This window comes from Paenibacillus sp. FSL R5-0923 (assembly GCF_038009145.1).
In the GTDB taxonomy this organism is placed as follows: domain Bacteria; phylum Bacillota; class Bacilli; order Paenibacillales; family Paenibacillaceae; genus Paenibacillus_AQ.
On sequence record NZ_JBBPAT010000001.1, the window covers coordinates 4,555,189 to 4,612,859 of the forward strand.

A 57,671-nucleotide genomic window follows, 5' to 3' on the forward strand; every position below is an offset into this window, starting at 1 on the left:
ACTTGTCCACGTACAAGCATTACAAAGAACATCGTCACTGTTGGCTGTTATAAACCCTGTACCGTTCGCTGGCAGTTGACTGTCAGGGATATCAAATCCTATATACACACTAATCATAGAGCTGTTAAACAACTGTTTGAAATCTTCATTCAGCGCTTCGTCTTGAAGTAATGCTTGTGCAGTAGAATGCATCGTTCCTAGTACGGCAAAATCGCTCTCCAAGATTCGTCCATCTGCCAGTGTTACCCGGTACCGTTCTCCATCCTTTGCAATGCGCTCTGCCCGAATCCCTTTGATGATCTCAACATCGGACAGCTGTTCTTCCATGGCATCAATCAGAGCAGATACGCCACCCTTAAAAGACATAAACTTCTTATCGCCGTTCCCCTGGAATTTAGCCTTATTCGCGGACAATCCCTGAATAATACTTCCATATTCATTTTTATAATCAATCAAATAAGGAAGGGTCGAGGCAATGGTAAGTTCGCTCAATTTCCCGGAATATACACCTGATAGGACAGGTGATATTTGCTTCTCGACAAGTTCTTTTCCAAAGAAAGCTTCCAGAAAGTCACCTACAGAATCGTTTTTCGTAAAACGATCATTCGGAGTATAGAAATCTTTAAGTGCTTCAACTTTACCTTCAGCAGAGATCAAATCTGTAGTAGCAAGCGATTCAATACTGAGAGGGATGCCAAAGACTGCATCTTTAGGAATTTGCTTCAGCTTACCTTCTGTGTAGATGTATGATATTCCTGTCGCGTTATATACAACCTCATCCTGAATGCCTAATTCTTCAATCAATGGTGCTACATTTGTCTTGCGAGTGACAATTGAATCAGCACCAGACTCCATGATGAAGTCATCATGCTGAAGTGTTCTGATTTTGCCGCCCAGTCTATCGCTGGCTTCAACCAAAATGATTTTTACATCCAACTTATTATGCTGTATAGATTTCTGTAGATAGTAAGCGGTAGACAATCCAGTAATTCCCCCGCCAATCACGACGACCGTTCTCAAGCGTTGACACCTGCCTCTAAAGTTATAATCTGTTAAATTCAATTGAATACATTATATCATAGGGATTTATATGTAATAACATACCGTTCGTGTCATATATGACACAAAACACCCCCAAAAAATATAAACCTTCAGAAAAGTCAAAAAAGCCGCGATTATCGCGGCTAATCCTTATATATTCTCCTGTTTTAAAGCATCAATAATATTTTCCTTCTTCACTTTTGAACTGGAGTACAGCATAGCTGAGCTAACGATGATAAATACAGCGACTATGACATACAAGATACTCATCCACGGAAGTGCGAATCCATAGGAGAAACTACTCATCATGGATCTAAAGATCAAGTACATCACGACTATGCTAATCGGAAGCCCGTAAAGTAGTGATTTTATCCCATAGAAGATACTTTCATAATTAATCATTTTATTAAAACCGTTTGGCGTCATCCCTACAGACTTCAACATCGCAAACTCTCTTTTACGAAGTGATATGCTAGTTGATATCGTATTGAAAATATTCGCAATCGATATTAATGTAATCAAAGCAATAAAACCATAGGTAAAAATAGACATTAACATGATCATCTGCTCACTATTTTGTCTATTTTGAAACACATTTTGAACATAGACATTCCGTTCTTTCATCTCTTCAATGGCTTGTTGTGTCGCTAATGGATCAGAGCTGTTCAGGTTTAGTCGGCTTTGTATATCGTTACTCATCGTATCATTTGTTAATTGATCGAAGACTTGGTCAGAGACAATGATGTTTAATCCACCAACTTGTGCTGAATGAACACCCATAGGGCGTTTATCAGTTAATGCGACGATTTCTACTGGTGATAATTTCGTCTCTTTTTCTGTATCCCAATCCGTATAAATTAAATCAAGCTTCTGACCGATTTCCGAATGAAGAGCTTTGGTCTCAATAATCTTTTTGGCGTTCTCATCCTCAAAGGTGACGGTATCATTCACAATAGCTGACATCTGATTGAGATCCGTTAATTGTTCATAACTTACACCGACGGATTCTGCATAGGTTCTCAAACCCTGTTCATTTAGGGCATGGATCTGAATGTAGTAAGGATATTTCCCATTCTTTAAAATACTGCTATCCTTCTCCACGATCTCTTGCAATTCTTTTGCCATATCTTTTTCATCAATCCATGAACTCAAGCTTAGTTCCCTGACCACATTATATTCCGTTATATTAGGTAAGGCAGTTATCGATTTCGTCAGCCGATCTACTTTTTGAGCGTCCTCAGTCCCCATATAGACTTGGATATCATAGTTCAAACCATCCTGTGAGAGTTCTACCGACTTTCTCATATTAGAAGTGAACGAAGTTACGGATAAAAATAAAACGATACTAATGACAAGTGAGAATACAGTTGCTTGGTACCTGCGTTTATTTCGCTTTAAATTCTTCAAACCAATCTCTGCTTCAATTCCAAACAACTTGCGAACGAACTTGGATGTTTTCACCGCTTTACCAGAGAGCTTAACATCGGTTGATTGTCTGATCGCATCAATTGCCGAGATCTTTGAAGCTTTTCGGGCTGGAAGATAGGTGGATATAAAAATCGTCATAATTGAAACTACACAAGCGGTTAGAAGAGATAGAGGTGTAACAACCAACGTTAATTTTTCTGTTATCCCTAATACATCTTGAATCATCGAATTGATGAACATAAAAGTGATCCCGATTCCTGTAATTCCGCAAAGGATCCCAATAGGTATACTAATTAAACCGATGATCATCCCTTCAAAAAACACTGAATTCTGCTTCTGCCTCTTTGTAGCACCTACGCTGGAGAGCATTCCTAAATGGCGTGCACGTTCCGAGACAGAAATTGCGAAAGCATTATAGATTAAAGAAACGGAACCAATGATAATCACAGTCATAACGATGACTGACAATGAAAGAAGTGTGTTACGTAAGCCATCGTTATTCGTCACACCATAATAGCGGAGCAGACTATTATTATAAGAGATCGACTCGATATTGTTTTCTTGTGCCAATTCCTCTGCATGCTTGTATATGGAGCTATCCACCTTATTTAATACAACCGTCGCTGTGGTTTTTTCAGCTGCTCCAATCAAGCTTTCATCCACATAACTTAGAGCAGTATAACCCGGGGACCATGTTGGTTCCCAAGTAGGGCGCTTTATCACTCCCACAATCGTGTAGTTCATTGGTTTTTTATGAATGATCTCTTCATTCAGGGTATCCTCTTCAGTCCGTAATCGTTCGTTCTGAGATAAGGGCTGCCCACTATTTTTATCATCCCTAGTGACTCGCTCTCCGACATCGAGAGTTAAAGTTTCACCAATCTTGTATGTTACTTTAGCGTTTTTTGCAATTTCCTCAGAAATGACTACTTCATAGTTAGTCTTCGGGAGTCTTCCATCCAGAAGTTCAATCGGAAATTGTTTAAAACCAGCTAAATTATATTCCTTAATATACCAATAGGGCTTGTTCTCATTCTGTCCCCCCTCTAAAGGGGCATAGCCACGATCATTTGAGATGACAAGTGTTTTCGTTGCATCATCCGCTTCTATCGCTTTAAGCTGAGCTTTAGTAACATTTCTATATTGGACATGCCATTCTCCATTTGTTGAGATACTCTGCTGCCTCATTAATTCCATAAATGAAAAACCAAGCGTTGCCACAGCCGTCACCATAGCCACAGAAATGATGACTCCAATGATAGTAACCAATGTTCTTCGTTTATTTTGCTTCAAATGTCTAAGCGTTAATTTATTTACGATATTCACGGACGAATCACCTCATCTTTGGCGATCCTTCCATCTTCAATGGTAATCACTCTATCCGCTTGTAATGCAATCCGTTCATCATGAGTAATGACAATCAGTGTTTGATTATAGGTTTTATTAAACATTTTTAATAAATCTATAATTTCACCACTGTTCTTACTATCCAGATTACCGGTTGGCTCATCTGCCAGCATGATTGCAGGATTACTAATTAACGCTCTACCAATAGAGACCCGCTGTTGTTGCCCGCCTGAGAGCTGATTCGGGAGATGGTTTAAGCGATTTTCCAAATTTAACGCCTTTACAGTATCCGCAAATTGTTTCTTATCTACCTTGTGCTGATCAAGGAGTAAAGGAAGTGTGATGTTCTCTTCGACCGTTAAGACCGGTATAAGATTATAGAATTGATAAATCAGCCCAATTTGTCTGCGTCTAAAGATCGCCAGCTGTGTTTCATTCAATTCATAAATATCCGTGTTATCTACGAATACTTTGCCGCTTGTCGGTCTATCCACTCCGCCTAATAAGTGCAGAATGGTCGATTTCCCGGAGCCAGATGGCCCGATAATCGCTACGAATTCACCTTTTTTAATCGAAAAAGATACATCATCCAGTGCCTTTACCGCTGTTTCGCCTTTTCCATATGTTTTAGACAGATGTTCAATCTTTAAAATGTCCATTGTTAGACCTCCATTTGTTGATGAGATCAGTATATCTGTCTACAATGACTATCCAGTGACTCTAAAGTGACATTCTAGTCACTAAGCTACAAGTGCTAAATGACTTGCTTATAAAATTTAATCTGAAATTGTGAACCCTTCCCCACCTCACTCTTCACATCGATCGTTCCGTTTTGTCCTGTGATAATGCTTTGTGCCAAGGCAAGTCCAATCCCTACACTATCTTCGCTTGCATTCTTACCTTTATAGAATCGTTTGAAGATATAGGGGAGCTCTGCCTTTGGGATTCCTTTGCCGTTATCTGTAATGAAAATTTCCGTAAACAGTGCATTTTCTGCAAAAGAAATCGAAATTTCTCCCCCAGCAGGTGTGTGCTCTACACAGTTTTTCAGAATATTAATGATCGCCTCAGTTGTCCAATTGAGATCGCCCGTAAATGTGGTGCTATCATCTCCATCAATCAAGATCCGTTGTTCTTTAATATCCATTGGAATTAACATGGGCTCCAAAGATTTTTGAACTAGCTTGTTCACCAGAACAAGATCTTTTTTAAAATGAATGGTTCCTGCATCGATCTTGGAGAACTTTAATAAAGAGGAGACTAGCCAGCCAATTCGTTCGAGTTGGATCGTAATTTTCCGGGTAAACTCCATTCTCTTTTCAGTGTGCAGCTCAGGATCACTTAATAAATCTGCCATCACAGTCATGGAAGTAAGCGGGGTTTTGAGCTGATGAGAGATATCCGAAATCGCATTGGTGAGCTTCATTTTATCTTCTTGTAATTGCGCACTCTGCTCGGATAACATCAGCGTCACTTTATAAATGTCATTCTTCAGGATACTAAGCTCACCTTCCTGATTATCACGAACATCAAGCGAATAATTCCCACTACTGATTTGGCGTAGATACCCTGAGAGTTTTTCAATTTCACCATATCTCCAGCGGGTAAACAATACACTGCAAGCTATAAGCAAAGCTGAAGTCCCAGCTATGAGCCCTACCGCCTCTAACGATATAAATGTCGCCACCGCTGTAGCCACAAGACTGATCAAGCACATCGTAAATAATAACCATCTAAATTCTCTATTACGAAGCATCCTAATCACCTACCTTGTAACCCAACCCTCGAACTGTTTTGATCAGTGTTGGTTCTTGGGGGTTATCTTCTAACTTTTCCCTAAGTCTTTTTATGTAAACCGATAATGTATTGTCGTTCACGAATTCACCTGCCACATCCCAAATCCGTTCTAACAATTGATTTCTTGAGAGAACCTGACCAACATGGTTAGCAAAGATCAGTAATAATCGATATTCTAATGCGGTCAATAGCACTTCATCGCCGTTCTTATAAACCTTTCCTTCAAGTGTGTTAATCCGTATATTCTCTAATTCGATATTGGATTGGGTCTGAGCCTGCTTGTTATATCTCCTTAAGACGGATTTAATCCGCGATAGCAGCTCCCGAATCCGAAAAGGCTTAGTTATGTAATCATCTGCCCCCATATCGAGTCCCATCACCACGTTGACCTCATCATCAATCGCCGTTAAAAAAATTACCGGTATATCACTTTGCGCTTTCACGATCTTGCACAATTCATAACCGCTGCCATCCGGCAGTGAGAGATCAAAGATGCATAAGGTGAGCTCTGATAACTTCTCAGATAACACCGCTTTGGCTGAGGTGGCGTCATAACATAGAAGGGTTTCAAAATGATCCTGCTGTAATGAATATTCAAGTCCTGATGCTATCGTTCTATCGTCCTCGACAAGAAAAATTTTCATGAATGATCATCCTAACCTTATAATATATTCAATCGTTCCATTCGTTCCGATGATCATTCTCTCATAATTACAGAGTTATACCAAATTACAATTCATATTAAAGTATTTACAACTCCACGGTAAATATAATAAAAACGTCTACTCCATGGAATAGACGTCTCTAAAAGGATTATATTGCAAAAGCACCACACTTATATTGATGTATCTGTTGAAACCCTAGTCGTAGTGCCGATTTTTTCGAAGCTTCATTATCTAGTGAACAATCCCAGTAAGGAATAAAGCCATTGGCGAGCACATCTTCAACAACTAGCGTTGCTAAATGTGTCCCCACTCCTTGTTTCTGATATTTAGGAAGGGTTTCAATTCCGATTGCGTGAGTATCCTGTGTAACAAAACTAGAATAGCACACCCCCATAATTTCAGATCCCTCAACTGCAGCATATCCGTAGCCTTTTTCGGCAAAGTCTTCTTTCGATGACCAGAATAAATCAATATTTTCATGTACAAATTCTATATTCTTTAGATCTGAGTTCTCCCAATCCAGCATTTTAAGATTTATAGTTCTAATCCCATTAGTCAGCGTCTTAGGCGGCTTGTGAAGTAACTTGAACACCATCTGTTCAAAAGGATATAGCTTCCTAGAAGGAAACATCAATTCCAGATTCCATTCATCATGTTGACCAGAAACTTCGAAATGTTCCATCCCGAGTTCCTTCATTCTAGGTACAATATGATCTGTTACATAACTGTCCAGTGCATGGATAAAGGCTTGATTGGTGTGATCGCCAATAAGATAAAACCCTTCAATCCCCTGACTCCATACTAACGCACTCTTTGGTGCTGTAAGTTGATCGACAAAGATCCAACCAGGATTATTGCCTTCAATCACAGAGAGAATTTCGGGATGGATATGCTCTCCATGAAGTAGTGGCTTCACTTTATAGTAATCCTCATGAGGTATTTCATGCATACAAACACTCCCCTTATTATCATTGCAAAATGCTGTATACATAAGTATAAAGTAATCGTCCTTCATCGGTTGGTAAAGTTCATTCATAACTGAAAATTACTGTCCACGTATAACTGTTTTTCTAGCCTTAATTATTAAAAATGAAGGTCTCCTTCTTTCATTTATTAATTTGGGCATCTTCTCAAGACCCTCAAGGTTGGATTCAGGTTCAACAATTTCTTCAACAGTCAGTCCATTTTGGATCAAAGTATTAAGTAATGTTGAAAGTTTTCTGTGGTATTTTATGACACCATCGATTCCCCAAAACTGTGATCTGAAACCTTCTTCTCCATAATTATCAATAGGCCAATGTAGGATATTATGATTGGAATCTTTAACCCACCCACTTTGAATCTTATTTGATAAAACAACAGGATGCTCTGAATTCGATTTCTTCCATAGAGCCCTGTATATAATGGATCTCTGGTCGTTTCCTTGCCATAGCTAACATCTTCTCTGATATATCTACACCTGTTACCTTTGATGCATGGTTATCAATCATATAGTTCGCCTGTTCTCCAAAACCACAACCCAGATCGAGAACATTTAAATCCTGTAGGTCTGGAAGTAACCCTCTTATTGCAGGTTGTTCAATAAAGTCATTGTATGTAATTCTTGACTCCCTTAAGTTCTTATACATTTGGAAAAACTCAGGGTTGTCATAAATGTTCTGTTGCATCATTCACCTCCACGATATTATTGATGATGTTTACGAAGTCGGTTGTAATATAGCCAAGTCCGACTAACATATGATCCAAACATTAGAATTAAGATGGCGTACAAGATCATATTTATGATCTGCAATCGATCCAGGTTAGAATAAGTCGATAATCTTACATTTAAACCAATGATATACATATATAAAATAGTGAGGGGTAAGAACATAGCAGAATACGTTAAAGCTATACGTCTAGCTAGTTTCAACTGATTTAACTTATCGCTGTATATTTGCGGTTTGGCTTTACCTGCTACATATTCTTGGCCCCATAAAACCCATTTCTGACTCCATGAACTCGAATGATACAGACATATCCAGCCAGAATCCATATGAATGTTGAAGTAATTGGTATCAGCAGTATTTTGTAAGTCCGCACAATAACACATCTTACGAGGCTTCCCTTTTTTAAAATAAAAGGCAGTTCCTGTTTTGCCAACGCTGTACAGATTATATCCCTTTTCTTCCATTCCCTCTAGCCACTCTTCAAGCCGATCCGGCGAATACATCCATCCAATCTTCCACTTCAAAACAAGTTGACCTGAACTTTTCAAACGCTTCTCTTCATTCTTACTTAGCCTGTCTTTCAGAGGGGATGTCCCCTGACCATTTTGCTTGTTTGGTTGTATGAATTCCCCTGTTAATCTTTGGTTCGTCTTGTTTAATGTGATCAGCGAATATACGGTGAAAATGCATAAGATAATGCTAAGCCCTAATGCAGTAGCGGGAATAAAACCAAAAGGTCCGTTGAAGACATTAAAATGACCAGACTTGGAAATACTCAATGCTATCGTACTTATTAAAATTACATTGAGTAATGCAACCATTAAATAAATCAATATCCCCATAAAAACATACATGATCTTCTTGTTATGCTTTACGATTCCCTCTCGATCAGGGAGAGCTCTAATCTGTTCTAAAGGCAGCCGATTCATCGTCACAACCCATTTGCCGCTCTGTAACACCTTCGTCCATCCGAAATTTAATAGACCCTTAGAGAGGGATTGGTTGGGAACTTTATCGAATACGATTCGATAGTTTGCTGCTTTCGGTTCGCCCTGCTGAAAGTAAAAATATCTAGTTAAACGGTTGATTCGGATAAGTTCGTAGCCTTTTTGGGCCATAGAAGCTAACCATTCTTCAGTTTTCTGAACATCATAACTCCAAAGGGGTCTAAATATTTTGATAATCATCTATGTCACCTCCATATTTTGTAGCATTCTCATGTAGCTCTTTAAGTCTATTAATCTCCGTAGCAAGAATTAGCATCCCTATGTCTGTTCTTTCGTAAACTGTTTTTCTCTCTTCATCAGCAAAAACAGTAATCATCCCATCTTTTTGCATCTTCGTTAACGTGCCATAAACTGTACCTGAACCTAACAAAAGACGTGCTTTCGTGATTTTCTCTACATGCTTCACTATTCCATATCCATGACGTGGTTCATCTAAGGATAAAAGAATATAGAATGCTGTTTCAGTCATGGGTACGTATTTCTTCAATACTTTCTCAGGGTTCAACATGCCCAGCTCCCTTTATTTATACGTCGCATTTAAATATGTCTTAACGTGACTATATCACGTTGTGACATAGTCTACAATATTAATGCTCGAAAAAAAATAAAAAAAATGTGTAGAATCGCTTCATCAGCCATTCTACACACTCTGCATTCAACTGCTCCAACCTGCCTAACGAATATCTTTTACACGAATATTACTTCCTAACAGACTCGAATCACTACTTAATCGGAATGACGGGTAATTCTCATCTGCTTCAAGTCGCATCTGTTCATCAAATAAAGACTCCTGTTGCCGGTCAACAAAAAAAGTAAAAGGTTCTTTCTGAACTTCAATATCTGTAGCATGAGGTTCACTAATGACCTGAATTACGATCACGCCATTACAACCACAGCCCTCTGTATCGAAGAATAATTTAAAATATCCTGGTCGTTCACCAAGGCTTTTTTCTAACTTTTCAATAGTTTGGGAGTTCAATTGTATGAACATAGGATGATCTACTCCTTATTTATAATCGAGCTATTACTTTCCCAAAGTATAATTTGATTTGCTTCCATCCTCGTGTGACTGCCATCACTTCTATTTTGACAGACATGCGACTGAGCATAAATTAAGCCGCCTTCTGCGTCTCCCGTTCACCACCTAGCTTAAACACGAGAATACCTCCAACAATAACAATCACTCCGACCAACTGCTTCCAAGTAAAAGGAACCTTTTCAAGCCCTAACCAGCCTAGTGAATCCCAGAGCAGTGCAAACCCAAGCTGAGAGATTAATACGATCGAAATCGCATACGTAGGGCCCAACCGCTTAGTTCCTTGCACAAGGCATATTACTACCCCAACCCCGATCAAACCACTGATCCAATACCAAGGCTCCATATTTCTCAAAGTAAATATACGGTTTCCTTCAACGATAAGACTCATGATAAATGAAGCTAGGAATCCCATCCCTAACACTAAAGTTGTCGTGGCCCAAGATCCAACCTTTTCATTAACTTTTGTATTAAATATATTTTGCAGACTCACTAGTGATCCCGCGATAAGCGCTAATATCAAACCAATAATCATAACTTAACTCCTCCATTTATCGACTTTACGCAAGGCCATTAGAATTTCAGTATCACTACACCAACGATCATCAACCCGATGCCGATGAACTGCGGCAGTCTCATTTTTCTCTTTTCCATTCCAAACCAGCCTTTAATATCAATTAAGAACGTCAGACATAGCTGAGCAATCAACAATGAGGATATCGTAAACGTAACACCAATTTGCTGAATGGCCGTTACTTCACTGAAAATAATAACAGCCGCAAAAGCGCCACCGATCAAATATAAGGGTTTTACTTGCTTAAAGCCTCCCCTTTTCCCATCTCTAACGAACAAAAGAATGAGAACGGACATGATGAACCCTGTTAATTGTGTAATTGTAGCCGCCTGCCAAGTCCCGATATCTTGACTAATTCGAGCATTTGACACGCCCTGTAGCGTAATACAAGCCCCCGCTAAAAATGCAAATATAATTCCTCTCATTTCTCTCTCTCCTCAACTTCGATCTCTTCCATATTAAATAGCATATCGGGGGTTTAAAAAAGGACATCTGTCCTTAATGAGAAGAAACGTTGCTAACGCCCAACAATCACCTTTGGCTCATAGAAATAAAAAGACCGTCTCAAGCCAACTTGCTGGCTTAAAACGGACTTCAAATGCTGTATATAGTTGATTATGAGAGCAAATTCTTCTCATACAATTGATCAAAAATAATTTGGGTAACAACAGACACGCGATCCCGATCCTTATAGCTTAACCAAGATAATTCCTCGATTTCGGACGCTGGCGTTAATGTCCCTTCATAATCCGCAATATAACAGGTCATTTTGACTGTAACACCCTCTGCTTTCCCATGAGCTTCTGCCTCAAACGTTCCAAAATAAGAGACAGTCTCTTTCTTGATCTGAACAGAAATCTCTTCCTCGATTTCGCGCACGAGTGTCTCTTCGTCTGTTTCTCCGGGTTCTCTTTTTCCTCCAGGTAAATAATACATATCTTTCCCTTTGGAACGCGCACATAAGACTTGTCCATTCTCGATATGAATCCAGGCGATTTTATCAATGATTGTTGTCATATTGTTCTCCCCATGCCTTTTTTTCAACAATTATATCATACAGCTGAACGTATACATTTATGCAACGTCAGCTTTAGATTTTTGAACGCGAAGCTTAGATTGAGGAAGGTGATGAAGCAAATAGTATACAGCAACTGAGATAAGCGTCACGAACCCTGCAACTTCGTACATCATACGGTAATCTGTATAAGAAGCAACTACACCCATAATATAAGAACCCGCTCCATACCCCAAATCAAATAACAAGAAAAAGGTTCCATTGGCGCTTCCTCTACGTTCTTTATCGGCTAATTTAAGTGCAAGCGTCTGAAAGCATGGCATAAGTGCGCCATACCCAACCCCCATAATGATGCCTGAGAACATCAGCATGAATCCGGATTTAGCTTGACTTAAGCTAAGCAGACCTACAGCGAAGATCAGAATTCCGGGATAAATGAGAATATGTTCATTATATTTATCGAACACTTTACCAATTAGCGGTCGAAACAGCACAATCATAATCGCAAAGGCCACAAAAAAATAACCGGTAAGCTGTGATTGGTTAATTTCTTTTGTAAAAGACGCGATAAAACCAGATAAAGAACTATAGGAGAACGCAAGCGTAAATCCGACAAGCGAGATGGGCAGTGCTTTGGGTTCAATGACGTCACTCCAGCGAAGACCCTTTCGGATCTTCACAGGTTCCTTAACGGCTTCTTTAACCTTATCCTTCTCTTCTTTGGGCATACGAACGCCTAATGTGAATAACAGCGAAAACGCAGCAATCACACATACACCTAACAGCAATACATGAATGTTCTCATCTTTCCATAGAAAAAGACCCAAAGCTGGTCCAATGACCATCGCAATGCTCATAAACATACTGAAATAACCGATACCTTCTCCTTGGCGTGAGAAAGGGATTAACGTGGAAGCTATTGTACTTGTCGCTGTCGAGGCAACCGCATAACTCATACCGTGAATGAAACGAATCACCAGAAACAATACAATTCCATTAGCTCCGAAGTATCCTATACAGGCGAGTAGAAATAAGACCAGCCCAATAACCGCCATTTTCTTTTTACCGAATTTATCAACCCATTGTCCTGAAAAAGGACGGATCAATACACCTCCGAGGACATAGATGGTAATGGCTAACCCCATTTGCTGCTGATTCCCGTGCAAGCTTTCCTTCACGTATAACGGGAATGCAGTCGCCAGAATGTAAAAGGTCAGAAACATAAAAAAACTACTCAAACAAACAACAATAAAATTCCGGGTCCATATCTTCTCTCTAATCACAGCAGACTCTCTCCATCCTACCTATATCTTTTTATATGTTACAATAGTATAGGACCGAAAATTAATTAAGTAAAATACAAATTATATGATGGATATATCACATTAGAGTTATGAAAAAAGAGAGGTCAATGTTATGGAATTCCTTCAGCTTCAATATTTCCGTGTAGTTGCTCGTCTTGAGCACATGACTAATGCCGCCAAAGAATTAAATGTATCTCAACCCTCACTTAGCAATTCCATCCAACGTTTAGAGAAAACCTTAGGTGTTCCCTTATTTGAACGCCAAGGCAGAAATTTAAAATTGAACGAATTCGGAAAAATATATCTTCGTCGTGTGGAGCAAGCATTTCTGGAACTGGATGAAGGTCAGCATGAGCTCACGGATATGGCCGGACTTGAACATGGAGTAATATCTATAGCAGTAACACTACCGTATGTATTGCCCACTTTACTAAAAGAGTTTCTTACCCTTCACCCGCACGTTCGGATCATTCAGCGTCAGCTTGGCTCAGCATTAGAAATGAGAAACGATCTGGAGAGTGCAGTGATCGATTTTTGCATATCTTCGACACCTGTTACCGGACCAGACATCGAATGGTTTACCTTAGCAGAAGAGGAATTATGTTTAAGTGTGCCTAAGAATCATCGTTTTGCCAATCGCGAAAGTATTTCTTTGATTGAAGCTGCTGGTGAGAATTTCATTTCTTTGTCTTCTAGATCTAATTTCCGTGAAATTACAGATGCATTTTGCCGTCAAGCTGGATTTGAACCGCTAATTGCTTTCGAGCTCGAAGAAGTAAGTGCCGTTCAAACCTTAGTTGAGATGGGGCTGGGTATCACCTTTACTCTCCCTTTAGCCTTAAGCAGGAGAAGTAAAAACACAGAAATCGTTCAATTGAAAATAACCGATCCGTTTTGTCAGCGCACTTTTGGCATCGCTTGGAGCAGAAAATACTTTTTATCACAAGCGGCTATACAATTTCAAAAATTTGTTGTGGATTTTTTTAGTAAACCTCATGAGTATAGTTAAGGAGAATATGCCATCTTATATCAACCGCAATCACATCTAATAAGCTACTTATACCAAGAGGATTGTAAAGCGTACATGTTTGCATAAATCCCATTGTGATGTACTAAGTCTTGATGGTCTCCTACTTCAGCAATTTCTCCATGATACATAACATAGATCGTATCAACATTCTTCGCCCAACCCAAGCGATGTGAAATAAAAATAGCTGCTTTATCTTGGCAGATTTCTAATAATTTCGTATAGATCTCCATCTCGGCATTTGGGTCAATCGCAGAAGTAGGTTCATCGAATACTATAAGCTCCGCATCATTGTATAACGCGCGCGCAATCGCCAGCTTTTGCCACTGTCCCCCTGATAACTGCCTGCTTCCTTCTACTAATTGTCCCAAATTCACATCTAATCCGCCTAATTCATGGAGCAAATCTATCAGCTCACATTGTTCTAGAACCCTAAGTATTTTAGCATCATCTGAAGGTGTATTCGCATCGCCCAATAGGATATTTTCTCTTAGTGTCAGTTCAAACTTTACAGCATTCTGGAATACGACGGACACCTTTCCGTGAGGTTCTAAATGATCCCTCCAGCAAATCGTTCCGGAGCTTGGTCTGTATTGACCTAATAACATTTTAATCAACGTAGATTTTCCTGCTCCATTCTCTCCGACGATCGCTATTTTCTCACCCGGCTTTATGGTCATATTGATGTTAGATAAGACATTCTTGTTCGATTTGGCGTATTTAAAATAGACATTTGAAACGGTAATTGGGAGCATAGAATCAGTCGAATTATTTATGTTATTTTTGCGAAAATCCCTGTTCTTATATGTAAGTACTTCATTTAAGTCATATAATTTGCTACTGCTGATGTAAAGCTTGCTTAACGGCCAGGTCAAACTCATAATTTTACCACCACTCGATAACAGCGCCAGAAATAACACCGAAATTGTTCCAATTGTAACTGTATTAGACTCCCCCATTTTGTTTAACAGGTACACTAGAACTACAAAGATAGCACTCGTCTGGACCATAGCCACGACCATCCCTGTTTTGATCTCGAATTTTCTGGCACTAAATCTTTTATTATGCTGCTTCTTCATAAGCATTGCCCAGAGATTTGTAAAATAAGAGATGGAGTTATAAATTCGCATTTCTCGAATCGCATTAGGATCTTCCAAAGTGTTAGCAAGATAGTCTCCCATTCTTCCATCGAAGGTGAGCTCTCTTCCTGTTCTTCTCACTTTGATTTCCGTAAATAATCGAATGCATAAGGTAGTCACGATCATAAGTGTTACCACGAATGTGACCAAGAAATAACCACTTGTCGCCGACAACCAGATGATGCTTATTAGTCCTGAGATAATTCCTACACTCGATACCAAAAAACCTGTAATCCCCTCTAAATCTTCTCCAACTACCTTTTTAGCTCTTTGCAGTTTATTTCCAAACTCTTCATCATCAAAATCCTCAAAATCAACCCGGTTTGCAATATCTATCAATTCGGATTGAAAAGCGAGGGTTAGTTCCGCATTCATTCGATTCTTCATCATGTTGGTTATGCTTAATGAACAAGCTTGTACGCCATGAATCACAACAAACCATAGAATAGGGAACAGCGTCATAACACCGCGAGCCACACCGTTAATGATATTCACTTGGACAGCGTAAGAATAAAAAGTTAATAAACCACTGATTATAGGGACTATGATAGTGATTGTTGAGATCATCGGACTTTTTCTAAACATTCTCACGAGTATCATTACAAGATTAGTGATGTCAGACTTCAGCATGGATTTCTCCTTTCTTATACATATAAAGAGGACTGGCGATTAAACATCTTTTTGTATTTACCATCCACCCTCATTAATTCTTCATGCGTTCCACTTTCCACGATTTCTCCTTGCTCAACTAGAAAAATTCTATCGACGAATTTGGACATATACAGCCGATGAGTCACAATAATGGAGGTCCGCTGATCTCCTAATTTCATAAAGGTATCGAACGCCTGTTGTTCCGCATAAGGATCCAGGGCAGCAGTCGGCTCATCAAAAATCATAAGAGCGCCGTCATTGAGATAGGCTCGAGCAATCGCTAGTCTTTGCCATTGTCCCCCAGACAAATCTATCCCTCCAAACTGAGGACCTACTAAAGTATCCAATCGAACACCATAATTATCGGCTTCTGCTTTTTTCATCGCGGCTAATAATCTTGAATCGTCATGAATAGTAGCCATATTACCTAATGCAATGTTTTCTCTAATTGGTCTTTGTAACTTAATGAAATCCTGAAAAACAACTCTGGTATCCTGTGTCACGTTAAGCGCTAAGACTTCATTCTCACCTTTAAACCACTGGATGTTTCCAGCTGTTGCAGGATACAACCCTAAGATCAACTTAACAAGCGTAGATTTACCCGAGCCATTCTCACCTACAAAAGCAATTCGTTCACCTGGATGAATAGTCATGTTTACATTACTCAGGGTATTCTTAGCGTTGGTAGGATATCTAAAAAACAGCTGATGAACTTGGACCTTCATCGGATCGGTGTTCCTATTGGAATTCACCTCCTGATCTCTAAGCACCTGCTCTTCCAAATCTAAATAAGACGTATAATCCTCGTACCGTAAACGACTCTTCGCTAAGTCAGCGTAAACTCTTGTTAATGCAGGAATAACGATAAATAATTGACTGGATATCTGAAGTAATAACACAAAAAGCCCAGCACTCTGTCCGCTACTTCCGATCGTAATCGCTAGAATGGCAATCGTAGTCCCATTTAATAAGATCATGATTAAGCGTTGGGAGAAGTTGAGGGTTTCAGAATAAATAACCTTACGGTGCATTTGTTTGAAGTTATTCGTAAAGCTCTCTTTCATTGAGGAAAACAAATAGGAGGACATTCTGTACATTCTTATTTCCGGAATGGAATTTCTGTTGATCAACAAATCGACTAAATAGTTGATCATTCGCACAGAGGAGGTTTGATTCGCTGAAATGGACTCTACTTTCTGTGACATTCGCTTCATAAGATAAAGCTGTAGAATCTGCACCCCTAAAATAATCAAAACCAGAATATAGAAGCCATAAACAGATAAGACAACCATTAACACAACTAATGTTATTAGGTGAACTGTCACACCTGTCCATTGGTCTAACAGATCAATCAAGGAAAGTCGTTTTGCTTTTTCTCTTTTAGTTTTTGTAGCGGGGTCCTCCAAAAGTGCCGTGGATAATTTAGAAGTCTTTTCCAAAATGGTATGTTCCAGTTCATATATACTGGTGGATGTTAAATTGGTGATAGCAATGGCTCGAAGAGAACTATTAAGGCCCGCGAGATATAACATTACCATAAGCAAACTTACTAATAACAAGATATGTTGGTAGGTGTTAGGATTGAAGTTCTGAATGAGGTCAACCACATATTTCGTTGTGAATAATTCTCCAAAAAGGATTGGGGCACTCAGTAAGTTAGTGATAAAATATAAAAGTGAGTTTCTTCTGTCTTTCACATATAATAGTTTTACAACATAGAGAAAGTCAGGCAGGCAGCATCTCTCCTTATAAGTGTATTCCATTCTGTAAACACTTTCATTGTTTAGACGTGGAAACCGATTATAACGTTTAATGTTTATAATTGGAAGAGGTAATTTTCGAAATGACCAAACGAACAGGAGTGTACATTCATGAAACTTCAATTTAACTTATTCCCGGGCGGATTGCCCAAGGCGCTCACCATGAGCTATGATGACGGACAGAAACACGATATTCGCTTAGCGGAGATTTTTGATCAATATGGGATTAAAGGTACTTTCCATTTAAATAGCGCAATGATAAACGCACCCGGATTCTTATCATCTGCTGATGTTAAACATTCGCTCAGAAACCATGAGGTATCTGCCCATTCCGTTACCCATCCACATCTAGAGCGTCTACCTTTACCTATGGTGATTGATGAGCTGTTCGAAGACCGTAAGCGACTGGAGAAACTAGTGGATTATCCGGTACGAGGCATGTCCTATCCATACGGTACATACTCTCAGGAAATCATTGCTCCTCTACAGTCTGTTGGGATTGAATACAGCCGAACTGTCCATTCTACCAAACAGTTTGATATGCCTTTGAATTTCATGGAGTGGCATCCAACATGTCATCATATAGAAGATCTGCATCTCGTATGGGAGCGATTTACAATGGAAGGGCCATCCCAAAAACTGAGACTCTGTTATGTTTGGGGTCATAGTTATGAATTTGCACAGCAGAACAATTGGGAGCTTATCGAATCCTTTTGCCAACAAGCAGGTGGACATTCGGATATTTGGTACGCTACCAATATAGAGATTTATGATTATGTTGCTGCGCTATATTCACTGAAGATGAGTGCTGACAAAACGGTCATCCGTAACAACTCAGCTATTGATGTTTGGGTATCCGTAAATGATCAACCTGTTCAGATTAAGGGTGGAAGTACGATGATGATGAAATAATCCAAAATGCAAAAAAGAGCGATTTTAAGCATCGCTCTCTTTTTGCTTATTACATAAAAGTGATTGAAATTATTTGGATTGAAGTGTAAATGTCACTGTTTTTGCTTTTTCCTCAAGGATTGGAGTATAGGTGAATGTCATTACATTCCCTTTGCGACTCTTCAACACTAACATTCTGGTCAATACATATGGATCTCTGCCATCATTTACTCTATCCCATTCCTTACGATCCTCACTAGTAATTAGTTTTTCATAGAGATTGATGATTTCACCGGTGTTGCTATAAACTAAATATAAGTGTGTCGTATCTAATAAACGAACGAGCACAACGTCTTCCGCAGCATACTCCACTATGAAATCTCCGGTTGCTCCTGTTAACTTTTCCATCTCAAATAACTTGCCCAAACCGCCACCCTTAGTAATATATTGAACGTTCTTCCCATCGGTCATATACACCTGAGTGGAAGGCACTTGTGGTGCATGGATATAAGCCGAGTTATTGTAATGATAGTCCATTTGCTTGAGAATAGTGCCCGCTTTGACCAATACTTGATAGCTGCTATTGAAATCGGTGAACATGGCATAATGATTGTCCGTTAACTGGAGTAAGTCCGTACCATTGCCCACTTTTTCAATCTCAAAAGCGTAGTTGTACGCAGATTCCTTAAAAGATAGTCGACCAATAATTACTGGTTTCCCAGTTTCCGTTGCACGGTAATACAAATCGCCGTTTTTTTGAGATATCCAATAGGATCTTCCATCTACAGAAGCAGAAACCAATCTAGCTTCATCTATAATTTGGATAACCCCATCCGTTTTATTAAGCCCCGCTTTACCTCCAAGTAGACTGACCGCTGAGATCAATGGCACGTACACCGAGCCTTTTATAATACGTGGGGATTTTGTTAAAGTCACCACGGCCTCGTTCACTTTTGACTTTACAGTACCAGCCGTGAAGATAACCTCACGCTCAGGACGAACCAGTTTGGCCGTTTTGGACGGTTGATCCCAAGATAATGTATACCCCATAGCATCTGCGAGTGATTTCAGGGGTACAAAAGTTGTATTCTCCGTGATCACCTGTTTACTGCTGATTCCGATTTCTTTATAATTGAATTGAATTTGGTTTTCTGCTTGGGCTGATACCGATCCATACCCCGTACTTAAAATCAAAACAGTCAAGATTCCTAGCGTTACCTTCCATTTATTCATTTCTTTTCGTCTCCCTTGACTCTATAGTCATATGTAATTAGACGATAGAATTTGGAAAAAGTTTCTTGTTTCCGTTTTACGTATAAAAAAGACCTGATCCACGGTAGACTACCGCAGTCAGGTCTTCTGTCTTTTATAAAGTAATCTTAACTTCTAGCAAACTCATAAAACGCCAAGGTATCTCCCCATGTCGGGAATCCTGCTTGCGCTAGTTTATCACTGCCTCCGCCTTTTCCATTGTAGGCACTAAGGTGCTCTTTGAAAAAAGCTCCACAGGAGATCTCCGCGCTGCCATTCTGTGCAAATACAACCTTATTCTCAGTAGAACTAGCCAATAAAACCGGAACATCGCATTTCGCGGTAAGCTTGTTAGCTAAACTTTGTAAATCTTTCAGCGATTTATCCTCGAACACTTTTGAGATCAGCTTTCCTTCTTGCTGTGCTAAAAGCTCCTGTACGACATAATCATCATTCTTCTCTTTAAGTAGGGTAATTTCAGCTTGCAGCTGCTTTTGTTCATTCTCCCATTTTTCAATGCGATCGATAATTTCATCTTTTCCCGTATTGAACTTGGAAGATAGAGCTCCAACAATTTGCAGACTGCTATTAAATTCCTCCAAAGCACGGTATCCACATTTAAAATAGATCCGCGTATTGCCTTTTTGTTTCTCCGCTTTCAGAAGCTTAATTATACCAATCTCACCTGTTGAAGATACATGCGTACCACCGCAAGCGTTATATTCAACATCTTTAATTTCTACAATCCGGATATTTTCCGTCACTTTAGGTTGTTTGACCAATTTAAGCTGTGAAGCCTCTTCCCCCGTTACAAAATAGCTCAGGATACTATGGTTCTGGTAAATCTGCCGATTAACCTCCCACTCTATGGAATGAAGTTGTTTAGGCGACAGTTCTGGCGCTTCTATATCAATGGTGCAATAATACTCACCCAAATGAAAGCTTAGAGTCATAAACTGGTACAAATCGAGACAGATGGCTGAGAGCAAGTGTTGTCCACTATGCTGCTGCATATGATCAAATCTTCTCTTCCAATCGATTTGACAAGTGACGGATAAATCATCAGGCAGACGTTCCAGCTTATGCAGGACAAGATCTTCCTCACTGATTACATCAAGTACCGGGATATCCCCAATAGTCCCTAAATCACAAGGTTGCCCACCGCCATGCGGATAAAAAGCGGTCTCCTCCAAAATAACATAGAGTCCATCTTCACGTTCTATATTTTCAGTAATACAGGTCTTCCAATCAGTAAGGTATGTAGAATTGTAGTATAGTTTGTTGGTCATATATGTATCCCTCTCTTTTATACGTTTTCGGCACATTAAGCTTATAGTATCATATCGGATTTCTAAGACAAACTGCACAATGAAAAACGCCTTGCGGCGCTTTTGGAAGGAATTCACTCTTTTGTTCTACTTTCAGTTGTCTTCTACCTTGTACATCAGTAATCCTGTACTCTCATCCAAGAATTCCGCTGTCATACTCTAGAACCATTACCCCTGTTCAAGGAAAATAATGCCCTAGCCGAGCAAGCGCTTCACAGTGTCATTTGGACTTTCTGGCACCACCGTAGACATGGTTTGAATTTCCACAACGTGGTTCGCGAGCCAAGGTCCCATCTGTGGGGATATGGTTGGTTTAGTGCGAATGATATTGAACTGCTCTTATTAATCAGGACGAGTGGGATCAATTATGGAATAGTAATGATTATCTATGTAAGCATCAAAAGCATCTATGCCTTCTTGTAAAATTATACGCGATTCTTTGGGGGTAATTGGTACTACCCACAAGACATTAATTATTTCTTCACCTATTTTTATTTGTTCTAAATCCTCACTTTCTCCTCTTAGTTCATCAATCAAGAGGGCTTTTGTAGTCCAATTTTCAGGTGCGAGTGCGCTCTCAGTCATTACTCGTGGTACTTCCGAAGATTGGATATGTTCAATATTATGGGCAATTATGTCACAGAAATATGAGAATATGCGATCAATGTTTTCTTGTCCCAAATCGGGTTTTAAAGCTATCATCCATTCATTCTCAATAGGTTTTCCAGTTTTCCGAATGGAATTAGATAGGCCGACTGTTGCGAATCTTGCAGGAATATTAACGTCAATTGAGGGAAAATAATATAACTCAATATATACGCCAATCTCCGGTTTTGTCATTATGACTCTATATTCTGGCATAGACCATTCTTTAATATATAAATTGAGAATAATTGTTCTCCTAATGTCGAATTCCAGAATGATCCCTCGGCATGACTCTTTATTGATTTGCACATCCATCACCTTTTTTCAATATTGGTTTTTTGGTTTAGAATTTGGGCTGGTATCATTGTCCTCCTTCATCGTTCGCGGCCTGCCATTTCAGTAATTGAAAGGGCAAATCTCTCCAATTAAGAAGTTATTAATCTCTTTTCGATGAATGGTGCTTCATGACTGCTTCTTGAGCTTTAAGGACAATATCATCTACTTCGGAAAGCTGACGCTCAATAGAGGCTAGAGCCTTTAGTAAAAATAAGCCAAGACTTTCATCCCCTAAGGATAATTCCAATTCGGCGAAACATTCGATGTCTTGGAGTTTTTCTATATTTTTTTTGTTATTGATTTTTTTAGGGTATTCGATGTATTTATAGAGGGTTAAGACTGCTTCTTCCCCCTTGGTTTTAAAGTTGTGAACAGTTCCATTGAATAGGGTGTCTTTGAATCCTTCCTTAAGCCTACCTTGTTCATTCAAGGCATCCAGATGAAAGGTTGCTAAATATTTTTCGTTTCTTACGGCATGATCATTAATGCTGTAGGATACATTCTCTTCGTCAAGAATCTTTATTATTTCATCAATTGAGTTGAACTTCAGTCTTGCAAATCTCGCTGGAGAAAATTGCTTGCGCAAAGAATCTTCATTATTTGAAAGGTATGCCTTAAAAGAAATTTCAGCATTTCCTTCCAGGAGTTCTTTGAAATAAACAAGATGCCTTTCATCTACCATATCTGCCTCCTGCAACTCTTGAGCTTTTGGGTATATTATGATTACGCGTTATTTTTTTGACTCAGGATTGGAGATCATATTGAAAAATGTGGCCCAAAGGTAGTGTATGATGCCGGAGAACTGATATTTTGAAGCGATTAATCCAGATCTCTAGCCCAGCTAACTAACTCTTCATCGTCAAAGTTATATGGATATTCGTAAATATTAGAGTAATAGTACTCCGATTCTAATAAATCTCTAATTATATTGAAAACCTTATTGGTGGCATGAAATCCATTCCTGATGGGCGCGGTGAAGGCAAGCGAGCCATAATGAAATCCATCTAAAGAACCGGAAAGCTCTCGTTTGACTATAGATTCAGCTGTCTCTATCTTTTCTTTAACAAGCTCCTCTTTGTAAATTTGAATGCAGAAATTTCCACCATGTTTTATTAATTCAAACTCTCCATTGGGATGGAGTTTTATTGTATCTCCTTTCGCAAGCCCTAGAGCCAGCCCAGGAGATGCACATAATTTGAATATTTTATCGCTTATGCATTCTGCAGGAAGCTCTTCAAAGACTGCTTCCTCTGAATTTATGCCGGCAAAAACATTAATTAAGGTTAATTTATGTTCCATACGAATACTCCTCAATACTGTCTCTTTTAATGTATGAGATTTGAGATTACATCCTTCATGTATCCGCTATCGCTTGTAATTCAACGGGTCGATAATAAAGGAGGTTCCTCTTTTTTTGAACGGGGTTACTTCAAGAAGCTTTCAAGGCGGCAATGTCATGTACCTTGTTAATAATTGGGGCGTTGCTGGCCCTGCTTTCTCAAATCTAGGAAAGATATTCAAGAAATCATAGCAGGTACTAAAACGCCTCGTCAAGTGCTAGAAGCGGTAGACAAGTCTTCGACGCCGGATATACTCGGATCACGAGATTCCGGTAATGAACGGAAAACCAACAAATCCGATGTATAGTAACATTGAGCTTTACTGCCAGTATGTAGATTGTGAATCACCAAGGATTGTGCAAGTAATTCAACAAAAGAAATGTTCAAGTGGTATCTCTGCTTGAACTTTAAATGGTTATATTGAGGTGAATCTGGCGTTAAATCAATTCTTTCTCACTATTTCGTAACTCTACTTTCCGCTGTACCAAACAAAATACGCTATACGCATTTTACCAATAAGCGAACGAACAAAATGCTTATTTTCGGAGCGAGGCATTATATCGGTGAGTGTATACAAACCATGTAATGCTTGCTGTTAATAATGCCGACGAAATCAAAGCTGTAAGAACACTATATGTTTGCCAAATAAGTATCGTTGACCAATCTAATACACAGCACATTATACACAGGGCAATCGTAGCAATCAGCAAAATAGCTGTTACGATTATTCGCTTTTTTGTAATTGGCTGCCGCTCATTCGTTTTCCTTCTGCGTAATCCTAAGATAAAGAACAGAACAGCCAATAGGCAAAGAATAATTGTGATAGACGATAAAATGATGTCCAAAAGCTGTGTGCCGCTTATTTCATATGACTGCGTTAGATTGCCGTCTAATATATCTTTAACTTTTAGTACCATGCTTCTATTGATATTTGCGCCGTTGGTCAGCAAGCAGACGGCTGTTCGTTCATTTGGCAGTATGGCCACTTCGGTTCCGAAATTGGGATTGCCCCCTGGGTGTTCTATAATCGTTTGGTTGGCGTTTACCGACCAGCCCGCTGCATAATACATTTCGTTGACTGCCGGAACAGACATATCGCCCTGATGTGACTTTTCGATAACCGTATGGAATATTTCGGGTATGTCCTGCACAATACCCATCTGTATGCCCATCCAACGCGCCATATCTTTTGTACAAGAAATGATGTAGCCTGCGGGTTTATTCCCGGAATAATCCGGTGCGTTATATGGAGTTGTCATAAAAAAGGAAGAACGGTAGCCCTGTGCCAACTGTCCGGTGGCTTGAGCATCTTCTTTATAAACATACGTCTGGTGAAGACCTAACGGCTGAAATACCTGTTCCCTCATAAAGTCTTCATAGCTTTGTCCCGACACAATCTCAATAACCAAACCCAATACGTCATAATTAACGGTTCCATAGCTATACTGTTCACCGGTAGGGAACGCCAACTCAGCATCTACCAGCATTTTCACAGTCTTTTGCAGCAAATCTGGTGTATTGCCTTGTGGAATATTTTGAGAATGCCTACTATTTGTTAGGCCGCTAGTATGGTGAAGAAAGTTATTGAGTGTAAGGCTTTGCATATCAACAGGTTTGCCTTGATATTTTAACGTAAACCAAGGTAAATATTTTTGGACAGTGTCAGTCATTGACAGCAGCCCTTGCTCCTCCAACAGCAGAATACCCATGCCGGTAAAAGCTTTACTGACCGAGGCCAACTCATATAGTGTATTTTCACTTGCAGACAACCCACTTTCACGGTCTGCATACCCGGAAGAAAAGTAGAACACTTCATCATCAGCAAGTATTGAGATCGACATTCCCGGCACACCTGATATACGACGGGCATCATCCAGCAACGCCTGTATTGCCGCAGATTGCGTATCTGACAACGACGCATAACTTTGTGTTGCGAATCCTGAGAATAATATAAGTATTGATAATACAAAAACAATAGTCTTTTTCATAAACTCTCCATTTCGAAAAAATATAAACAACCCGTAGTACGCCTTATCTGCCTAATGCGTCGTTCCATTATACTTAATGCTAGACGTTCAATGATTAGATTACTATTGTAAACTTCACAGACCCATGTATATTATTTCTTGTTTCGCAAAAAAGGCCCTCTGTCCCATCTTCCATTTCCTTTATAGTATTTCATTAGGTATCAGTGAGGTTTTTATTAAATGAAGTATTACCAAGCCCTTATCATTTTTCGACCAATCGAAATATAGACCTCTGTCAAGTTGGTCTAACAGCAAAAAGAAAGGAGACTAACTAATATGACTAGTCTCCTTTCTTTTATAATAATTTCGCCCTATTATGATAAAGCTCAGTGTAGGCAAGTTTCATTAATCTTTCCATGTTACCTGCCATCCATATGACTGAAGTTTAAAGTATTTATTAAACTCCGCGACTACGGACTTTGCGTTCTCTTTCGATGTTGCATGAAATATAGTTATATCGACTATATTACAGTCTGAAATTTCCTCCAACCCTTTAAGTCTTGATGCATCTACTCCAATCTGCTTTAGACTCATACAATTTTTGAGTATTGTTAAATCTCCAACCGGATAAGTGAATTGCTTTAATTTCTTCAATTCTCCTATAACCTCTATATGTGATTCATCTATTGCACAGCTATCCGTCTCAAAAAACGTTAGATTCTTTAAACCTTTTAAGAATGATAAATGTGGTATAGTCACTTGTTTGAGCTCTAGTTTTATTAACTTACCAAGGTTTGAAATATAAAGCAGGTCGCCAACCTCCATTTCTTCTAAACTTAGTTCCTTCAAATTTTTTATAGTTCCTATTAATCCCCTATCAATTGAGTTCATTCTACATAATCTCAAACTCTTTAATTTCTTTATATCTTTCAGTTTATGTATATCTTTTAATGGAAGTCCTATTAATGTTAGCTGCCTTAGCCCATCTAAAGAAACTAAGTACTCCAAATCAGACTCTTTAAAGCCTTCTGATCCTATCACAAGTTCTGCTAAAGAAGGCAACCGTTTAAGTACATCGAAATTAGTAATTTCATCCGCATGTATAATAAGTTCTTTAAGATTAACCATATGTGTTAAAATATCCAAAGAAATTGCTCCGTATTTTTGAGCTTGATCAGCTCTAATAAATACCATTCTCTTTTTTTTCAATGTTTTTGAAGATACAAAACCACTCTCAACATCGTCTTTAAAATACTCTTCCCAAAATCCACTTACAGGGATAAGGCTGTTCTCTTCGATATCCATTTTAGTCAAAGCCAAAATATCATCCAACAAACTTCCACTTTCACGGGATAATATGATTACATCATCTTCTTCACTAATACCAATACTACTATTTCTGAGGCTCGAATCTATAAATTCAAAGAAATGTCCCAAACTTTCCGCAATAACATATGAAAAACTAGAATTGTGATCTATCGTTATAATTTGCCCATAAACGCCCTTTTCTCCGGGGTCTAAATCAATTGCCAAATATGAGCCTCCACCATCTTCGGCAAAAGGAATCCAGCCTTCTCTGTAGTTCCCATCTTTTATTATATCTGGTTTGCTGGATATAATATCGTATGCTGATTCCAAAAGGGACTTCCAGTTGCTTACTATCGATTCAATGTTCATCCAACCAAGACCAGCCATAACGCCAAAAATCTGCTCTCCTTCTCCATTAGAATTCATGTATAACTTTCTAAAATCTTCTGGAAATTTGCAGTTCATCATGCTCTCAAAAAGATTTATTTCTGATTCCTCGACTGCTGGATTCAGTAATTCCTCTACATTTGGTATATGCGATTTTAATGTCTCGATAAGTAAACACTCTTCTTTTTCATTAACTAATGACATATAGTGGCCCCCATTCTACAAAATCATAATAGTTTCAGTAAACGTCCTTGGTTGATCATCAATCATTTTGTTATGAATCATCTTCAACAGTTCCATCAATAATTAATTCTATCTTACATATGGAGCATCTATTTCCTGATTTAGCAATATCGTATCATGAATTTGTAAATATTGTTGTATTAAGTCATATAAAAAAAACTAAGAGTCATCTTAGGGGTTAAACCCTATTTATGATACGTTTTCCCACGTTTGAACTTCAACTATCCTGCCCGTTTGCTGAATAAAGGCAGCCGATCACATTGACTGACCGGCTGCCTTATCGTGTTTATTGAGCTATCGTTACCCGTCAGATCAATAAGAAAGAAAAACAGTATCCTCCTAATGTGACAGGAAAAAGCTTTACTTTGATCGTTGATACAAGGATCAGGAGGTTCAGAAGTTCAACGAATTAACAAGCACAAGTAACATCTTTTAAATTTCGTATAGCAATAGCATTGAGTCGGAGCGCTTCAATGATTGAATCTCTTACTGCTAACAATTCAAATCTTTCACGGCTGCCAATAGGCAATCTGCAAAGCAATGCTTCAATTCTTTTAAGGCTTTCCTTCAGAACCACTCTTTGCTTACGCAAAGCATTCAAAGCTCTTTGAATTCTTCTCTTCTCTGCAGCAGTCATAAACTACCACCTCTTTTCGATTGTGATAGTATATGAGATGCGACAGAGCTCCTATCTGCTTGTACATTCCGGAAGGTAAATGATTGATTTTACTGCTTTTTGCTAGCTTCCATGATAGGAACGGACCAATCTACATTGGTGTACAATCGGTTGACTATCGTGCGTATTAATTGAAGCTGATCAGGGATCGTAGTAAGGCCAATTGCACGGAACTCAAAAAAATTCTTTTTATTATTTGACTGCGATTCAACGATTACGATATAACCATCTTTCCATCCGGACCCATCAGTAGAATAAGCTCCTCGTCCTGAGAGAGGATACTCTTTACCCTCAAGATCCTTAAATATCCACTCACTGTTCATAAATTCATTTCTCAATCTTCCGCTAAAATGTAATGAACCTTCCTTCGTTGATCCATTGGTATCAGGCGGTGATTCCACAGTAAAATCATTTAACATCAGCTCATCTCCATCAAATGCAAAGGGGATCGGATGCTCCTTCAACTTGGATGGCTCAAACTGTACCATCGAACCATCCTTTTCTAGAATGAAATACCCATCGAACACAAAAGTATACGGCGTATCCTGAGGCAAATATTTAAACGTATAGCTCCAATGCATAAGTCCAGGTTTATCACCGGGTGTCGAAGATCGTGACATTACACTATCCTTACTCGGCAATTTCCTCGCATTAACACTGTGAATCTCTTCACCCGCGCTATCCTCAAAATGGAACTTCACCCCTTGCTGCTTCCATAATTCACCTGGAGAACGGTTTAGCGCCTCATCACTCAACTCCGTATCAAATTCAAAACGAACACCTTGTACCATATGAGTTAATTTTTTCAAGGTGACTGTTAAACCATCCGGAGAAGTGTAGCTACCCGTTAGGGGAGTTGAGGTTGTTTGTTCATTCGCTTTTGTCATATCCATCGAAAAACTAAAGTTCCAATCGCCTTGAAGTGCAGGAATATTTCTGTCCTTGCTTCCCAACTCAGTAATATGACCTTCGACTGTAATTTGATCGGTTTGCAGTGGCTCCGAGAAATTAGCGATCATATAGTAAAAATCGTTGGTAAATCCAATATCGTATAATTCTCCTACGATCTTTCCTTGATCATCTTTAACTTCAATCTTATTTCCTTCACCAAAACCCAAGCGATGTCTGTCATGCTTTCCATCCGGTCCGAACAACTGTAGAGCGACAATCACACGAGTAGGATCCGCTACAGCTTCATCTATTTTTATCGTATAGCCTTTATCCTTCACCTTAATATTAGGATGTTCTACTAACCCAAATTCTTGTGCACGTAGAAGGCCAATGTCCACATTATCTTTTACAAAAAGAGAACGTAAAGTCTCTGCCAATGTGGGCACAGAATATAAAATCACGGCACTCAGAACAACAAGTAACAAAGCCGCTCCCATGGCTATTCTTAGTGACTTAAGTATCTTCGGATTCTTTCGCTTCCTGTCAGGTACCGTTACTTTCTCTAGTTCTACGAATTCTATTGAAGCCATAACTTGAGCAGTAAAAGAATCTGGCAGCTTCTCTTCAAACAACGCTTGCGACCACTCCTCTTGTTCTTCTAATAGTGTATGATAGATTAAATTGCAATGGGCACAAGCAGCGATATGATCAACATTTTCAAATGGTCGGGAGGTGGGTGTACTTAGGATGTATTGCTCGATCTCAAATGGACTTAAACACTTCATCGCTCTTCACCTCCTGGGGTGTCATGATTTGCTTCAATCGCTGCTTTGCACGATAAAGGTCATTTTGGATCTTACTTAAAGGGACCTCTAAGAGCGTACACATTTCTTCATAGCTTAAATCATTGGTGTAACGAAGCAACAAAGCCGTCCGATAATTAGGCGGTAGTTTCTGCATTAACTGATGCAGCTCTGTGCGATGCTCCGATCGAATGAATTCTTCTTCTGGATTATCTGAAAGAGATAGTTCAGCAAGATCGTCTGGTAAGCTCGCTATAGGACGAGTTTTTTTCCACAAATCCTTCAGTAAATTAGTCGCGATCGTATACAGCCAAGCCGCAAAGTTTTTATCCAAATCATGTGAGGCTAGCTTACGATAAGCTTTTATAAAAGTATCCTGAGTGATGTCTTGTGCGTCTTGGTGATCGGCCCCCATTCCTCTCAAAAGGCCATAGATTTTATTCTTATATCGATTCACAAGATACGAATAGTCTTCCTTATGACCATCCAGAACGTTTAGGATCCATTGCCTTTCTTCCTCTTTTTCAACTTTCGGTACATGTCCCTTCACCCTTAAGCCTCCTTGAAGCACGATACTCTATAGACGATCCCTAACAGAAAAACTCTCACTTCATACAAAAAAAAGTAGATCTTCAATTGTATTGAAGACCCACTCTGTTATCTAAACATTGAGTTTAAGTTCAAAATATAACTTACACCTTCTATTTCTAAAACTGTCCTTGTATTTATTTGGAATAACTTCATGTTAATCGTAGTCCTTTGCTAAGGCAAGAAGTTTAATCACTGCATACAAAGCGCACATAATCACTGCAATACCAGCGAGTAAAAGAATAGTCTCCACTTGGACTCTATCAGCTAATGGACCAAACAGCACCATCCCGAGTGGCAAAGCACATGAATTCGTTACTTGAACAAGACTAAATACCCTACCTTGCATATCCGGATCCACATTCTGCTGCAACAACACTGTCAGAGGAGCGTTAAAGCAAGGCATCGTTATGCCAATCAACAAGTTAAACAATAGGTACACTGCAAACATAGGAGCGACGCCAAGTCCAACCATCAGCAAACCGTAGAAAGCACATGCTAAAATGTTGGTATGCATACGAGACTTAAAGCCGCCCCATGATGCGATTAGAACCCCTCCAACTAACGCCCCAGCACTGAAAGTCATCTCACTTGCGGTCAATCTCCATACTTCTGGACCAAAGGATCGACTCACCATTAGAGGGGTTAAGAAGGCGGCTGGACTAATTAGTATCATTACGACAAATAAATAGATTAGTAATTGCTTAATAAAAGCATGATCCTTTAGATACTTAAATCCTTCCTTAATGTCTTGTACATTCGATTTCTGACCATCCTCCACTTTAGCGTGAGCTGGAATAACGATTATACACATCATACCGATCCCAATAATTGCAGTCATCACATCGATAAAAAAGGCAGTTTCAATGGTACTAATCGACAGGATCACGCCACCTGCAGCTGGAGCCAGAAACATCATCAAGGATGAAATACTGCTGTTTACTCCGTTTACCTTCATAAGCTGATCTTTTGGAACAATTTGAGGTATAAGTGCGTTCACAGCAGGAACCTGTATGCCCGTACCTGCTGCTCGGATCAGCAAAATTAAATATAGCAACCAAATATTGTTATAACCCATCAAAAACATCACAGCGAGAATAAGTGTAGCGATCGCAATCATACCATCTGCTAGCATGATCATTTTTTTACGATTATAACGGTCGATCCATACCCCAGCAAACAGCGAGATGGCCATCTGCGGGAGAAATCCACAGACGGTTGATATCGTCATCATCACCCCTGAGGTAGTTGTTAGAGTGATATACCAAATAATCGCATATTGAACAAGCGAAGATCCAAATAAAGATATGGTTTGAGCCGTTAGAAATAGGGTTATTTTTCTTTTCCAATGATCATTCATGGTTTGCATTAGTACTTAACTCCTTTATTACTGGTTTCATCTCCTATGTTGAGCACACGATCAACCCATCCCTTATAAAATTGTTCTTCATGAGAAACAAGTATCACAGTTCCACTAAATTGGATTAGAGCTTTCTGTAAAGCATCTTTCGTTTCAGCATCTAAGTGATTGGTCGGCTCATCCATAATTAGAAAGTTATATTCTGAAAGCAGTAATAGGCACAGCTTAACTTTAGATTGCTCCCCGCCGCTGAGTGTACGTATTGACTGTGTTACAAGGTTATCTTTAACAACACACTGCGCTAGATAGCGACGTATTTCCTTTACTGTCAGTTTGGGATCATAAGCTGAAATCACCTGAATAGGTGTCATTGTATCGTCTTCCCAAGTTAAATCTTGCTCGAAATAACCCACTTTAACTTGTTCTGCGAACTGAAACCTACCGGTAATCCCTTGGGTCTCTCCAACCAATGTCTTTAGCAATGTTGATTTCCCGATTCCGTTGAACCCCGTAATCACGAGCTTTTGTCCACCGCGAATGGAGAACTTTAATTTAGGCAACAAAGGCTTATCGTAACCTACGACTAAGTGATCCACTTTAAGGGCTAATTGTGACATGCACGGAAGCTCCTTAAAGCGAATAGACGCTTTGGAGACAAATGTCGGAGCAGCGATTCGTTCCATTCTATCCAGCTGTTTTTGGCGACCACGGGCAATTTTGGAATTAACACCTGCACCGTTTTTTCGAATGAATTGCTCAGTGGTTTCGATTTTTTTCTGCTGTGCATGATATTGCCGGATATGACTCTCTCGTAAATGTTCCTTCTGCTTCACAAAATCCGAGTATTTCCCGTGGTATTTTTTAATCGTTTCGCCCTCAATATCGCAAATACTAGTGGATATTTTATCGAGAAAGGCATAGTTATGAGACACTACAATGAACGCTTGATTGAATGCAATCAGATACTCAGCGAGCCAGTTGACATGTTCCTTATCCAGATAATTGGTTGGTTCATCGAGTAATAACACATCAGGTTGTTCAAGTAAAAGCTTGGCCAGAATGACTTTCGTCCGTTGCCCCCCGCTTAACTGCTCGATGGGACGGTCGATTCCAATCGCGTTGATTCCTAGACCGGTAACCATCTTACTGATGTTGCTCTCCATTGAATAATAGTCTAGCGCTTCTAATCGTTCCTGGTAGTCTGCTGCTTTTTGTAATAACGTTTCGTTGCCAGTTACAGCGCACTCCTCATAGAGCTCATTTATTTTTCGTTCTAGTTCATATAATTCTGAGAAAGCCTGTCTTAAATAATTATGAACCGTACGGTTTCCATCCATGACAGCATATTGATCGAGATGACCGATTGTAATATTGGGCTGCCACTTTATCATTCCATCATCCGGGATCACTTCGCCTGTCAAAATGCTAATAAACGTACTTTTCCCCGTTCCATTCTGGCCAACCACACCGACATGCTCACCCTTGTACAATTCCATAGAAACATTCTTGTATAGAACCTTTTCACCAAAAGCATGTGATAAATTAGAAACCTCAAGTAAACTCATTTCCTATTCCTCTTTTCTAAAATTAATTAAGAACGCAAAAAAAGCAGAAGACACTGCACCCTTAGGTGCAAGCCTTCTGCTTGTCAGTACACGAATGAACGGCACAAACATATAAATGTCAGTGTAGAAACTGAGCAATATAACACAAAAGGCTGTAGACGAAAATTGTCTACAGCCTCTTAATCATTAACATCGAAAGATGGCACAACCAAATAAGCATGAATAATCACACTAAAATGACCTAGCTATCTTTCGATGATATAAAAAGCGATTCGCTTTTCGATTAAGCTCCGGACAACGTTTCATCGTTTGTATCCGATTGTTCGGAGCAGCCTCTGGTATATAACTTTACAGTTTCTACATGAATCATGTTAAACCATCCCTTCGTTTGGCTACATTTTAAATCGTGTACCCGCACTTGTCAACCACCATCCGAGAGGTGCTGTTATTTTTTGCGGGCGCGTTTGACCGTACCGATCCTAGTCCCTTGAGGAATTGAAATGAACTGGCTCTTCGATACACCAATAAGCTGTGAAGTATAAATACTACTATGTCCGGAGAATAAATAACTCACCACACAAGCGATGAACATGTATACAGCACCCTCTGAACCAAATAGCTCAATCCCCATTAAAAAGCAAGCGATAGGCGTACTGGTAGCACCACAGAAGACAGCAATGAATCCGAGAGCAGCCAGAAACGGTCCATATACATGTAAAATTCCAGCCAAAGCATTGCCTAATGTGGATCCAATCGCAAATAGCGGAGTAACCTCACCACCCTGAAATCCTGTTCCTAAGGTAAAGGCGGTAAAGATCAGCTTCCATAAAAAAGCGAAAGGAGAGACATCTCCCTCAAAAGAATCCTTGATTAATGGAATTCCGAGGCCTAAGTAATCACGGGACCCTACAAGGAATACTAACGCTATGATAATCAAACCACCCACTGCACCTTTTATCATTGGATTGCTTATCATGGCGGTGAAGATTCTTTTTAGAAAATGAGTCAGTTCACTGAAAAGCATACTCACGAGACCAAAAATTACAGAGGCCAATACCACTTTTAGAATAATCATTAAACTTAAGGTTGGAAAATCATTCACTACATAGTGAGTATGATGAACGCCCCACAATCGAGTGGTGACCAGATCACCAACAAAGCTAGCCACAAAACATGGAAGTAATGCCTGTTGGCTAATAAGTCCAATGGTTACTACCTCTAGACCAAATAAGGTTCCAGCCAGCGGTGTTCCGAAAATTGAACCAAAGCCTCCGCTAATCCCACACATTAATAGTATTTTGCGATCTAACGGGCTGATTTTGATTAATTTCCCAAACCACTCCGCGAGGCTTCCTCCCATTTGTACAGCTGTTCCCTCCCGTCCGGCAGATCCACCAAACAAGTGAGTGACCAGTGTTCCTAACAATACTAAGGGTGCCATGCGTAATGGAATGGTCTCTGTACCATCCTGAATTTGTTCTATAATAAGGTTATTTCCTTTAGCGCTGTTTTTTCCGTAACGTATATATAAGAAACTAACAAATACTCCCCCAAGAGGCAGCAAATAAAGTAGCCATGGATGCTCTAAACGTACATCTGTTACATAGTCTAAGCTTTTCAGAAAGAAAGCCGAGGCAGTTCCCGATAAGAGTCCAACCACACTTCCGAGTACAATCCATTTGATAAATGTACTCCAAAGTGCAAAATGACTTCTTTTCTTCACGAATTCATGCCATCGTGCAGACCATTGATTCATAACAGCAACTCCCAAAGTCAGTATAAATTAGTCTCTGGCAACAAAACAGACTCCTACCAGTGAAGCTTACTCTGGTAGGAGTCATTAGTCTGAAGAGACGGTTGTGGCGAACTCCATCGCCTTGTTATATGTTATTCTTAGTCCTCAGAATCTACGTTATGATACACTTGTTGAACATCTTCTAAATCTTCTAAGGCATCAATCAATTTTTCGAATTGAGCTTGTGCATCTTCAGGAAGTGTTACATAGTTCTGTGGAAGCATGTTCAGCTCAGCAACCGTAAATTCAGTGATTCCTGCATTCCTGAACACTTCTTGTACGGCATGGAACTGATCAGGTTCAGCATACACGATAACCGCTTCATCCTCTTCCAGTACATCACGTACATCTAGTTCTGCATCGAACATCATCTCAATCACTTCATCGGCAGTTTTACCTTCTACACCGATAACAGCCGTTGAGTCAAACATGTAGGCTACAGATCCGCTGACACCCATATTCCCGCCATTCTTACTGAATGTAGAACGGATCAAAGGCGCTGTACGGTTAACGTTATTCGTAAGTGCATCGACGATGATCATCGAACCATTAGGTCCAAATCCTTCGTAACGAAGCTCTTCATAATTCTCATCACCGCTGCCTTTGGCTTTATCCATCGCGCGGTCAATAATGGCTTTTGGTACATTGTAAGTTTTTGCACGTTCTAATACAACCTTCAAGGCCCGGTTTGCTTCTGGATCGGGTTCACCTTTCTTGGCTGCTACATAAATCTCAACACCAAACTTTGCATAGACGCGACTTGTGTTAGCGTCTTTGGAGGCTTTCTTTTCCTTAATATTATTCCACTTACGACCCATATTGTTCCCGCTCTCTTTCAACATGAATTAAAAACAATTGTTACTTATTATACCCTTGATTAATAGCTCTAGTAAAGTGCGCTGGTAGGTTAATCCTCTAAGCTGTCACAATACACGCATAAAAAAGGCCCCTGAATCAAACAGGAGCCTTCTAAAAACTTATTTTATTTATACCCAAACCTCTTGGGCTGTTTCAATTACGAGACGTATTTTATCCCACTGCTCTTCTTCGGTTAGGATATTTCCTTCCTCGGTGGAAGCAAATCCACATTGTGTACTTAAGCAAAGCTTCTCAATATCAACATATTGTGCCGCTTCTTCAATACGCGCTTTGAGCTGCTCTTTGCTCTCAAGACCACCATGTTTCGTAGTTACTAGTCCCAATACCACAAATTGATCTTTAATAAAACGTAAGGGCTCAAAATCGCCCGCCCGCTCATTATCATACTCCAAGAAAAAAGCATCCACTTTACTATTCGAAAAAAGCTCTTCGGCCACAGGCTCATAACCACCAGCTGCGAACCATGTGGAACGGAAATTACCTCGGCATACGTGAAGCGCGATCGTCATATCATCTGGACGATTGGCAATGCTCTCGTTAATCAGCCTAACATAATCCTTAGCCAACTGATCTGGATCTGTACCTCTGCTTCGTAAATGCGCCCGATGTCTACCACTACACAGCGTTCCCCAAGTTGTATCGTCTAATTGGAGGTAACGGCAGCCTGCATCATAGAACGCTTGGATTGCAGTTCGGTAAACAGCAATAATATCTTGGAATAGGGTTTCTTGATCCGGGTAAACTTCATTCCCGTTAAAGTCCTCCACAAAGTGAAATAAAGCGGGTGAAGGGATCGTCATTTTCGGAATTCGGTCTCCGGCCATTTGTTTCAAAGCGATAAATTGGTCGATCATTGGATGATCCTCAAAGGCAATCCGGTCCACGATTCGAAAAGATTCCGCGCGCTGAGCCGCTTCCGCTCTTCCTTGATTTAAGTTAATCTTCTCAGTTCCTTTAATCCCTACAAAGAAATCGAGATGCCACCAGGAACGGCGAAATTCTCCGTCTGTGACCGCCAATAACCCAACTTCTTTTTGCAGATCCAGTAGTTTGGCGATTTCAATATTCTCAATTTCATGAAGCTGACTGCCCGTGATTTCACCATTGTCATATTGGAGGCGGGCTGCTTTTATCTCATCCGTTCGTAAGAAGCTGCCAACGATATCGTAGCGAAAGGGTGGAGCATTTCTCTGGGTGCCAATTACGGGTCTAATCATACCGATCCTCCTACTGCTATAGTAAAAAATGATTTAGATCAAAATAACTTCCTGAAACCAGGTCATTCAAAATCTCGATATACTTAGATGCCATTACACTCGGTCTGCGATCTTTATGCGCTATCCAGCCAACCGTAAATACTTCATTGCTCTCAAAAGGAATCGTCTTCAGTCCATCACCATTTAGATCAGACGCCAGAATTCCTGTGCCTACCGTATAGCAATCCGTACCCATTAATAAATTGGTCAGTGTCGCTCGGTCATTCACCTTAATATTCTTCTCAATTTGTGAAAAGCTTAACATTTCCTCTGAGAAGTGCAGTGAATTGTTCTCACCCTGTTCAAAAGTGATATAAGGGAACGGCACAATATCATCCTGTGTAATGACGTCCTTATGAGCCAGCGGGTGTCCGGTTCGAACATAAAGATGCGGATCGGTATTAAAAAGTGGTGTGAATTTCAGATTGCTATCACTAAACAGTTTATTCATATGCTTATAGTTACTCTCGTTAATATAAAGAATTCCTAAATCACTGCGCAAGGTACGTACATCTTCGATAATCTCGTAGGTTTGCGTCTCTCTCAAGCTAAAGTTGTATTCTGAGACATCACTGTGCTTCATGAGATTTACAAAGGCGTCAACCACAAAGGCGTAGTGCTGCGTAGAGATGGAAAAATAGATCGGACTACGCTTTTTCCCAGTATAACGATTCTCCATAAGCTCCGTCTGTTCAATAATTTGGCGGGCATAACCCAGGAATTCCATTCCCTCAACGGAAATACTGATTCCACGGTTGGTCCGCTCAAAAATCGTAATCCCCAGTTCACTTTCTAATTCTTTAATGGCATTGGACAGGCTCGGTTGAGAAACAAAGAGCTTCTTTGCCGCCTCATTCATGGAGCCACTATTTGCAATTTCGATAGCGTAGCGGAGTTGTTGCAACGTCACTCCTATTCCCCCTGTTCCAGACCTGTTAGTTCTGTATTCTGTTTCATGCTAGGTGATATCGTAGCATATTTTCATATGGCAATCCAAGATAATCCTTATCTTATTTACGTATTAAGAGTGCTTTAGCGTGTACGCTTCTTAGCAGCATCAATTTTGGAGGGGTCAAGTCCCTTCCAAATATTCGGCATATCGACTTGCTCAGGGTGCTCAAACACAAGAAAAGCCGTAGGTAAATATCGTTCCCCATATTGAGAGGATGGCTTGTTCATAATCTCGTTGTCTTTTACCAGCACAGTAGAAGAACCTCCATCCAAATTGGCAGCAATCACTGCTCCATGCTTAAGAAGGATTTGCTGCACATCGTATAGATTTGCCCCAATACTATAAGTAGGTTGTCTTCCATCAATAATAACAAATATAATCGCTCCGTCAGCTCGCTGGCCCATCGCTGTTCTTGGTGCAATTCCCCAACCTTCAGCCGCGTTCTTAATCAATCCTTTTCCATTGACGATTAAACGAGGGCTAAAAGTTACTGCCTCCTGAACACCCATTTTACTAATCTCGTCTAAAGAATAATTTCCAGCAACCATCTTCCCTTGTTTATCAAGACCTACGATTTGCGTGGATTTCTTGCCACCGAGACCGTTGTAATATAACTTACCTTGTGAGATCACAATACCGATAGGTTTAAATCCGTTACCTTTCCAGTTGGGGTCAGCGAATCCACCACCGTTAACTCCAGCGATAGCACCTGTGCGCTTCACCATACTAGTTACTTTCTCACCTGACCCTACTTTATCCGGAATTCCCAAACGAACTTTAGTAGGATCATTAACGATCATGACATATCCGGAATATCCAGTACCTGATACATTTTCTATCTCGACCAGTGGTTTCTCTTTTACTTCTGGTTCAGGAGTGATGGTATGTGTGTCCTTTTCGACCCCCATCTCTTCAAATTGGGCGCTATATTCAGTCACTCTGTCCTTTAATCCGTCCTCGCCAATAATATATTTAGCCATGTAGCGGTGCTGTGTTGTAATCAGTGTATCAGCGATTGAATAGCGCAGATTTTTAGCCGAAGGTGCAAAGTAAAACCAGCCGCCCCCAGCAATCAACAAAATTAAGCAGAATAAAAATACTTTGGATAGTGTTCGGAAAAAGCTCCGTTTCTTACGTTTTTTTGTTGGCTTCTTTTTGCGTACGGTGGAACGTTGAGGTAATGATGAAGTGCTCACTTCTTTTTTCCTCCCTGACTATTACGGAATTTGAAAATAAATGTCTAACTTTATCATAGACGATAAATTTTATGAAAAGTTACTATTAAGTAACAACCTAAAACAAATAAGTAACCTTCTAAAACAAAACAAGCAGGTTTCGGATAACCCGGAAACCTGCTCATCTTCAACCTTTTTAGTGTCTACCCGCTCCGCCACCACTGCTGGCGCTACCCCCACCACCTGATGAGCCACCACCGCCGGAATAACCTCCTCCACCGGAGCCACTATCATTGTTAGAGTAGCTGCTGCTGGAAGAGCTGGAAGAGCTAGAAGAATGTCTACCTGCACCTCCGCCACTACTCGAGCCTCCGCCCCCACGATTCTCGTTGCTTGAGGAATATCGTCCTGCTCCGCCACCTCTAGTAGATCCGCCTCCACCACTGTTTCCCCAGAAGCTTGACTGTGAGTTATTGGATGGTGTGTTTCTATGATGATGGTGGTGATTATGATGGTGATTATTATAACGTCTGTGCCAACGTCTACCATAACCGTAATCCGCTTGACCGTACCAATTCCCATACCGACGAATATTTCTTGGGCTATACGGATTAAATGGCAAGCCATACATTTCAATATATTTATTGCGTCGTGAAAGACCATATCCGAACAGTATGAGCGGAGCAAATATCAATAAGTAAATTAGAAGGCCTTTGCCTACACTAACACTAGTCTCCTTTGCTGAAGTGGTTGTTGAGGAAGAATTGGCGGCTGTAGTGCCTCCACTATTTCCCGTCGCTCCAACGGATTGATCCGCTCTAGCCAATAAGAAGCTGTACAAAGCATTAGAAGTTGCCGTAGCTCCCGTTCCGTAATCTTTTTTCACAAATTGGGGCTCAAGTACAGTATCCAAAATATTGCTGATTGCATCATTAGTTAGAACCTTGTCGATGTCCTTCCCTTGCAGAACATGATAGTTGTCTCCACCTATGTCTAGCACGAGCATAACATCCTTAGGGCCAGCAGCAACGGAGGCAAACTTCATGTAGGTATAATCCTGAAGCGTTTTATCTCCTGCGTTCTTTACAGTAACCACATAAATTCCGCTGCCAGTTGTAGTTTTATATCTGTTGCTAGATTCGTTCAAATAGTCCTTTGTTACTTTTTTGAGTACACCGGCATTATCGGATACATAGTTTTTGGTGCCGACATTCTCCACCCAGGTCCCACCCATGGCTTGAATAAAAGCGCCATAAGTTTTACGTGCACCGTTACTATAAGTTTTAGCTGCAAAATCCGGCTCAAGATATTGAGAGAGAATATCTTTAATCTTACTGTTAGGCAACGTGTCCTCAATACCCTTACCTTGTACCGCCCAGTAGTCATCATCTTTTATAGAAAGCAGTAGCAAAAGCCCGTTATTCTTATCCGCAGAGCCTACGCCCCAGCTATTGAATAGCGAAGTTGCATACTCTTCCATCGAAACTCCATTTGTAGAATCGACTGTCACCACTACGACTTGAGCACCCGTATCCTGATGTAATCGGATTCCATAGTTCACCATGTAATTCTCAGCTTTCTCGTCGATCACATTCGCAAAATCATTCACATAAAATGACCCAGTATGCTTAGGTACAGCTGTCTTGGCTGAAGTTAAAACCGGAAGAAGCAAAACACTTAACATCAGGGTGGCAAGTGTGGTAAGAAGCATTTTTCTGAAAATTCTGTAGTTCATATGTACCTCCTGCTCTATCATAATCTCTTTTATTTATCGGTTACGCATGGCTTAAGCAATAGTTCCATTTTATTCTATTCTGTGTATTACACAGCGAAGAATGAACTGTGAAACTTTAGTCCCAATTAATTAATCTATTCATATTTTTTCCTCTATCTTCCTAATCCGAAAAAACAATCCACTTCTTAATTCTACTAATCCATATGTACTTATTTTACTATCGTGAAATCTTTCTCACTCTCATGAATAGGCAGATCACTCATAGTTACTTTCTTTACAGATGCCCGTTTCAATGATTGCATGCAATGAACTAAAAAAGAGATTTGCTGCTCTTCTCCTTGTACTTCTACCTCTACACTTCCGTCGTTTAAATTTTTCACCCTACCCTTTAACTTCATTCTTTCAGCAATCGTATATATTTCCAAGCGGAATCCTACGTTTTGAACTCTACCCGAAAAAACCACTTTCTTTCTAACGACAGGACTTGAAGGAAAATCCAGTAACTGAATACGATTTGCATGCCAAATCACATAATTATTTCTAACTTTTTTTAACACATTCACACGTTTTATACTCCTTTTTTAGAACTACTACGATTTATGCTATATTGTACCATAGCCATTGGTAAAATAAGGGGCTGAATTGATCACTCTTTAATTACTAAATACACAAAAAGACTCAGCATTCCGCTGAGCCTCCTTGTTTGTATTAACCTCAGTGCTAGAAATTAAAATACTCCTGATCTGCACCCATCCGATGGGTTTGATTCAATTCGTTAATTCTAGCCACTTCTTCTGTATTATCTTAGGTCAAACCAATCTATTCGTTAAAATCAAACAGAGTAGTTGTTAAATAACGTTCACCAGTATCCGGCAAAATCACCACAATCGTCTTCCCTTTATTTTCTGAACGTTTAGCAATTTCTGTAGCTGTGTATACCGCCGCACCAGACGAGATCCCTACAAGTAACCCCTCGGTCTTGGCAATTTCACGCGCTACATTAAATGCGTCTTTATTCTTCACCTGAAAAATCTCATCAACAACCTCTTTATTGTAAATCTCCGGAATGAAGTTAGCACCAATCCCCTGAATTCCATGCGCACTAGGCCGGCCACCAGATAATACCGGTGAATCAAACGGTTCGATAGCGACGATCTGTACCGAAGGGTTCTTAGCCTTCAAAGCTTCCCCAACCCCTGATATGGTGCCTCCAGAACCAACACCCGCAATAAAAATATCTACATTTCCATCAGTATCCCGCCAAATTTCCTCTGCAGTTGTCGTTCTGTGAATTTCAGGGTTAGCTGGGTTGCTGAATTGTTGTGGAATGAATGCATGTGGAATTTCCGCTGCCAATTCCTCTGCCTTTTTCAGAGCACCGCTCATTCCTTCAGCTCCAGGTGTTAATACAAGCTTAGCACCAAGTGCAGCCATCACCTTACGGCGTTCAATACTGAATGTATCCGGAAGTACGATAATCAACGGATAGCCAAGGCTGGTCGCAGCCATTGCAAGGCCAATGCCGGTATTGCCACTTGTTGGCTCAATAATTACAGAATCTTTGTGAATTAAGCCTTTATCCTCAGCATCTTTGATCATCGCATAACCTATACGATCCTTGACGCTACCTCCAGGATTAAAAGACTCTAACTTGGCAAGGATTTTTGCTTCAACGTTCTGAGATTTACTATATTTCGAAATTTCCAATAACGGTGTATTACCAATCAAATCTGTTACGCTTTTATATATATTAGCCATAATAATCTCCTCATTTCATATTCCCCCATCAACTTACTTAGTATTAAGTCTAACAGGATTTAGAGGATTTTCAACCTGTCGTACTACGCTTAACCGAAACACTAGACTCTCGCACAATTAAACGCGGATCAATCTGTACTCTTTGGTAGTCGCCCGTAATATTATCCTGAATGCGTTGCAACAGAAGCTGAGTAGCCAATCGGGCGACTTCATTGCCCATGATCGAGACCGAACTAATCTGCGGACTTGTAATGGTTGTCCATGCGTTATTATCCACCCCTACCACTGCCACATCCTCAGGAACACGAACGCCTAACTCTTTAAATCGGTTTACGATCCCTATAGCGACCATGTCATTTACAGCATATATTGCATCTGGCATATGGGTCAGGCTATAGAAATAATCTGCAGCTTGTACTCCCGTTTGCAAGGAGAAATCCTCTCCAAAATAAACCAAAGAAATATCCACTTGATTTAACGCCTGCTGATAGGCAAGATAACGATCTTCAATGAGATCCTTCTGAGCTCCTGCGTAAGCAATTCTAGTTCGGCCAATATTGCTTAGATGTTCCATGATTAGCTGGCCCTCAAAACGTGACAGGCTTACGACATCCGCTTTCACATTCTCTGTAATGCGTTTCCCGTAGTTAATGATGGAGACAGGAACACTCGATTTATTAATTAGCTCTACCATAGTCTTGGGATAAGCAAGAGGCATGATAATGAGTCCATCAACATGTAATTTCTTGATCTCACGAATCGTTTCGAGCTCTGTCCGCGGATTTCCGGAAGTATTAATCTGAATGACTCGATAGCCGTCCTGTTTAGCTGCTTGCTCCACGGACCAGGCGATATCTGGAATAATGGCATTTCGAATGTCGGGAACGGCCAGAGCGATTTGCTTCGTTTGGCGAATCTTCAGACTTTGTGCAGAGGTATTAGGTGTAAAACCCATCTCCTCAATCACTTGCAGTACTAATGCCTTAGTCTTGGAACTAATTCCCTCCGAATTATTAATCGCTCTTGAAACAGTAGCAATACCTACTCCCGCTCGTTTCGCTACATCCTCTATGGTTACTTTGTTTTTATTAGCCAAGTTGATAGTCCCCTCATTTTCGGAATCGTTTCCGTAATCATAGCTATTATTAAATCTATCCGTCTCATTCAAGCCGTTTTCCCAATGTATTTATTATAACATATATGTACTTATAAAAGCACTTATAGCAAGTATCACACAGTCTATATATGCCTGCTATCGCTAAGTTTAGGTGAAATTTTTCACTAATTTTCGATATTAATATTTTAGTATTTAAATTTGACAATATGAAAATTATGTGACATATTTGTTCTCGGAAACGTTTCCTCTTTCCCAGGAGAAAAACACTATTTATTATCAATTAATTAATCTAGGAGATGAATGATATGCAAGCATTAAGATGGCATAACGTCAAAGATCTACGGTTAGAAACGATTGAAGAACCAGCAGCACTTGAAGGAAAAGTGAAAATCAAAATAGAATGGTGCGGGATTTGTGGCAGCGATCTTCACGAATATGTAGCCGGTCCTATTTTCATTCCCCAAGGTACAGATCATCCCCTTACTGGTGAAAAAGCGCCAGTCGTAATGGGACATGAATTCTCTGGACAAATCGTTGAAGTAGGTCAAGGCGTTAGCAAGTTTAATGTTGGTGATCGAGTTGTCGTTGAACCAGTTTTTGCATGTGGTGAATGTGTAGCTTGTCGACAAGGCAAATACAATCTTTGTGAAAAAATGGGCTTCCTAGGTTTGGCTGGAGGCGGCGGTGGATTCTCAGAATACGTTGCAGCAGACCAACATATGGTGCACAAAATTCCTGACAGCTTGTCCTATGAGCAAGGCGCTCTAGTAGAACCTTCTGCAGTTGCTCTGCATGCTGTTCGTTCCAGTCAATTGAAGGTCGGAGATAAGGCTGTAGTATTTGGCGCTGGTCCTATCGGTTTGCTTGTGATTGAAGCTTTGAAAGCTTCCGGTGCAGCTGAAATTTATGTTGTTGAACTCTCAGAAGAACGTAAAAGCAAAGCTGAGGAACTTGGTGGTATTGTAATCGATCCTAAACAATATGATGTGGTTGAAGAAATTCAAAAACGTACCGATGGCGGCGTGGATGTTGCTTTTGAAGTCACAGGTGTCCCTCCCGTTCTAACACAAGCTATCAATTCCACTAAATTAAGTGGTCAAATCATGATCGTTAGTATTTTTGAAAAAGATGCTACGATTACTCCAAACAACATCGTACTTAAAGAACGTAATTTAACTGGTATCATCGGATACCGTGATGTATTCCCAGCAGTAATTAGTCTCATGGAACAAGGTTACTTCCCTGCAGACAAACTAGTGACTAAAAGAATCAAATTGAACGAAGTGATTGAACACGGGTTTGAGGCGCTTTTGAAGGAAAAAAATCATGTGAAAATTCTTGTAAGTCCTAAACAATAACCATAAACAGCCAAGTGGCTGATCTATAGAGCAAGAGTCCTTCTCCATAAGAGAGGGACTCTTGGCTTCTTTTATACAATTATGAGTACTTCTCATTTAATAAATAGTGCAGATTCTCTTTTACCGATGGCCATTCTTTATCCAAAATACTAAAGACAACATTATCATGAATCGAACCATCAGATCTAATTCTATGCTGGCGTAGGACCCCTTCTTTTACAGCCCCTAATCGTTCTACCGCTCTTTGTGACCTCAAGTTAGTCTTCACCACTGTAAACTCTACACGAATCAGCTTTAGTTCTTCAAAACAATAGTGAAGCAGTAATGACTTAGCCTCGGTGTTCACACTCGTTCTCCAATATTCAGGTGAGATCCACGTACATCCGATTTCAGCATTGCGATGAACCAAATCCGGATGCATGATTCGAGTGGTACCGACGATTTGTCCAGTAGCTTTTTCAATGATGACGAAGGGAATTTGCGATTCATTGTTTTGATTTGCGAATGCGGTTGTGATTAAATCCTGTACCTGCTCGTCCGACGTTATTTTTCGCCAAGTAAATTCCCAGATGTTTGGATTTCTTAATACTCTCGCTAGCCCTTCTACATGGCTGTCATCTATTGGAACCAGCTTGACTGTATTGCCCTCCAAGATTGAATTACGAGGTTGGATCATTTCGCACACCGCTCTCTTAATGATATATGTTGGATGATATCCGCAATTTCTTCTACTCGATAAGCGATATGATCTGCCCCAGCATTCTCCAGTTCTTCTTTAGGTCCGTAACCAAACGTCACACCAATAGATTCTACTCCACAACCTATAGCACCGATAATATCATGCTCTCGGTCCCCAATCATCACAGCTTCCTCCGGAAGAATAGCATTTTGATCGAGTACGTACTGTATCACATCTTTCTTTTTAGAACGGGTGCCATCTAGATTACTACCACCGATATGCTCAAAATAATGATCTAGTTTATAATGCTCAAGAATTTGTTCTGCAAAAACAGTAGGCTTGGAGGTAGCTACATACAATGAAAATCCTTTATTCTTGAGGTCTTCCAGCAGTTGCGGTATACCTTCAATCACCATATTCTCAAGCATTCCAACGGTGCTGTAACGCTCACGGTAGAATGCAACTGCTTGTTGCGCTTGTTCCTCTGAGAACTGATGCAGCTCGATAAATGAATCATAAAGAGGTGGGCCTATGTAAGGAAGAAGTTTATCCAAATGCTCGATCTGAATGTCAAATTTGTTCAATGCGTATTCTACGCTTTTTGTTATGCCTTCTTTAGGGTCCGTTAATGTACCATCCAAATCAAATAAAATACTTTGTAGTCCTCTTCCCACTGCTGTCTTGCTCCCCTCAATTGTTATTAATGGATGTATTTATAATACCTTCGTTTCTACATACTTTCCACATACTTCTCGAATACGATCAGTACGAAAGTTATTTTTATATATCGGAGGAGTATTTTATGAACATGACCCATTATATGTCTTTGCTAGCGGATAATCAGCCTTGGAACTTGATTTTATTTATGGCGATCCCTGTGATTTTTGCTGAGACGATCACCGTTACAGAGTTTATTATTTTGTTCACCAAAAATCTAAAAGGCTCTTTACGGACCTTTAACAAATTCTGTAGCATTCTGGCGGGGTTGTACTTCACAGGGGTATTCCTCTACTTGTTTCCTACCGCATTCATCCCTTTGTCAGTGAATGGTGAGTGGCACACATGGGTTGACGTGGTAGCCGTAGGCTTCTATTTGAGCGGAGTGCTTTTCTTATTACCGCTAGCTTTGTTAGATCTTGGTCTGATCGCTCGTAAACGAACAGATGAACAGAAAATGAAGCTTCATTTTATACTCATCAGTGGATTCTTGGTTGTAGCACATATCGCGATGATATTCGGGATGATCAATCCGGAAATTGTGGGCAGCATGGGTGGAATGGGCGACATGATGCACTAACTTAACATATAAAAAAAGCAGATCAAGACTAAGCCCTTGGTCTGCTTTTCTAATGTGATGCGAAGGTTATCCCGCATTTTGAACAGAAATCACACTACGCTTCTTGCGCAATAAAAACATAAGTGGTAATCCAAACAACACGATGATAGAGCCGACTACGAATACATCGTTCACACCCATAGTGAACGATAATAATCTTATCGAATCTGCATTACCTGCACCTGAACTGATCAATTCTTTAGAGTGTAGTAAGGATCTTGTGGACAAAATAGAAGTGAACACCGCAATCCCAAGTGAGCTTAACACATTCCGAACCCAGTTGTTGATCGATGTGGCATGACCTGACCATTCGACTGGAATTTCCTCCATAGACGCTGTGCTACTCGGAACGTTAGCTAATCCAATACCTAAATTCCGAACAACCATTGCCCACATAATGAAGCTGTAAGAAACATTTGTATGCAGCCGGCTCATCATGAATAAACCGATGAAAATAAATAAAATACCAGCAGAAATTAACTTCACAGGCCCAAACTTTGGATACATCTTACCCACGATTGGACTAAGTAAAGCCAGAAGAATCGAAGATGGCAATAAGATAAGCCCCGTTTTAAGTGTTGTTGCTCCTTCTACCGTTTGTAAGAACAATGGAGTTAAGTAAGTTCCAGCATACATTGCTATCGTCACCAAACTATAGATACTAAGCATGGCAGTAAAGCGCCGATTTCGAAAGACACGCAGATTCAGCAGTGGTACTTCCGCCTTCAGCTCGTGCAAGACGAAGAAAACTAAAAGTACGATCCCCACAAGTATTAAGGATAGGGTCTTCCATGAGCTCCATCCCCAGCTATTGCCTTGGCTAAATGCGGTTAATAAAGATAAGCTGCCCAGTACAACAGTTAGGAAGCCAGGAATATCAAATGATTTCGGAACATTCATTCGATAGTATGGAATTAACGTTACGGTTAGAATAATAGCAATGATCCCAATGGGAATGTTAATTAAAAATAACCAGTGCCAGCTAGCATACTGAAGTAACCATCCGCTAAATGTCGGACCTATGGCTGGGGCTACCATCGCGGATAGCGACCATAGGCTCACGGCGAAAGGTCTGCGTTCAGCTGGAATCACTTGGAATATAATCGTCATCGTACAGGCCATAATCAGCCCGCTGCAAGACCCCTGAAGCATTCGAAATACAATCAGAGAGGTTGGATTCCAAGCTATTGCACAGAGTAAGGAGAACATGGTGAATCCCATCAAAGCGAATAGATACAGTCGCTTATAGCTAAATCTGCCTCCCAGATATCCGGCAAGTGGTGCAGTTACTCCCGTTGCTAGCATAAAACCTGTAACCATCCATTGCATAGTGTTCAGGTTCGAATGGAAATGATTCATTAAAAGAGGAACAGCTATGTTGATGGTCGTTGTACTTAAGACAGAGACGAAGTTTCCGAAGAATATGGCAATCATTATAGGCCAAAAATGAATTTTACTTTCTTGTTTAACGTCCACGCTACCCCTCCTTATCTTTTTTATATGTCTACTTTTACATATATAATTTAACTTAAATAATGTTATAATCATATTGAATATATGTCAATGATGACATATGCCTAAAAATCACAATAATAACGGATATATAATAACTGGAGGGCTTCAGAGTAATGAATACACTGTCTTATGGACTTCTTACTTTACTTAGTGCTAATTCGTTGTCTGGATATGAATTAACACAGAATATCAAACCGTTATGGCGAGCAGGACATAGTCAAATCTACCCTCTTCTAATGAGCATGGAGCAGCAAGGTTATATTTCATATCAGCTCATTGAGCAGTCGGATAAGCCGGATAAAAAGGAATACTCCATTACGGAAGCAGGACTTGAGCAATTGCGGAGATGGGTGGAGACTCCAGCAGAGCCTCCAGTTCTACGGGACGAGCTACATTTTAAGCTGTATAGTCTATGGCTCTCCAAACCCGAGGAGGCAAAAGAACTTCTACAAAAACGAGCGGAATTTTGTAAAAGTGAGCTAGAACGATACAAGGTCTTGCTGAAAGCTAACGAAGTCTTACGTGATGAACGAGGTGAGACTCGTGAATTAAAAGCAACGACTTTTGGACGCTATTTACTCATTCGGAAACGTGTGCTCGATATGGAGAGCTCTATACAATTTTGCGAGTGGGCACTTGAAGAGCTTGAGCCAGCAAAATAGTGTTAGTTGACTTCAAGTAAAAAGAGACTTCGCGTACATACGCAAAGTCTCTTTTGGCTCTTACTTTTCGGATTTTGTTAATCTAGGCAGCCGTACCTCGCATCGGGTTCCAACTCCAGGCTGACTTGTAATTCGAATCTTACCGCCGTGTAATTCTACAAGCTTATTAACAATTGATAGTCCAAGACCTGTACCACCATATTGCCTGGATCGTGATTTCTCAACTCTGTAGAAGCGTTCAAAGACATAGGGTAGTTCTTCCTCAGGAATACCTATTCCGGTATCCTCTACAATAAATACAATGGAATCCCCGTCGATATCCTCATCTACATGGACAGTAATCTCACCTTCATCCGTATAACGGATCGCATTCTCCAGAAGGTTCATCATAATCTGTTCCATACGCTTTTCATCTCCACGAACCCTATACGAAACTCCATGATACATAATCTTCAGCTGAAGTCCCTTTTCTTTGGCTTTCAATTCCACTCTGCGTACCGCTTGTTCTGCCATGTGCTTAACATCTATCCAGTCCAGCGTAAGTGAGATCTTGCCTTCTTCCATCTTCGCCAGTTCAAATAAATCTTCTACCAGATGCTCAAGCCGATGCGCTTCCTCATGGATAATATCTAAATACAGATCTCGTTCCCCTTCGGTCTCATAAAGTCCATCCTTTACAACTTTGGTATACCCTTTCAAATAGGTGATGGGTGTCCGCAGTTCATGAGAGATGTTGGCTAAAAATTCCTGACGTGTATCCCTGTATCTTTGCAGATCTATAGCAAGGTCGTTAATAGCTCCTGCCAAAAAACCGATTTCATCGTTACTACGTATGGAAAGTCTCGTTTCCAATTCACCGGCAGCAATTTTTCTAGTCGCCTTCTGCATCTTGATCAGCGGCCTGGATAACAACAAACTAATTATTCCAGTGATCCCTAGTGCCAATATAAAGGCCCCAATTCCTGCGAGCAACAGTAGATTACGGATAGAAGCCAAGGATTGCTTCATGTTCTCTGTAGAGGACATTACATATAGTGCAGACTGTATGGTTTGACCCTTTGAAATTGGTTTTCCAGTGATGAAATATCTGTGTCCAGTAGGATCTGTATACTCAAAATTCACACTTTTTCCGGCAAATATCCGACTAATATCCGAAGCATTTATGAATGAACGATCTGCGCGGTCATGAACACCCGAATGGAGAATGACACTACCGTCTTTTGAAATATTAAATATACTCACGTCCGAAAACTCTGCAAAAGTACTCATCATCTGCTCGTTTGAACTATCCGGTGATTCAGCCATTCCGATAAAATGCGAGGTTAGCTCCTCAGTTTCTTTTTGCATCTCGTTGTAATAAAAACTGGTAAACATTCGGTCTATCGTTATCCCAAGAATAAACAAAACAACTAAAAAAACAGACATAATAACTGACCCGAGCTTCAGTCCGATAATATTATTCTTCATAGATGATTACCTGGGATCTCAAATTTATAGCCTAATCCCCATACCGTTTGAACAGGATTATAAGACAGACCCGCCTTATGTAATTTCTCGCGAATATTCTTAATATGTGTGTCGATGACACGGTTCTCACCCTCATAATCATTGCCCCATAAACGCTCCACTAGTTCTTCTCTCGTAAAGACACGGTGCGCATTTTGTGCCAAGGCCGTTAGCAGATCAAATTCCTTGAGTGTAAACTCAACTGCTGTATCCAGAATATGTACCTCACGAGCATCCGGGTAAATCGCTAGCTCAGGGTAGCTTAGAACCTTTTTCAGAGGTTGTTGGGTCGATGTAAGCATTGAACGCCGTACCAAAGAGTAAATTCTTGCGACTAATTCCTCTGGCTCGAACGGTTTGGTGAGATAGTCATCCGCGCCTATGCCGAGACCACGAACCTTGTCCTTAGTTTCCGATCGAGCTGTTAGCATTAGAACGGGGACAGAGCTTACCTCTCTAACGGCTTTACAGACCTGCCAGCCATCCATATCTGGCATCATCACATCCAGCAGGATTAGATCAAAGTTCTGTTGTTTCAGCAAAGTGAGTGCCTCATGCCCCGTTGACGCTTCTCTAGTCGTTATTCCTTCTCTTGTTAAATAAATCCGAATTAAATTCCGCATGTTCCATTCATCGTCAACGATCAGTACCTGAAGCTTATTCAAGTTGTTCACCCTCTTCGTAGCCTAGTGACCGGAATGTGGATTGCCTCCTGCAGCCGGTGAGATTTCCAGCATATCATCGATTTCGCCTTGGGCACTTTCTTTTATTGCGTTGATGTCCCCAGTTAACCAAGCATGATTATAGGGGCCTTCTGCTGGTGAATCTTGAAATTTAGGTTGAAGGGTCATCATATATTCCATCACGGAATCTGGCAACCCGTCTTTTTCCGTAAAGATAAGCGGTGCATGTTTCCCTAAATGCGAAAAAGGTGCAGCGGCGATCGCCAGCATCGTTGAATCGGTAGTCAACAAAGACAAGTTATGTCCAGGTGTCGTTATGCCCCAGCCGAAACCGTTGCTGGCGTCCTTAAAAGTAGCAAAAGCAATGGCATTCTCATAAATGTCTTTTCCAGCTATACGGGTTACTGTGCCGAATTCCTGTAATTGCTTTTCTACTGCTGTAGATACAACTTTTTCAGGTCCTAAGATATAAATCGTAGCCGAACCTCCACGCTCTTTCAAAGCATTAACCGTAGGGTCTGGAATTTCATCTTTTGTTACATAGAGAAGCGGCTCTGGCATATGGGCGATCCAATTCACTGCAGGCAGTGTGTACTCAGGACTATCCATAGAACCTACAATGACTGCCTTTGGAAGTTCACCGGAAGCTTTTGCATAATAAGTATCAATGGCTTGTGCTATAGCTGCCGGCTCGTCCCCTTCAATTCGGTCTACTTTCAGATCCAGTGTCTTTAATTGTTCTTCGACATTGGAAGCCATGGGTCCGACGAGCACTACTTGTACACCATTATTACCTTCTGCGCCTAAAGGATTCAATCGCTTAAGCTCTGCTAACGTTGCCTCAGGGACACCCTCTTTAGTTGTAAAAAGAATAGGGCCATTATTCGGATGATGGATCAAATCCGCACTAACCGCGGCAATCTGCCAATTGCTTACATCCGTTAATACTACACTTGAAGGTCTGTTGTTCTTCGTCTGTGCAGTCCATAGGGTTTGTGAAACGATAACTGCTGCCTCAATAGGGTCAGAAGTGTTTATACGAGTTGTGTTTTTTGTTGCGATCCATGGTTGATCCACTGACGAAATAGAAGCTTGCTTATCTGATCCAGATGGGGCATTTTTGCCCGATTGACAGCCAGCTAACACTGCACTCAGTAGCAAGGTTACAGCAACTACGGGTATGATTTTTTTCATCCTAAACCCTCCATTTTAAATTTCTCGCTTGATTTAGAGTAGTTTAGTCTATAAATGTGTAGAAAGTATGTAGAATTTAAAATATATAAAATTTGTATATGATGCAAAAAGAGCATCTGTAAGCCATGAACGACTTAGGATGCTCTTTTACTTTAGAAATTCCGTTTCTGCAATTACCAGTGTTTAGCGATAAAGGTATCCCGTCCGGATTGCTCACGATCCTCTTTATAATGCTTGGGATTCTTGTGATGATAGTCCTGATGATATTCTTCCGCTCGATAAAAGGTTGGCGATGGAAGGATTTCCGTCACAACGGGTCCTGAGAATCTGCCACTCACAGCAACCTGCTCCTTCGAGGCAAGGGCTGCTAAACGTTGTTCTTCGTTATAGTAAAAGATGGCTGTCCGGTATTGTGTTCCTCTATCCTGAAATTGTCCACCATCATCCGTGGGATCAATCTGAGGCCAATATAATTCAAGCAGCTTCTCGTATGAAAAAAGCGATGGATCAAACGTAATTTGTACCACCTCGTAATGTCCTGTTGTTCCTGTTTTGACTTCTTCGTAAGTTGGGTTCTCAGTTAATCCTCCAGCATATCCCGATACAATCCCTTGGATACCTGGTAACTCCTCGAACGGTGTAACCATGCACCAAAAGCAACCACCTGCAAACATTGCTTGTTCCATATGTTCAAGTCTCTCCCTATCCATCATCATCTAGTAAATAACATATGCTATGACGATAATGCTTCTAGGTTATAATGTCAAAGGAAATCATTCATTTACATTCGAATTCGATGCTTTAAGGCGTTATAATATAACAAACAACGGAATTAGAAAGGAACAACCTATGAATAAAAATCGTTTGGGTCAGTCCGATTTATATGTAAGTGAAGTAGGACTCGGATGCATGTCCTTAGGTACGGATGAGGCTAAAGCCATTTCCATCGTCCATGAAGCGCTCGATCAAGGCATTAACTTTTTAGATACAGCCGATCTGTATGATGAGGGTCGTAATGAAGAGATCATTGGTAAGGCGATTCGCCACCGCCGCGGTGAGGTGATATTGAGTACAAAAGTGGGTAACCGCAGAATTCCAGGTCAAGAAGGCTGGAGCTGGGATCCATCAAAATCCTATATTAAATCCGCAGTCAAAGACAGCCTAAGACGCCTCCAAACGGATTATATCGATCTGTATCAGCTGCATGGCGGAACAATCGATGATCCGATAGATGAAACTATTGAAGCCTTTGAAGAACTTAAGCAAGAGGGGCTAATCCGATATTATGGGATCTCTTCTATTCGACCTAATGTCATTAGAGAATATGTGAAAAAATCAAACATAATCAGTGTAATGAGCCAATACAGTATTTTAGATCGACGTCCTGAGGAAGACATTCTCCCTCTGCTGGCCGAGCATGGGATCAGTCTAATTGCCCGGGGTCCTTTGGCGGGTGGCATCCTTTCGGAGAATGGCCGCAGCAAGGCAGAGAAGAAGTACTTAGATTACAGTAGTGAGGAGCTTCTGAAGTTGCATGATCAGCTTATCCAGGAAACGAGCCACTCTCGCCCCTTAGCACAAATGGCACTTCATTATCCGTTAGGAGATCCGTCTGTGGCAGTTATTATCCCTGGAGCGAGTAACATGGAGCAATTGAAGAACAATGTAGCGGCTGCTAAGGCAGACTCATTGTCTGCGGAAGAAATCAAAGTGATTCAGAGATTGAGCAAAGCGAATCGTTACACACTACATTTGTAAAGTAGTCTGTCATTTATAAAATTAAGAGCGCCAGTTAAGAAACTGGCGCTCTTTTTTATTTTCTTTTACCGATGTATAACAAATGTGATGAGATGCCCAAGATTGAGGGATCATTTGCTTTAGATATGAGAAAGTTAATCAAGCTCTCTTCCCCCTCTTGGTGAGTCCAATACTGTTGCTGCTCTGCAGATAACATGGCTGCAATACTTGATGAACCAATTAAATCTATCGACTCAAATCCATTCCTTTCCATGAAAGGCTGAATCTCATCAATGTTAAAATAATAAGCACCTGTAAATCGGCCCTTGTCACTATGATTAAAGATTCCGCTCTCATAGAATTCATTGATAGTGTTCATATTATCGTTCGGTTTCCATTGCTGCGGGGATTGTAACGAATTAATGGTCATTCTCATTCGACTTTGAAAAGCCACGAATACTAAGCCATCTTGCTTGGTCACGCGATGCAACTCTTTTACTGCTAAAATTCGTTCCTCTTCCTTCTGCAAATGATACAAAGGACCGAGCATCAATGAAACATCATAATTCTCATTAGGTATACCTTCTAAATAAATAGCATTTAAGTTATGAAACCCGTCAAATTGCTCAGTTAATTCTAGTTCAGCTGCCTTTTCCGTTGCAACTTCAACTAATTTAGGTGTGATATCTGAAAGGGTTACTGCATATCCGAGCTTAGCCAGTTCCATCGCGTATTTACCGGGTCCTGCGCCATTATCCAGCACCTTCCCAGCTGATGGCATATATTTCTTGATATAATGGAGATTAATAATGAACTCTAAGGGTTCTCTATCCAGCCTGCCCCACTCATCAAAGCTAGAGTAATAATCAATAATATTGCTCATCAACATAACACCTGCCTTCTTTTGTAATATATTATCTTCGATATGTCGAAATCTTTCTATAGTTCTTTCTTACATTTTACCATTAAAAAGTTTATCGACGGTTTATTAATCATGTCCTTGTGCGGCTCGTCAATTTCAGAGAACTCAACTAGTCCATAGGTTTCAAACTCTTGTGTAATGGATTCAGCATCATAAAAAAATATTTTTACGCCATAATCTGTCTCGTAGTAATTTTTATCCAATAGAGTACCTTTTCCAAACATAGGAGCTTTTTTCGAAACTGTTGTAAAAATCATATAACCACCTGGCTTTAACTGGTTGTAGCAATCCTTAATGAACTTTTCTCTTTCACTTTTATTCAACAAATGAATAAGACCATGGCAAAATATTCCCTCATAGAGGTTATTATCATAAGGCATGTCATTCACTGAACCATGAAAAATGCTAATATCAATTCCATTTTGCCTCGCCAAATCAATTGCTGTTTGAGAAATCTCAATACCCGTTACATTTATCCCACTCTCTATAAAAACCTTTGCATTTCTGCCATATCCAATCCCTGGTACCAATATGTCTTTAACATTCCTCTCAAGGAAAAAGTCCTTAGTGGCGATCGCAGAGTCTGTAGGTTCAAATCCCCACATCGTTTGTTTTTCTAAAAAGCTTGATTCCCAGAATTCCGTCATATTTCATTCTCCTTTATATTAAAGTTATTACGGACTTATATTATCTTTAATTATATTCAAAAAAGAACGGATCTTTACTCCGTCTTCATTGTTTTCGCCAAATCTGCAATTTTCTTGTTCTCCAAGTACTGCTCCATCTGTCTTTCAGCGTCAATAACAACCTGTTGAATCAGGCACTCGCTACCGTGATCCAAGCTACATTCGAACAAAGATGCAGTCCCTTCGATCGCATGGATAATATCCAGAAAAGAGATCTCTTCGGACTTCCGTCTGAGACGATACCCACCGTTTGCTCCGGGTGCAGATTGAATCAATCCAGCCTTGACTAGCTTGGTCATCATTTTGGACAGATAGGTTTGCGAAACACCCAGCTTCTCAGCAAGTAATTGAACGCCTACAGTCTTATCGGACGCCGCCGTCACCAGATAAAGCATTGCATGAAGCGCATAGTCTGTTGCTTGGGAATATTTCATTCAGCACCTCCATTAACGACTTTGAAAATCCATAATAACTCTAATCGTTAAAAAAGACAAGCATGTGCAATCAGCTGCTTTCTTCTATCCTCTGGAAAGAAATTCAGATCTATATAATTTCCCTTACAACTGGTTCCAATGTTGAAATAATATCAACGACATGGTCAATACAACAGATCCCATAGTGCTTATATGGTTTTGGAAAATCCTTTGATGCAAATATTCCATTAGAAATAAAATCAAGATACCTTGATTTCTTATAAACCCTAAATGTTCTTCCGTCAAATTCCTCGTAATCATCCCAAGAGGTAAAGAATTCATTTCTAATCGAATATGCAATATAGGAGTGAAAATCAACTTGTATTATGGGAGAGCTTTTCTCACCATCCATAAGAGGCTCAGCTATATCACTAGCTTTGCTTTTACAAAAAGATAACCTTAGTTGATTTACCTCTGGCTCTATTAGACCAAAGAAAAACACATCCTGCAATTCTTTTAAATCTGTGTATTCCATCTCATCTCCCCCTCATCACTAATTTGTTCTTACTCCATGTACTACTATTTCCTTTGAAGACAATACTCTACTCTTTTGCGTTACGGTTAGCTTTAACATGTTTAAGCTGAGCAACTATAATGACACTAATAATGACCAGAAGGAACCATGAACTGATCTTACTGACACTAACCACATGCCATACCTGATTCTGATCAGGATATTTCCAAGCATTAAAGAATGTAGCGATATTCTCAGCTAACCAGATAAAAAAACCAACTAAGAAAAAAGCCAGTGTCAAGGGCATCCGATAAGTAGTGTTTCGTACCCGATAAATGATCCAAGTTTTCCAAAAAACAATGAGTACAAGCCCCTTTAGCCACCAGCGAAAATCAGGAATGAAGTGATGCGTGAAAAAGTTCAGATAGATAGCTGCTCCGAGCAATCCAGCAGCAGCAAGTCCCGGCCAGCCCGTCATATCCATTTTCAGTCTACGCCAAATTTGACACATATAGCTCGCGACGCTCGCGTACATAAACCCGCTATACAGTGGCACTCCAAACACCTTGGTTAGCCCGGGTTCAGGGTATGACCATGACCCCATTCTTATCTTATAAATTTCCAGCAGCAAACCAATAATGTGAAATACACAGATGACTTTAATTTCATCTAGCGTCTCTAATCCAGTACGGTACATAAGGTATTGAACGGTAAGCAATA

At 40.2% G+C, this 57,671-nt stretch carries 55 protein-coding genes and 1 riboswitch (2 of these 56 only partly in view); of the genes, 6 read left to right on the forward strand and 49 right to left on the reverse strand.

The annotated features are described in order from the left end of the window. The 14 genes from MKX35_RS20215 to MKX35_RS20280 form a co-directional block, all read right to left on the reverse strand. On the reverse strand, positions 1-1,020 hold the 5' portion of the coding sequence (locus MKX35_RS20215; RefSeq protein ID WP_042188016.1) for a protoporphyrinogen oxidase. 375 nt of this gene lie to the left of the window's left edge; 1,020 of the gene's 1,395 nt are visible here — the first part of the coding sequence; the start codon lies at positions 1,018-1,020; its stop codon lies beyond the left edge, outside the window. A gap of 171 nt (positions 1,021-1,191) precedes the next feature. After that, positions 1,192-3,795: an ABC transporter permease gene (locus tag MKX35_RS20220; protein WP_076298991.1), complete on the reverse strand. Its 2,604-nt coding sequence runs from the start codon at positions 3,793-3,795 to the stop codon at positions 1,192-1,194. Continuing rightward, a complete protein-coding gene (locus MKX35_RS20225) occupies positions 3,792-4,475 on the reverse strand; it encodes an ABC transporter ATP-binding protein (RefSeq protein WP_042127549.1) in 684 nt (227 codons plus the stop codon). The genes MKX35_RS20220 and MKX35_RS20225 overlap by 4 nt, the downstream gene beginning before the upstream one ends. 95 nt (positions 4,476-4,570) lie before the next feature. Further along, positions 4,571-5,572: a sensor histidine kinase gene (locus tag MKX35_RS20230; RefSeq protein ID WP_076298990.1), complete on the reverse strand. Its 1,002-nt coding sequence runs from the start codon at positions 5,570-5,572 to the stop codon at positions 4,571-4,573. 1 nt (position 5,573) lies between these two features. Beyond that, positions 5,574-6,257, reverse strand: a complete 684-nt coding sequence (locus tag MKX35_RS20235; protein WP_076298989.1) for a response regulator transcription factor — start codon at positions 6,255-6,257, stop codon at positions 5,574-5,576. A 169-nt stretch (positions 6,258-6,426) separates the two neighbouring features. Beyond that, positions 6,427-7,227, reverse strand: a complete 801-nt coding sequence (locus tag MKX35_RS20240; RefSeq protein ID WP_076298988.1) for a GNAT family N-acetyltransferase — start codon at positions 7,225-7,227, stop codon at positions 6,427-6,429. Positions 7,228-7,621: 394 nt separating this feature from the next. After that, complete coding sequence (locus tag MKX35_RS20245) at positions 7,622-7,948, reverse strand: class I SAM-dependent methyltransferase (RefSeq protein WP_256716262.1); 327 nt, start codon at positions 7,946-7,948, stop codon at positions 7,622-7,624. Positions 7,949-7,962: 14 nt separating this feature from the next. Continuing rightward, entirely contained in the window at positions 7,963-9,174 is a 1,212-nt protein-coding gene (locus MKX35_RS20250) for a DUF2812 domain-containing protein (protein WP_076298987.1), read from the reverse strand. Next, complete coding sequence (locus tag MKX35_RS20255; RefSeq protein WP_371916540.1) at positions 9,155-9,502, reverse strand: PadR family transcriptional regulator; 348 nt, start codon at positions 9,500-9,502, stop codon at positions 9,155-9,157. The genes MKX35_RS20250 and MKX35_RS20255 overlap by 20 nt, the downstream gene beginning before the upstream one ends. Positions 9,503-9,667: 165 nt before the next feature. Beyond that, the gene (locus tag MKX35_RS20260; protein WP_042187998.1) at positions 9,668-9,985 is read right to left on the reverse strand and encodes an iron-sulfur cluster biosynthesis family protein; all 318 of its coding nucleotides are present in this window, start codon (positions 9,983-9,985) and stop codon (positions 9,668-9,670) included. A gap of 121 nt (positions 9,986-10,106) precedes the next feature. Then, on the reverse strand, positions 10,107-10,565 hold the full coding sequence (locus MKX35_RS20265; RefSeq protein ID WP_076298986.1) for a DMT family transporter: 459 nt from the start codon (positions 10,563-10,565) through the stop codon (positions 10,107-10,109). A 38-nt stretch (positions 10,566-10,603) separates the two neighbouring features. Beyond that, positions 10,604-11,029, reverse strand: coding sequence for a DMT family transporter (locus tag MKX35_RS20270; RefSeq protein ID WP_076298985.1), 426 nt, complete (start codon positions 11,027-11,029; stop codon positions 10,604-10,606). Between the two features lie 190 nt (positions 11,030-11,219). Further along, entirely contained in the window at positions 11,220-11,621 is a 402-nt protein-coding gene (locus MKX35_RS20275) for an NUDIX hydrolase (protein WP_076298984.1), read from the reverse strand. 57 nt (positions 11,622-11,678) lie between these two features. Beyond that, entirely contained in the window at positions 11,679-12,857 is a 1,179-nt protein-coding gene (locus MKX35_RS20280) for an MFS transporter (protein WP_143759373.1), read from the reverse strand. A 178-nt stretch (positions 12,858-13,035) separates the two neighbouring features. Between MKX35_RS20280 and MKX35_RS20285 the strand changes: the two genes are divergently transcribed. After that, the gene (locus MKX35_RS20285) at positions 13,036-13,932 is read left to right on the forward strand and encodes a LysR family transcriptional regulator (RefSeq protein ID WP_076298983.1); all 897 of its coding nucleotides are present in this window, start codon (positions 13,036-13,038) and stop codon (positions 13,930-13,932) included. Positions 13,933-13,976: 44 nt separating this feature from the next. Here MKX35_RS20285 and MKX35_RS20290 read toward each other — a convergent pair whose 3' ends face one another. Together MKX35_RS20290 and MKX35_RS20295 are read right to left on the reverse strand one after the other, a co-directional pair. Beyond that, entirely contained in the window at positions 13,977-15,719 is a 1,743-nt protein-coding gene (locus tag MKX35_RS20290; protein ID WP_076298982.1) for an ATP-binding cassette domain-containing protein, read from the reverse strand. Between the two features lie 14 nt (positions 15,720-15,733). Continuing rightward, positions 15,734-17,095, reverse strand: a complete 1,362-nt coding sequence (locus tag MKX35_RS20295; RefSeq protein ID WP_341044413.1) for an ABC transporter ATP-binding protein — start codon at positions 17,093-17,095, stop codon at positions 15,734-15,736. 516 nt (positions 17,096-17,611) lie between these two features. Between MKX35_RS20295 and MKX35_RS20300 the strand changes: the two genes are divergently transcribed. Beyond that, on the forward strand, positions 17,612-18,412 hold the full coding sequence (locus MKX35_RS20300; protein ID WP_076298980.1) for a polysaccharide deacetylase family protein: 801 nt from the start codon (positions 17,612-17,614) through the stop codon (positions 18,410-18,412). 69 nt (positions 18,413-18,481) lie between these two features. On the opposite strand, the gene MKX35_RS20305 is transcribed toward MKX35_RS20300, so the two are convergent. The 21 genes from MKX35_RS20305 to MKX35_RS20410 all read right to left on the reverse strand — a co-directional run bounded on the left by MKX35_RS20305 (position 18,482) and on the right by MKX35_RS20410 (position 43,725). Beyond that, complete coding sequence (locus MKX35_RS20305) at positions 18,482-19,624, reverse strand: copper amine oxidase N-terminal domain-containing protein (protein WP_076298979.1); 1,143 nt, start codon at positions 19,622-19,624, stop codon at positions 18,482-18,484. 146 nt (positions 19,625-19,770) lie between these two features. Then, positions 19,771-20,931, reverse strand: a complete 1,161-nt coding sequence (locus tag MKX35_RS20310; protein WP_076298978.1) for an alanyl-tRNA editing protein — start codon at positions 20,929-20,931, stop codon at positions 19,771-19,773. A 381-nt stretch (positions 20,932-21,312) separates the two neighbouring features. Continuing rightward, positions 21,313-21,930, reverse strand: a complete 618-nt coding sequence (locus MKX35_RS20320) for a suppressor of fused domain protein (RefSeq protein ID WP_341044414.1) — start codon at positions 21,928-21,930, stop codon at positions 21,313-21,315. A 121-nt stretch (positions 21,931-22,051) separates the two neighbouring features. Continuing rightward, positions 22,052-22,633: a hypothetical protein gene (locus MKX35_RS20325; protein WP_076298976.1), complete on the reverse strand. Its 582-nt coding sequence runs from the start codon at positions 22,631-22,633 to the stop codon at positions 22,052-22,054. 137 nt (positions 22,634-22,770) lie between these two features. Continuing rightward, positions 22,771-23,250: a DUF4265 domain-containing protein gene (locus MKX35_RS20330; RefSeq protein ID WP_076298975.1), complete on the reverse strand. Its 480-nt coding sequence runs from the start codon at positions 23,248-23,250 to the stop codon at positions 22,771-22,773. A gap of 577 nt (positions 23,251-23,827) precedes the next feature. Continuing rightward, positions 23,828-25,279, reverse strand: a complete 1,452-nt coding sequence (locus tag MKX35_RS20335; RefSeq protein WP_076298974.1) for a serine hydrolase domain-containing protein — start codon at positions 25,277-25,279, stop codon at positions 23,828-23,830. Between the two features lie 384 nt (positions 25,280-25,663). After that, a complete protein-coding gene (locus MKX35_RS20340; protein WP_076298973.1) occupies positions 25,664-27,157 on the reverse strand; it encodes an SMI1/KNR4 family protein in 1,494 nt (497 codons plus the stop codon). Positions 27,158-27,605: 448 nt separating this feature from the next. Beyond that, positions 27,606-27,833, reverse strand: a complete 228-nt coding sequence (locus tag MKX35_RS20345; protein WP_076285799.1) for a hypothetical protein — start codon at positions 27,831-27,833, stop codon at positions 27,606-27,608. Positions 27,834-27,922: 89 nt separating this feature from the next. Continuing rightward, positions 27,923-29,548, reverse strand: coding sequence for a DUF4179 domain-containing protein (locus MKX35_RS20350; protein ID WP_076298972.1), 1,626 nt, complete (start codon positions 29,546-29,548; stop codon positions 27,923-27,925). Then, positions 29,526-30,116, reverse strand: coding sequence for an RNA polymerase sigma factor (locus tag MKX35_RS20355; RefSeq protein WP_076298971.1), 591 nt, complete (start codon positions 30,114-30,116; stop codon positions 29,526-29,528). The genes MKX35_RS20350 and MKX35_RS20355 overlap by 23 nt, the downstream gene beginning before the upstream one ends. Positions 30,117-30,311: 195 nt before the next feature. Further along, on the reverse strand, positions 30,312-31,514 hold the full coding sequence (locus tag MKX35_RS20360) for an MFS transporter (RefSeq protein WP_371916541.1): 1,203 nt from the start codon (positions 31,512-31,514) through the stop codon (positions 30,312-30,314). An 8-nt stretch (positions 31,515-31,522) separates the two neighbouring features. After that, positions 31,523-33,079: an ABC-F family ATP-binding cassette domain-containing protein gene (locus MKX35_RS20365; RefSeq protein WP_076298969.1), complete on the reverse strand. Its 1,557-nt coding sequence runs from the start codon at positions 33,077-33,079 to the stop codon at positions 31,523-31,525. A gap of 445 nt (positions 33,080-33,524) precedes the next feature. Then, positions 33,525-34,835 (reverse strand): voltage-gated chloride channel family protein, encoded by a 1,311-nt coding sequence (locus tag MKX35_RS20370; RefSeq protein ID WP_076298968.1) that lies wholly within the window; start codon positions 34,833-34,835, stop codon positions 33,525-33,527. Positions 34,836-34,903: 68 nt separating this feature from the next. Beyond that, positions 34,904-34,965, reverse strand: a riboswitch (Fluoride riboswitch). Between the two features lie 7 nt (positions 34,966-34,972). After that, positions 34,973-35,692: a YebC/PmpR family DNA-binding transcriptional regulator gene (locus MKX35_RS20375; protein WP_042187963.1), complete on the reverse strand. Its 720-nt coding sequence runs from the start codon at positions 35,690-35,692 to the stop codon at positions 34,973-34,975. 168 nt (positions 35,693-35,860) lie between these two features. Then, entirely contained in the window at positions 35,861-36,970 is a 1,110-nt protein-coding gene (locus MKX35_RS20380) for a 5-methyltetrahydropteroyltriglutamate--homocysteine S-methyltransferase (RefSeq protein ID WP_076298967.1), read from the reverse strand. A gap of 16 nt (positions 36,971-36,986) precedes the next feature. Next, positions 36,987-37,919 carry a LysR family transcriptional regulator gene (locus MKX35_RS20385; protein ID WP_076298966.1) on the reverse strand — a complete coding sequence of 311 codons (933 nt, stop codon included), beginning with the start codon at positions 37,917-37,919 and terminating at the stop codon, positions 36,987-36,989. A 122-nt stretch (positions 37,920-38,041) separates the two neighbouring features. After that, positions 38,042-39,157 carry a phosphodiester glycosidase family protein gene (locus MKX35_RS20390; RefSeq protein WP_076298965.1) on the reverse strand — a complete coding sequence of 372 codons (1,116 nt, stop codon included), beginning with the start codon at positions 39,155-39,157 and terminating at the stop codon, positions 38,042-38,044. 175 nt (positions 39,158-39,332) lie between these two features. After that, positions 39,333-40,871 (reverse strand): TPM domain-containing protein, encoded by a 1,539-nt coding sequence (locus MKX35_RS20395; RefSeq protein WP_076298964.1) that lies wholly within the window; start codon positions 40,869-40,871, stop codon positions 39,333-39,335. Positions 40,872-41,080: 209 nt separating this feature from the next. Then, complete coding sequence (locus tag MKX35_RS20400; protein ID WP_081382800.1) at positions 41,081-41,434, reverse strand: acylphosphatase; 354 nt, start codon at positions 41,432-41,434, stop codon at positions 41,081-41,083. Between the two features lie 256 nt (positions 41,435-41,690). Then, a complete protein-coding gene (cysK, locus tag MKX35_RS20405) occupies positions 41,691-42,629 on the reverse strand; it encodes a cysteine synthase A (RefSeq protein ID WP_076298963.1) in 939 nt (312 codons plus the stop codon). A 70-nt stretch (positions 42,630-42,699) separates the two neighbouring features. Beyond that, positions 42,700-43,725: a LacI family DNA-binding transcriptional regulator gene (locus MKX35_RS20410; RefSeq protein WP_076298962.1), complete on the reverse strand. Its 1,026-nt coding sequence runs from the start codon at positions 43,723-43,725 to the stop codon at positions 42,700-42,702. Positions 43,726-44,051: 326 nt separating this feature from the next. Between MKX35_RS20410 and MKX35_RS20415 the strand changes: the two genes are divergently transcribed. Continuing rightward, on the forward strand, positions 44,052-45,104 hold the full coding sequence (locus MKX35_RS20415) for a 2,3-butanediol dehydrogenase (protein ID WP_076298961.1): 1,053 nt from the start codon (positions 44,052-44,054) through the stop codon (positions 45,102-45,104). A gap of 79 nt (positions 45,105-45,183) precedes the next feature. Here the strand turns inward: MKX35_RS20415 and MKX35_RS20420 are convergent, their stop codons facing one another. Further along, complete coding sequence (locus tag MKX35_RS20420) at positions 45,184-45,780, reverse strand: GNAT family N-acetyltransferase (RefSeq protein WP_076298960.1); 597 nt, start codon at positions 45,778-45,780, stop codon at positions 45,184-45,186. Continuing rightward, positions 45,777-46,457, reverse strand: coding sequence for an HAD family hydrolase (locus MKX35_RS20425; RefSeq protein ID WP_076298959.1), 681 nt, complete (start codon positions 46,455-46,457; stop codon positions 45,777-45,779). Before MKX35_RS20425 ends, MKX35_RS20420 begins: the two co-directional genes overlap by 4 nt. 128 nt (positions 46,458-46,585) lie before the next feature. Here MKX35_RS20425 and MKX35_RS20430 point away from each other — a divergent pair, with 128 nt between their 5' ends. Beyond that, on the forward strand, positions 46,586-47,080 hold the full coding sequence (locus tag MKX35_RS20430) for a DUF6803 family protein (protein WP_076298958.1): 495 nt from the start codon (positions 46,586-46,588) through the stop codon (positions 47,078-47,080). A 66-nt stretch (positions 47,081-47,146) separates the two neighbouring features. Here MKX35_RS20430 and MKX35_RS20435 read toward each other — a convergent pair whose 3' ends face one another. Beyond that, positions 47,147-48,595, reverse strand: coding sequence for an MDR family MFS transporter (locus MKX35_RS20435; RefSeq protein WP_256716260.1), 1,449 nt, complete (start codon positions 48,593-48,595; stop codon positions 47,147-47,149). 152 nt (positions 48,596-48,747) lie between these two features. Between MKX35_RS20435 and MKX35_RS20440 the strand changes: the two genes are divergently transcribed. Then, complete coding sequence (locus MKX35_RS20440; RefSeq protein ID WP_076298957.1) at positions 48,748-49,296, forward strand: PadR family transcriptional regulator; 549 nt, start codon at positions 48,748-48,750, stop codon at positions 49,294-49,296. 60 nt (positions 49,297-49,356) lie between these two features. On the opposite strand, the gene MKX35_RS20445 is transcribed toward MKX35_RS20440, so the two are convergent. The 4 genes from MKX35_RS20445 to msrA form a co-directional block, all read right to left on the reverse strand. Next, positions 49,357-50,763, reverse strand: a complete 1,407-nt coding sequence (locus MKX35_RS20445; RefSeq protein WP_076285813.1) for a sensor histidine kinase — start codon at positions 50,761-50,763, stop codon at positions 49,357-49,359. Then, entirely contained in the window at positions 50,760-51,467 is a 708-nt protein-coding gene (locus tag MKX35_RS20450) for a response regulator transcription factor (RefSeq protein ID WP_179086671.1), read from the reverse strand. Before MKX35_RS20450 ends, MKX35_RS20445 begins: the two co-directional genes overlap by 4 nt. Positions 51,468-51,488: 21 nt before the next feature. Next, positions 51,489-52,679, reverse strand: a complete 1,191-nt coding sequence (locus tag MKX35_RS20455; protein WP_076298956.1) for an ArsR family transcriptional regulator — start codon at positions 52,677-52,679, stop codon at positions 51,489-51,491. Between the two features lie 173 nt (positions 52,680-52,852). Then, positions 52,853-53,365, reverse strand: coding sequence for a peptide-methionine (S)-S-oxide reductase MsrA (gene msrA / locus MKX35_RS20460; RefSeq protein ID WP_076298955.1), 513 nt, complete (start codon positions 53,363-53,365; stop codon positions 52,853-52,855). Between the two features lie 163 nt (positions 53,366-53,528). Between msrA and MKX35_RS20465 the strand changes: the two genes are divergently transcribed. Continuing rightward, the gene (locus tag MKX35_RS20465; protein ID WP_076298954.1) at positions 53,529-54,437 is read left to right on the forward strand and encodes an aldo/keto reductase; all 909 of its coding nucleotides are present in this window, start codon (positions 53,529-53,531) and stop codon (positions 54,435-54,437) included. A 55-nt stretch (positions 54,438-54,492) separates the two neighbouring features. On the opposite strand, the gene MKX35_RS20470 is transcribed toward MKX35_RS20465, so the two are convergent. From MKX35_RS20470 to MKX35_RS20490, 5 genes are all read right to left on the reverse strand, one after another. After that, on the reverse strand, positions 54,493-55,299 hold the full coding sequence (locus MKX35_RS20470; protein ID WP_076299063.1) for a class I SAM-dependent methyltransferase: 807 nt from the start codon (positions 55,297-55,299) through the stop codon (positions 54,493-54,495). Between the two features lie 56 nt (positions 55,300-55,355). Further along, positions 55,356-55,985 (reverse strand): class I SAM-dependent methyltransferase, encoded by a 630-nt coding sequence (locus MKX35_RS20475; protein WP_076298953.1) that lies wholly within the window; start codon positions 55,983-55,985, stop codon positions 55,356-55,358. A gap of 74 nt (positions 55,986-56,059) precedes the next feature. Then, on the reverse strand, positions 56,060-56,458 hold the full coding sequence (locus MKX35_RS20480; RefSeq protein WP_076298952.1) for an RrF2 family transcriptional regulator: 399 nt from the start codon (positions 56,456-56,458) through the stop codon (positions 56,060-56,062). Between the two features lie 109 nt (positions 56,459-56,567). Beyond that, positions 56,568-56,972, reverse strand: coding sequence for a hypothetical protein (locus MKX35_RS20485; protein WP_076298951.1), 405 nt, complete (start codon positions 56,970-56,972; stop codon positions 56,568-56,570). Positions 56,973-57,039: 67 nt separating this feature from the next. Continuing rightward, positions 57,040-57,671, reverse strand: partial view of a DUF817 domain-containing protein gene (locus MKX35_RS20490; RefSeq protein ID WP_256716259.1) — the 3' portion only. It continues 142 nt past the right edge of the window; 632 of the gene's 774 nt are visible here — the last part of the coding sequence; the start codon falls outside the window, past its right edge; its stop codon occupies positions 57,040-57,042.

Coding starts and splice junctions, on each gene's coding strand:
- MKX35_RS20225 (WP_042127549.1), bottom strand. CDS start 4,475: ATGGACATTTTAAAGATTGAACATCTGTCTAAAACATATGGAAAAGGC.
- MKX35_RS20230 (WP_076298990.1), bottom strand. CDS start 5,572: ATGCTTCGTAATAGAGAATTTAGATGGTTATTATTTACGATGTGCTTG.
- MKX35_RS20235 (WP_076298989.1), bottom strand. CDS start 6,257: ATGAAAATTTTTCTTGTCGAGGACGATAGAACGATAGCATCAGGACTT.
- MKX35_RS20240 (WP_076298988.1), bottom strand. CDS start 7,227: ATGCATGAAATACCTCATGAGGATTACTATAAAGTGAAGCCACTACTT.
- MKX35_RS20245 (WP_256716262.1), bottom strand. CDS start 7,948: ATGATGCAACAGAACATTTATGACAACCCTGAGTTTTTCCAAATGTAT.
- MKX35_RS20250 (WP_076298987.1), bottom strand. CDS start 9,174: ATGATTATCAAAATATTTAGACCCCTTTGGAGTTATGATGTTCAGAAA.
- MKX35_RS20255 (WP_371916540.1), bottom strand. CDS start 9,502: ATGTTGAACCCTGAGAAAGTATTGAAGAAATACGTACCCATGACTGAA.
- MKX35_RS20260 (WP_042187998.1), bottom strand. CDS start 9,985: ATGTTCATACAATTGAACTCCCAAACTATTGAAAAGTTAGAAAAAAGC.
- MKX35_RS20265 (WP_076298986.1), bottom strand. CDS start 10,565: ATGATTATTGGTTTGATATTAGCGCTTATCGCGGGATCACTAGTGAGT.
- MKX35_RS20270 (WP_076298985.1), bottom strand. CDS start 11,029: ATGAGAGGAATTATATTTGCATTTTTAGCGGGGGCTTGTATTACGCTA.
- MKX35_RS20275 (WP_076298984.1), bottom strand. CDS start 11,621: ATGACAACAATCATTGATAAAATCGCCTGGATTCATATCGAGAATGGA.
- MKX35_RS20285 (WP_076298983.1), top strand. CDS start 13,036: ATGGAATTCCTTCAGCTTCAATATTTCCGTGTAGTTGCTCGTCTTGAG.
- MKX35_RS20290 (WP_076298982.1), bottom strand. CDS start 15,719: ATGCTGAAGTCTGACATCACTAATCTTGTAATGATACTCGTGAGAATG.
- MKX35_RS20300 (WP_076298980.1), top strand. CDS start 17,612: ATGAAACTTCAATTTAACTTATTCCCGGGCGGATTGCCCAAGGCGCTC.
- MKX35_RS20305 (WP_076298979.1), bottom strand. CDS start 19,624: ATGAATAAATGGAAGGTAACGCTAGGAATCTTGACTGTTTTGATTTTA.
- MKX35_RS20310 (WP_076298978.1), bottom strand. CDS start 20,931: ATGACCAACAAACTATACTACAATTCTACATACCTTACTGATTGGAAG.
- MKX35_RS20320 (WP_341044414.1), bottom strand. CDS start 21,930: ATGGATGTGCAAATCAATAAAGAGTCATGCCGAGGGATCATTCTGGAA.
- MKX35_RS20325 (WP_076298976.1), bottom strand. CDS start 22,633: ATGGTAGATGAAAGGCATCTTGTTTATTTCAAAGAACTCCTGGAAGGA.
- MKX35_RS20330 (WP_076298975.1), bottom strand. CDS start 23,250: ATGGAACATAAATTAACCTTAATTAATGTTTTTGCCGGCATAAATTCA.
- MKX35_RS20335 (WP_076298974.1), bottom strand. CDS start 25,279: ATGAAAAAGACTATTGTTTTTGTATTATCAATACTTATATTATTCTCA.
- MKX35_RS20340 (WP_076298973.1), bottom strand. CDS start 27,157: ATGTCATTAGTTAATGAAAAAGAAGAGTGTTTACTTATCGAGACATTA.
- MKX35_RS20345 (WP_076285799.1), bottom strand. CDS start 27,833: ATGACTGCTGCAGAGAAGAGAAGAATTCAAAGAGCTTTGAATGCTTTG.
- MKX35_RS20350 (WP_076298972.1), bottom strand. CDS start 29,548: ATGAAGTGTTTAAGTCCATTTGAGATCGAGCAATACATCCTAAGTACA.
- MKX35_RS20360 (WP_371916541.1), bottom strand. CDS start 31,514: ATGAATGATCATTGGAAAAGAAAAATAACCCTATTTCTAACGGCTCAA.
- MKX35_RS20365 (WP_076298969.1), bottom strand. CDS start 33,079: ATGAGTTTACTTGAGGTTTCTAATTTATCACATGCTTTTGGTGAAAAG.
- MKX35_RS20370 (WP_076298968.1), bottom strand. CDS start 34,835: ATGAATCAATGGTCTGCACGATGGCATGAATTCGTGAAGAAAAGAAGT.
- MKX35_RS20375 (WP_042187963.1), bottom strand. CDS start 35,692: ATGGGTCGTAAGTGGAATAATATTAAGGAAAAGAAAGCCTCCAAAGAC.
- MKX35_RS20380 (WP_076298967.1), bottom strand. CDS start 36,970: ATGATTAGACCCGTAATTGGCACCCAGAGAAATGCTCCACCCTTTCGC.
- MKX35_RS20395 (WP_076298964.1), bottom strand. CDS start 40,871: ATGAACTACAGAATTTTCAGAAAAATGCTTCTTACCACACTTGCCACC.
- cysK (WP_076298963.1), bottom strand. CDS start 42,629: ATGGCTAATATATATAAAAGCGTAACAGATTTGATTGGTAATACACCG.
- MKX35_RS20415 (WP_076298961.1), top strand. CDS start 44,052: ATGCAAGCATTAAGATGGCATAACGTCAAAGATCTACGGTTAGAAACG.
- MKX35_RS20420 (WP_076298960.1), bottom strand. CDS start 45,780: ATGATCCAACCTCGTAATTCAATCTTGGAGGGCAATACAGTCAAGCTG.
- MKX35_RS20430 (WP_076298958.1), top strand. CDS start 46,586: ATGAACATGACCCATTATATGTCTTTGCTAGCGGATAATCAGCCTTGG.
- MKX35_RS20440 (WP_076298957.1), top strand. CDS start 48,748: ATGAATACACTGTCTTATGGACTTCTTACTTTACTTAGTGCTAATTCG.
- MKX35_RS20445 (WP_076285813.1), bottom strand. CDS start 50,763: ATGAAGAATAATATTATCGGACTGAAGCTCGGGTCAGTTATTATGTCT.
- MKX35_RS20455 (WP_076298956.1), bottom strand. CDS start 52,679: ATGAAAAAAATCATACCCGTAGTTGCTGTAACCTTGCTACTGAGTGCA.
- msrA (WP_076298955.1), bottom strand. CDS start 53,365: ATGGAACAAGCAATGTTTGCAGGTGGTTGCTTTTGGTGCATGGTTACA.
- MKX35_RS20465 (WP_076298954.1), top strand. CDS start 53,529: ATGAATAAAAATCGTTTGGGTCAGTCCGATTTATATGTAAGTGAAGTA.
- MKX35_RS20470 (WP_076299063.1), bottom strand. CDS start 55,299: ATGAGCAATATTATTGATTATTACTCTAGCTTTGATGAGTGGGGCAGG.
- MKX35_RS20475 (WP_076298953.1), bottom strand. CDS start 55,985: ATGACGGAATTCTGGGAATCAAGCTTTTTAGAAAAACAAACGATGTGG.
- MKX35_RS20480 (WP_076298952.1), bottom strand. CDS start 56,458: ATGAAATATTCCCAAGCAACAGACTATGCGCTTCATGCAATGCTTTAT.
- MKX35_RS20485 (WP_076298951.1), bottom strand. CDS start 56,972: ATGGAATACACAGATTTAAAAGAATTGCAGGATGTGTTTTTCTTTGGT.